Here is a 51411-nt window from a genome sequence, read left to right as displayed (position 1 = left end):
GCGGTGTTCATCACGGTGATCAGGTGTTCGAACTGGTCCGTGGTGGCGAAGATTTCCAGGTGCTGCAGGCCGTGCCGGGGTTTGCGGAGGAAGGCGCCCTGGAGCTGGCGGAGCAGTTCCTCGGAGGGTTCGGCGCCGTCCTGGTCCAGCGCCTCGGTCCACCGGCGGGCGATCCGGGCCAGGAAGTCGGCGTCGTTCTCGGCCGCGGTGCGGGTCAGGGCGTGCTCCATCGCCGCCGCGGCCTCCGGGAGGCAGCTGTGCCGGACCCGGTCCAGGGCGAGCGTGATGACGGTCGCGGCGCGGGAGGCGACCTCGCCGGCCGCGACGGCGGCTCCGAGCTCCGGGTGCACGGGCGGGATGGGCCGGCCGGCGAGTCCCTGCCGGGGCAGCAGCGTGTCGGCGAGGCAGAGCCGGCGCCTGGCCTCCGCGGCGCTGATCCGCAGCCGCGCCCGCAGGAACTCCACCGTGTTCCGGTACCCGTCATCCAGCACCGATTCCGGCACCGCCGGCTCACCCGTTCCGGGGCTTCCGGCGGGAGCCGAGGACAAGGAGGTGCCGGCGGGAACCGCCCCAACAGACGTGCCGGAGGGCTCCGCAGCAGCGGACGTGCCCGCGGGAGCCGAGGCCAGGGAGGCGCCAGCGGGTTCCGCGGTTCCGGGTGCGCCGGTCTGCCACCCGCCGGGGCTCTCACGCCAGCCGGTGGTCCACCCGGTGACCGCCCCCGTTACGGCCCCCGTGGCCGTGGCGGCGGACTGCTTCCTGGTCCGGTCCACGGCGGCCGCCGCGACGAGCTGCAGATACTCCACCGCGCGGGAGACTTCCTCCACACTGCCGGCGAAGTCCGACGCGGCCCGGAATCCCCACGACCCCGCATCCTCCACCGCCGTCGAACCCACCGCCCGCAGCGCGGCCAGGGCGGCGTCCATACCGGATTGCCCGACCGGGGTTGCGCCCAGGTCCGTGCCCTCCGCCTCGTCCCCGCAGGCGGTGAAATCCCTGATGAAATCCCTGACGGCTTCCATGGCTCGAGTCTATTTGAGGGCTCCGACAATTTTAGGAGGGCACCGTGCGTGATCACTCTCAGACCGCGGCGCCACCTGCCCACGGATCGACGGGCGATCAGGCAGGTTTCACATCGTGCTGTGCAGGACCCGTGGGCGGCCAAACTGCGTGTGAACTCCGGGCGAGAAAAGTACGGATTCGGGTGGCCCGGCCACTTCGATTCCCGCGGCGCGCACGAGTTGGTCCTCAAGGCCGAACAGCTGCGCGCGGTACAGCGGCCATGCACTGTGCGTGTTGGGCACATAGATGGTCCTGCCCCTGAACCGTGAATGCAGACCGAACCGCGCCGTGAGGTGGATCGACAGCGCGTCGGTGGCTGCGACGTCGGGCTCTGGGACGACCGAGAAATCGCTCAGGGTGCCGCCTCGAAAGCGTCGCACGGAATACCCAGTCGACGCCGATCCGGTAAATCCATCGGCACCCACGTAGCTCGCCCGCGACCACACATAAGGTATCCCGGCCGCCCGCGCGGCCAGCACCACCGCCAAGCGTGAAGCATCCAGGCTCCGGAAAACGACACCACGGGTGCCGTCCGGCTCGCGGGAGTAGAGGCGCACGTTGATCTCGTTGAAGCTTCCGAAATAGGGGATGCCGGGACCTCGACCAACTCCGGCACCCTGCATGCGGAAGCCGATGAGCCCCACCCAGGCGGACCCGTCGCACACATCCGGCGCGACGCCCGGTGGCATGAACCGCGCCGCCACTGCCTCAGGAATGCGCCAGTGCAGGAAGACGGCATCCAGCCAACGCTGGTCCATGATGATTGGCGCCGGAAGCTTGGGTGCAGCCGGCCACGGATCAACGCCCAATCGGATCAGCTCCCTTCAGTCGGCGGGGTCTTCGGTCGGCAGGACACGAGCCGGTCGGCACCATGAGAATCGGTCGGCCGGCGGAGTCACTTGGCATCGGCAAGGTTCGCGGAAGCGGGGTCAGTTCAGTGCCCGGGATCCCTCCGGAAGGGCTCCGCCGGCCAATACTGCCGCCGTCGCATCGGCCAACGCTGTCAGCGCCACGCGCTGGGTCCACGGGCCGTAGGAAATGCGCGCCACGCCAAGTTCCTGCAATTTGGCCGGTGCCAGGGATCCGGGCACATTGATGACCGAGACCTTGTTCCACCCAATGCCTTCCACCAACGCGGTGACAGTCGGCTCGTCCAGCAGGCCCGGCACGAACACCGCGGTCGCACCGACGTCGAGGAAGGCCCGGCCGCGCTCAATGGCGTCCGCAAGCACCGCAGAAGGGTCCCGGTCCTTGCCCTTCAAGAAGGCGTCGGTGCGGGCGTTGAGGACGAAGTCGATGCCCTCGGCCTCGGCGGCGCGGATTACAGCGCTCATCTGTTCAACGGCGTCTGCGAGCGGGCGCATCTGGTCCTCGATGTTGGCTCCGACAGCGCCGACGCCAATCGCCTTGCGAACAGTTTCGCCGGGATTGCCGTAGCCCGCTTCGAGATCAGCACTGACGGGCAGCGACGTGGCGGCGGCAATCACCCCGACGGCGGCGATCATTTCGTCCACCGGAATGTTCTCGCCGTCTTCGTACCCGCGCGACGCAGCGATGGAGTGGCTGGCCGTGGCCAATGCCTTGGTCCCCGGAACGCCGGCAACCACCTTCGCGGTGATCGCGTCCCAGACGTTGACGAGTTGGAGAATTTCCGGTGCGTGGTGGAGACGGAGCAGCTCGGTGGCTTTGGAGGCACGGGAACGCGCGTGGTCTGTCATGCCGCGAGCCTAGCGGGGCACCGTGCCAGCCGGAAGGGTTTCAGCCTGCCGCGGAAGAGTCAGGTGATCCCTCGCGCTGAGTCTGCCAGGGCCAGCGTCCGGTGATTTCCAGCTCGAGCGAGAAGCTCAGGAAGGTCCGGATGAGCACGATAATGGCAAGCACGCCGACGCTCTCGAAGGTTGGTGTGATGGCGACGGACCGGATGATGTCGGCCGCGACCAGCAACTCCAGGCCGAGGAGGATGGAGCGTCCCAGCAGTTGCCGGTACGAGCGGTAGAAGGACAGCGGTGCGGAACCCGCCGGCAGGCGCCTGGGCTGAAATCCGCGCAGCGCCATAGGAATGGACACGAGGGCGCCGAGCACCATGACGGCCACCCCGGCAAAGTCCATGAGGCCGCCGGCCGCCTCGATAATGTGCTGAAAATCCATTGTTCCCCTCGGAGAAGGTGGGCGTTGAGATTCAAACTTTAGGGGTGCCGGAAGCCGATACCGGCGAGAACGGCTCGGTAGCCTTCTCGGAAACTGGGGTATTGAAACTCGAAACCTGTGCTGCGGAGCAGCCCGTTGCTGGCCCGCTTATTTCCGCCCCGGGAGGGTTCGCCGCCCGCCGCTTTGCCGCCCGACGCCGATGTGCCGGTGGTGCCGCCCGCCGCCGCCTCGCCGTCCGCCGCACCCGCGGTACCAGTGGACTCCGACGCAGGCCGAGGGAGTCCCAGTTCCGCGGCCAGGAATTCCAGCACGTCGCCGAGTTCGGCCGGTTCATTGTCCACGCCCAGATAGACCGCCGCCGGAACCGTGCCCATGGTGCACAGATGGACGATCGCGGCGGCGGCGTCGTCGCGGTGGATCCGGTTGGTGAAACGCGAAGCAGCAGGAATGACCGCGGTTCCGCCGCGCACCTGGTCGATCAATCGCGTCCGGCCGGGGCCGTAGATTCCGCCGAGCCGCAGCACTACGGGGGTGATGCCGGTGCCGCGCAGGCGGCTGTGGAGGAGTTCCTCTGCTTCGCGGATGATGCGGCCCGAGAACCCGCCGGGTTCCGGCGTAGTGCGTTCATCAATCCAGCCGCCGCCGGCATCTCCGTAGACGGCCGTCGAGGACACAAACAGGACCCTGCGGACGTTTGCCCCGGAGGCGAGGACCGCGTCCAGGACGTTCGACAGCCCGTCCACGTAGGCGGCACGGTACGCCTCCTCGGTCGGGGAATCCGCGGCAATCGCGACGACGACGGCGGTGGTGTCCGCCGGGATGGGCGGCAGCTCAGCGGAGCCCACGTCGGCGGCGACTCCCTCGATGGCGGCCGGGAGTTTCTCCGGCGAGCGACGCCACCCCACCACGCGGTGGCCAGCCGCCGCGAAACGCAGCCCGGCCTCGGTGCCAAGATCGCCGCAACCGGCCAGCAGAACAGTCATGAAGCCAGTCTGCCAGCCTTCGGGAAGCGCCACGGACAGGCTTGAGGAAAACTTGAACTGATCTTGTCGCCCGCTGAAGCCTTGCCTTGAAGGAGGCCGGGCATCGTTGTAAGGGTCAGCCAGGGGGCTGGCGGATGCTACATACGTCGCCCGGCCAGCCACGGCCGGCTCCACGAAACGGAATCTCCAATGGGTCTCAACCTCAACTCCACGTCCAGCAAGGTCCTGGCTTCCGCCGCCCTCCTCGCCGCAGCTGCCGGCGTGGCCGGGATGGGCACCTACGGTGGCTTCACGACCAGCACCTCGGCCTCCGCCGCTGTCAGTTCAGGCACGGTAAAGTTTGAGGTCGGAACCGCCGGCGCAGCCAACAACCGACTCACCATTCCGGCCTCAGGTGCAATTCCGGGCGACACCATCCAGCGTGCAGTGACATTGACCAACAGCGGTGACCAGGACCTGGCCGCAATTACTCTCACCACCACAGCCACACCGTCCTCTAAGCTGGACTCCGACACCACCAACGGCTTGCAGATCAAGGTTGATGCCTGCAAAGTGCCGTGGGCTGAAACTGGCACTTCGCCCTCGTTCACCTACACTTGCGCCCCCGCCAACACCACGGTTGTCATGTCGTCCCGGGCCGTGGTCGGGGCGAATATGCCGATGCTTGGCCTCGCCTCCCTGACTGCCAAGCAGGCCGACAACCTCCGCGTCACGCTCTCCGTTCCCAATGGTGCTGATAACACGTTCCAGGGACTGACCAGCACCATCAACTTCGTCTTCGACGCCGCACAGCGCGCCGGCGGCGCCAGCAAGTAGCGATTCTCGGGTRCTCAGTCCGGCCAGGTCTCGGCCCGACTGAGCACCCGGCTTTGCCCGCACTATCCACACCGGCAGGAGGAACGGTCCCGTGAGTACAGCAATCAACGCAGGTCCCAGGGATTCCGTCGACCACCTGGTGGCGGACGGCACCGTTCCGGATAGTGCCGTCCAGGACCCTGTACCTCAGAGCCGCGGACGACGTCGGGCCGAACCGGCCCCCGCCCGCACCCGACGGCCGGCGTCCAAGGCTGGTGCCGTGGCCGGACGAGCATTCTTTACGATCCTCCTCGTCGTCGCCGCATTGGTTTTCCTCTTTCTCGCCGTCGGGCCGCGCTTCCTGAGCTACCAGACGTCTTCCATGCTCACCGGGAGCATGTCGCCGGGGATCAACCCGGGCGACGTCGTTGTCAGCGTGAAGACGCCGGTCTCCGAGTTAAAGGTTGGCGATGTCATCACCTACAGCATCCCCATTGACGATCACCGGATTGAGACCCACCGGGTGGCCAGCATCAAACGCGAAGCCGGCGCGACGTCAGTGACCACCAAGGGCGACGCGAACGCCGGTCCAGACCCTTGGACTGCGGTGTTGTCCGAGGACTACGTCTACACGCAGGCCGGAGTCGTGCCGTATCTGGGCCACGGCATCAGGGCCCTGCGTGAGCCGCTTGCCCAGTCGATACTCCTCTACGGCGCCTCTGCCCTGTTCGTCGTCGTCGTGCTGACGGCGATCTGGCGGAAGCCGCGCTAACCGGCGGAGGCGTGGTCCTGGATTCTGCGCAAGCCGGCGGGATTGGCCGCTGCTTCCACCGGCGCCATGCGGTAGCCAACGCCGCGCACCGTGCGGATGAACCGCGGTTCGCGGCCACTGTCGCCAAGTTTCTTGCGCAGGTTGCCGACGTGCACCTCCACGAGGTGCTCCTCCCTGGGCCATTCGTTGCCCCAGACCTGGGTCAACAGGGCCTTCCGGGACCACACACGACGCGGTGCCCCGGCCAGGGCCTCCAGGAGGTCAAATTCGGTGCGCGTCAATTCCAGTTCGACACCATGGAGGGACGCCACCCGGCCCTCGGCCTCGACAACCAGCGGCCCGTGCCGGAGGACGCCGTGGGCATCTGTGTGCCGGATGCCGGAACCTGTGGCTGCGGCGGACTCGGGCGACTGCTCCCCGGATGCCGCGGGCGCGGCGGCGCTGGCCGGCAAGGAGACCGGGGGGACGGCGCCGACGTCGCTCGCACGACGGCGGGGAGGCGCCCCAGGGGCACCGGGCGCCCCGGGTGTACCGGATGCTGAGTCGCGGTGCGCTGAGTCGCGGTGCGCTGAGTCCCCGGGAGCGGGCGGTGTGAAAGCGGCCGGCATGAAATCCGTTGCACGGCGCCGCGGCGTGGGGCGTTGCGCGGTGGGCCGGTGCCGCCGCATCACTGCCGTCACCCGGGCCTGAACCGAGCGCGGGCTGAACGGCTTCCGAATGAAATCATCCGCACCGATCTCCAGTCCCATCACCTCGTCGATCTCGTCCGACCGGGCCGTGATCATGACGACGTAGGCATCGGAGAATTTGCGCAGCCGGCGGCAGACCTGCACGCCGTCCAAATCCGGAAGCTCCAGTTCCAGCGTGACAAGATCCGGGCGGTGTTCCTGGATCTTCAGGAGGCCCTCGGCTCCGGAACCGGCCTCAAAGACGGCGAAGCCCTGCAACTGAAGTGTCCGGCAGATGAGGAGACGCACGTCGTCGTCGCCCTCTACAACCACAGCGCGGAGCTGACCCGGTGAATCCAACATAACCCCAGCTTCTAAGACCAATTGACCCGTGAGTAGCAACCACCCCATGCGTCACGGAGTGTGACACAAGCCACAGGCGTAACAGTGGGATTCAGGCTAACAGGTTTTCTTGAGCAAAAGTTGAAGTTCAACCCGGTACGGTGTTGAGGCTCGGCTGTCAGAGTTGAGGCAACGATCAACGGCCCGGAGAGAAAGTGCCATCAGTGAACCTCGCCAAGCACTCTGCGGCATCCCTGCAGGTCCGGTCCGCGGGGTTGGCTCATCGGGCTGGGCTGCTGGCCGTCCCTCTGGCTGTGGCCTTGGTGCTGGGGGCTCCCGGGCTGGCCTACGGGGCGTTCACGGCGCGAACCACTGCCGCCCTGAACGTGGGCACCTATACGGTCCCTGCGCCGGCATCCATCGGCGGCACGCTGGTATGCACCACCGACCAGGGGAAAAAGGGTGCAGCCATCAGTTTCACGGGCTTCGCCGCTGTGGGCCGGGCCACGGGGTATACGGCGACGTTGACGTCTCCGACCGGGCCCCAAGCAGTGAGCGAGATTGCCCCCGAGGACACCACGCATGAGGTTAAGGTTCTCAGCAAAGGCAACGGCAAGGGAACCTACACGTTCACTTTCTCCGCCCGGGTAGGCCCATGGACCGGGCCGGTTCTGCAACAATCTGTCACCTGCTGAACAGCGCGCCGGCGAACAGTTTGCCCGCGAGCCGCGTGCCCGCGCCGGACTCCGCCGCCGAACCGGGTGCCCGCGCCGGACTCCGCCGCCGAACCGGGTGCCCGCGCCGGACTCCGCCGCCGCCATAGCCGCCATCGCGGCGATCGCAGCGAACGACGCCGGGACCCGCCCGGGGCCGCCCGGCGTCGTTCAGTGCGGCCCTTTTCTACCTCGCCGGGATCGGGAAGAACGCCCGCGGATCCTGCATCAGGGCAGGGTAATCGAAGGCGGAGCGGTCCACGATCTCGTCGACCTGGAAGTTGCGTGCGAATTGGCCATCAACCGTGATCGGGCGGCCCAGGACCTTGCCGACGGCGAAGGCGGCGCCGTCGTTGACCGGGATGGCAACCACGGAGTTGCCGGGCAGGGTGGTGAACGCCTCCTCCTGCTGCTGGCGCTTGCGGGTGGGCTTCTTGACGAGCTGCTTCGGGGGCAGCTTGCGCACCTTGCTGGGACGGCGCGAGCCTGAGTCGGCGTAAACGAACTGGTAGTCGTCGTCCGCGGGGACCTTGCTGCGGCCAACAGGCGGCAGGCTGACAGTCTTCAGCTGTGCGGGCTCGGTATCGCCGAGGGGCAGGCGCAGGACCCACATGCGGTCCCCGGCTGGATCCTCGGGCACCAGCTCGTGCTTCGGTTCGGGCCAGATGTACTCCAGGTCCGGGTCCGTGCCGGGGAATACCTCTGTGTAGAACCGCGGATCCTTGGCGATCAACCTGGACCGGTGGCTGAGGTGGAAATCCGCATTGCCAAGCCATGGCGGCATCGGGATCTTGGCGGCGTAGTCGGGGTGGGCCGCCTGCGGGGCGAACTCCATGATTTTCTCGCGCATGGTGTCCTCACCGCCGCGGGCCGTCCATTCATCCACTATGGCCAGGCCGTACATGGTCAGCGCAGGAACGTACCCCATCCACATCCTGATCGCCGGGTGCGACTGCCAGCCGTACTCCGGGATCACCAGCGCACGCAGGATCTGCAGCGCTTCGACGCGCTGCTTGCCGAGCCGCACACGGTCCAAAACCGCGGCGCTCTGCTGGAAATCAGGGAAGGGGAGGAAAGTCTGCATCTCTCCAGTTTGAGGCCACGGACCAAATGCGCCAATTGCTGGCGCGCGGCGGTGAGGGTGCTCACATGACGGAACAGGGCAGACAGGCGTGCTGGAGAGCGGCTAAAATAACATGAACCACTCCCGCCGCCACGGAAGACACGCCCATGCCTTATCAAGCAGAGCCTTATCAAGCAGAGCCCTATTCAGCAGAACCATCTCTAGCAGAGCCTAAGTCAGCGGAGCCCATTACTGCCTTGCCTTTTACAGCAGAGCCACCAACAGTAAGGGTGGCACCGGCGCCGTTCGTGCCCAGGTACGGACAAATGCTCAGCCCCGACGCCCACGGGATCGTGGTGCTGGAGGAATTCACGCTGGATCCGGTTGCCGCCCGCGACGAGCAGCGCGGATTCCGCGCGGCTATGGCTGGAGTGGCCCTCACCATGCGGCGCCTGGTGGCCCTCCGCCTCTTCATCGCCGCGGTGGCGATCGCCAACCTGCCCCTGTTCCTGCTCTCGAGTGGCTGGGAGATCTACGTCATCTCACTGACCCTGGTGGTAGCCGTCCACGCCGCGGTGTCCTGGCTGAACCGCCACGAGCCCAGGATCAAGCAGCGCCGGATGCTGGAATTGCACCTTCACCGGGAGCGGAGCGCCAACTACCGCAAAGTCCGCGACGCCGTGAAGTACGTCATTGACGCCCCGGCCCGGATGAACGAAAGCCTTTACCTTGAGCTCCTCGCCGCGAAACGGGTAGCGCTGCATCTGGCCATGGGCACGGTGGCCCTGCTGGACACGAGCGACGACGCCGCCTGGAAAGTGCGGATTATCCGCGAAATCCCACAGGCCGCCTGAGCCCGCACGGCTGAGCCAGCACGGCCCACTGAAGCACCACGACGCCGGAGCGTCCCCTTTGCGGGATCGCTCCGGCGTCGTGCTGTGTGTCGTGCTGTACGCCAAGTGCTGTAACCGCCCTATGCGGGCAGCCGCAGCACTTGGCCCGGGAACACCAGATGGGGGTTGCTGATGGTCGCCGTGTTGGCGTCGGCCAGCGCGTGCCAGCCTCCGGCGATGTTGAGCTTCCCGGCGATCGTGCTCAGGGTTTCGCCGCTCCGGATGGTGTAGGTCTGGCCGCTTACGGCTACCGGTGCAACGTGGCGGGGTGCCGGCACGGCTGCCTTGGGGGCGTATCTGGCGGGGGCCTTGGCTGCGACGGGAGTCGCGGCGGGCCGCTGCGCTGTGGCTGCACTCTGCGGAGCCGCGGCGCCGCCGCGCAGTCCCAGCTTGGCCGCGCAGGCTGGCCACGCGCCCCAGCCCTGGCTGGCCTGCACTTTCTCGGCGACGGCGATCTGTTGCGCACGGCTGGCATTGGCCGGAGATCCCGTGCCGCCATGGGCCGCCCACGTGCTGGCGCTGAATTGCAGCCCGCCCGCGTATCCGTTTCCTGTGTTGGTGGCCCAATTCCCGCCACTTTCGCATTGGGCCAGCGAGTCCCACGTGGAGGCAGGGGCTGTGGCCGGTACGGCCGCGTTCGCGGCCGAGGCGGACAGGGCGACGCCTGCAATTGAGACGGCCGCAAAAGTGACGCCGCGGCGCGCGGCAGTGCCATAGATTGATTTCTTCATGGTTTAGATGCTCCTGAGGCCCACCAGCGCTCGGTCCGTCCCCGGACGTTTTTACGCCACTGCCCGCCCCTGACAATAGAGGTCATAGCGGTGTCTACCGGTCGGGCAGTATCTGGTGGTGGTAGCACCGGGCATGCAATACCCGGTTGCCGGGCATGGACACTAGGCTAAGTCAGCCCCGCGCCGTTATCAAGACGTTACTTTCCCTGCTTCTGCCGTTATCATCCGGCGCGCGTTGACGCCGACGCCCGCGCCCCGCCGGCCGCGTTGACGCCGCCCCCGCGTCCCCAGGGCCCGCTGGCCGCATCGACGCCAACGCCCGCGCCCCGCGTGGATCAGCTTCCGAGCATTGCGGCCAGGTACGGAGCCGTCCGGCTCTCCGTGGAGCCCGCGACGGCGGCCGGGGTCCCGATCGCCACGATCTCGCCGCCCGCGTCGCCACCGGCCGGGCCGAGGTCGATCACCCAGTCCGCTGCGGCCACCACATCCATGTCGTGTTCCACCACGATGACGGTGTTGCCGGCGTCCACGAGCCGGTGCAGTTGGGCCATGAGGAGCTGGACATCGGCCGGGTGCAGGCCGGTGGTGGGCTCGTCCAGCAGGTAGAGGGAGTGGCCGCGCTGGGCACGCTGCAGTTCGGTGGCGAGTTTGATGCGCTGGGCCTCGCCGCCGGAGAGCTCGGTTGCCGGCTGGCCGAGGCGGAGATAGCCCAGGCCCACCTCGCGCAGTGTTTGCAGGCTGCGCGCCGCTGCCGGTACCCCTTCGAGGAACTCTGCGGCGGCATTGACCGTCAGGCCCAGCACCTCCGCCACGTTTTTGCCCTTATACGTCACTTCAAGGGTTTCCGGGTTATAGCGCGAGCCATGGCACTCGGGGCAGGGGCCGTAGCTGCCGGGCAGGAACAGCAGTTCGACGGCGACGAAGCCCTCGCCCTGGCAGGTCTCGCAGCGGCCGCCGGCAACGTTGAAGGAGAAGCGGCCGGCACCAAAGCCCCGCGCCCTGGCCTCGTCCGTGGCCGCGAACTCCTTGCGGACCGCATCGAAGAGGCCGGTGTAAGTGGCGAGGTTGGAGCGCGGAGTGCGGCCGATCGGTTTCTGGTCCACCTTGACGAGCCGGTCCAGCTGGTCGAGGCCTAAGACCGGTCCGACACTGAGCGGCCCGGTGGGCTCACCGGCGTCGGCCTCCAGGTCCTCGGGGGCCTTGGCAGCGTCTGTCTCCGGGTGCAGCCTGGCGCCGACCACCTCGGCYAGGACCTGGCTGACCAGCGTGGACTTGCCGGAGCCGGAGACGCCCGTGACCGCGGTCAGCACGCCGAGTGGGAAGTCGGCATTGAGTTCGCGCAGGTTGTGGCGGCTGATGTCGCGCAGTTCCAGCCAGCCGGCAGCTTCCCGCCGGGTACCGCTGGCGGGGGACCCGCCGCCGTCGTCCGAACCCGCCGAACCGTCCGGGAACAGGAACGGCCGGGTCACGGACGCGTCCACCTCGGCGAGGCCGGCCACGGGGCCGCTGTAAAGCACCTCGCCACCGCCTTCACCGGCGCGGGGACCGACATCCACCAGCCAGTCGGCGCGGCGGACGATGTCCATGTTGTGTTCCACCACGAACACCGAGTTGCCGGAGGACTTGAGCTGGTCCAGGACTGCGAGGAGGGGCTCGGCGTCGGCGGGGTGCAGTCCGGCGGAGGGCTCGTCCAGCACGTAGATCACGCCGAACAGCCCGGAGCGGAGCTGGGTGGCGATCCGGAGCCGTTGCATTTCCCCGGGGGAGAGCGTGGGCGTGGACCTGCCCAGCGCCAGGTAGCCCAGGCCGAGGTCCAGCAGCACCGTGACGCGCTGCAGGAGGTCGCGGGTGATGGCGACGGCCACCTCGTTGCCCTCGCCGGAGGACTGCTTCCGGGACGCGGTGCCGGCCTCCGTGAGTTCCGTGGTGGGGCGGATGATGTCCGCCAGTTCGGTCATGGGGACGGCGTTGAGCTCGGCGATGGTGTGCCCGGCGAAGGTGACGGCGAGCGCGGCCGGGGTCAGGCCGCTGCCGCTGCAGACCGGGCACGGGCCGGTTTCCATGAAGCGCAACACCTTCTCGCGCATTGGGGTGCTCTTGGAATCGGCGAGCGTATGCAGCACATAGCTCCTGGCGCTCCAGAACCGGCCCTTGTACGGCTTGGCCACGCGGTCGCGCTGGGGCGTCACCTCCACCACGGGTTGTTCCTCGGTGAACAGGATCCAGTCGCGGTCCTTTTTGGGCAGCTTCCGCCAGGGGGTGTCGACGTCGTGGCCCAGGTGGGTGAGGATGTCGCGCAGGTTCTTGCCCTGCCAGGCCCCGGGCCAGGCGGCGATGGCGCCGTCGCGGATGCTCAGCGAAGTGTCCGGGACCAGGGAGGACTCGGTGACGGTGTGCGCGATCCCCAGGCCGTGGCACTCCGGGCACGCGCCGGCGGCCGTGTTCGGCGAAAAAGCGTCCGAGTCCAGCGGGCYGGCGCCGTCSGGRTAGCTGCCGGCGCGGGAGAAGAGCATGCGTAAAGAGTTGGACAGCGTGGTGAGGGTGCCCACCGTGGAGCGCGAACTCGGCGTCCCGCGGCGCTGCTGGAGCGCGACGGCGGGTGGCAGCCCGGTGATCATTTCTACCTTGGGGTTGTGGCCCTGCTGGATGAGCCGGCGGGCGTAGGGGGCCACGGATTCGAAGTAGCGGCGCTGCGCCTCGGCATAGATGGTGCCGAACGCGAGGGAGGACTTGCCCGAGCCGGAGACGCCGGTGAAGGCGACAATTGCGTCGCGGGGCACGTCCACGTCCACGTTGCGCAGGTTGTTCTCACGGGCGCCGCGCACCCGGACAAAACCGTCCGTCGGATTGCCTGGAGCGAGATCAGGAATTAGGTCCAGGCCGGCCGGGCGCGGCAAATGGGAAGCATGCTGTTTACTTTGCATTGGTTCGACTCTATCCGCTCCGGGGAGCGCCGGGCATATCCTTACCGGATGGAAACACACGACGGCGATGCCCAGTTGACAGCGGAACAGCCGGAAGAACCGGAAGACCCGGAGGCGGGCGAACCGCTCCCGCTCCCGGTCGCCGAGCTGCACCTGCATATCGAGGGAACGCTGGAACCGGAGCTGATCTTCGCGCTGGCGGAACGCAACGGGATCTCACTGCCCTATGCGGACCTGGACGAGTTGCGTTCGCGCTACGAATTCACTGACCTGCAGTCCTTTTTGGACCTGTACTACGCCAACATGGCCGTGCTGCAGACGGAGCAGGACTTCGCCGACATGACCCGCGCCTACCTGACCCGGGCGGCGCTCGCCGGGGTCCGGCACGCCGAGATCATGCTGGACCCGCAGGCCCACCTGTCCCGCGGGATACCGCTGGCGACGTGCGTCAACGGCGTGGCCTCGGTGCTGGCGGGATCCCGCGAAGAATTCGGCATCTCCACCCTCCTGATCGCGGCCTTCCTGCGCGACCTCACCGAGGACTCCGCCCTCGAGGTGCTGGAGCAGCTGCTCGCCATGGGCGCCCCGATCGCCGGCATCGGGCTCGATTCCGCCGAGGTGGGCAACCCGCCGGCCAAGTTCGAGCGGCTCTTCGCCCGGGCCAAGGACGCCGGGCTGCACCGGATCGCGCACGCCGGCGAGGAGGGCCCGCCGTCGTACATCATCGACGCGCTGGACCTCCTCGACGTGGAGCGGATCGATCACGGCATCCGCTGCATGGAGGACCCGGAGCTCGTGGAACGGCTGGTGGACGAGCTCATCCCGCTGACCGTGTGCCCGCTGTCCAACGTCAGGCTCCGCGCGGTGGACACCCTGGCCGGGCACCCGCTGCCGGCGATGCTCGCGGCGGGGCTGAACGTCTGCGTGAACTCGGACGACCCGGCGTATTTCGGCGGGTACGTGGACGACAACTTCGCGCAGCTGAAATCGGTGATCGGCCTGTCCGAGTTCGACTGCGTCCGGATGGCCGCGAACTCGATCCGGTCCTCCTTCGCGAGCGAGGAACGCAAGGCCGAGCTGCTGGCCGAGCTCGCCGCGTCGGGACACTAGCCGCCCAAGCAACGCGGGGTCACTACGCGCCCATCCGGAGGCCCCGGACGGGCCGTAAGTGACCCCGCGTTGGCTGTCGAACGGCCGGTTTAGACGTCGATCGAGTCCATATGCGGGTAGCGCGCTCCGGCTGCCACCCCGGCGGGAGCCAGTTCGTCCAGGCGGGCCAGGTCCTCGGCGGAGAGTTCGACGTCGGCAGCGCCCAGGTTTTCGCCCAGGCGGTTGACCTTCTTGGTGCCGGGGATGGGAACGATGTGCTCGCCCTGGGCCAACAGCCAGGCCAGTGCCAGTTGCCCCGGGGTGCAGCCCTTCGCGTCCGCCAACTCCTTGACCCGGTCCACGAGCTGCAGGTTCCGGTCAAAGTTCTCGCCCTGGAAGCGCGGGGAGTGCCGGCGGAAATCGTCCGGGGCAAAGTCCTCGGGGCTGCGGAACTGGCCGGTCAGGAATCCACGGCCCAGCGGGCTGTAGGGCACAAAGCCAATGCCGAGCTCGGCGAGGACCGGGAAGACCTTGGTCTCCGGCTCGCGCTCCCATAGCGAGTATTCGGTCTGCAGGGCGGTGATGGGGTGCACCGCGTGGGCCCGGCGCACGGTGTCGGCGCTGGCCTCGGACAGGCCAAGGTGCCGGACTTTGCCGGCCTGGACCAGCTCAGCCATGGCCCCGACGGTTTCCTCGATCGGGACGGTCTTGTCCACCCGGTGCTGGTAGTACAGGTCGATGTGGTCCACGCCCAGCCGCTGCAGGCTTGCATCGCAAGCGGCCCGCACGTAATCGGGGGAGCCGTTGATGCCCACCCAGGATCCGTCGGGCCGCCGTTCGTTGCCGAATTTGGTGGCCAGGACGACGTCGTCGCGCCGGCTTGCGATGGCCCGGCCCACAAGCTCCTCATTGGTGAAGGGGCCGTACATGTCCGCGGTGTCGAGCAGGCTTCCGCCGGCGTCGAGAAACGCCTGGATGGTGGCGACGGACTCGTTGTCCTCGCCGTGGCCGTAGAACTCGCTCATGCCCATGCAGCCCAATCCCAGGGCTGAGACGGTGAGTGAACCGAGTGTGCGGGTTTCCATAGATATCTCCTCAACGGGAACGGTTGGACGCCCTCTCCGGCACCTGGTCCGGCGCACGTTCAGCGGCGGGACGGCGCGCGGTGGGCAGACCGCAACTTTAGGCCCATCGGGCCGGGGACACAACGGGAGGTCTGCTTTGGCTCGGTGCTCCCTGGCTCGCGTAATGCCGGTCCGGCCCGGGAGCGAAAACGGCGTATGCCATCGGACCCAGCCAGAACGGCTGCAGACCTCCAGACCCGCGGATCGTCAGTACGAGCATGCGAGGGCGATCRCCCAGGCAATGGCTGGGGGGCCGCTTGATCCCTACGACGCCGGGGCGGCTGCCATTTTCGCCCGGACCTCGTCCATGTCCAGGTCCTTGATGGCGGTGATGAGCTGTTCCAGCCCGGCCGCGTTCATTGCCCCGGGCTGTGAGAAGACGAGGATCCCGTCCCTAAAGGCCATCAGGGTGGGGATGGAGGTGATGCGGGCGGCGGCGGAGAGGCCGGGCTCGGCCTCCGTGTCCACCTTCGCGAAGACGACGTCCGTGTGGTTGTCGGACGCCTTGCTGAACGTGGGGGCGAACATCCGGCACGGGCCGCACCAGGCTGCCCAAAAGTCCACCAGCACGATGCCGTTGCCGGTGATGGTGTCGTTGAAGGTTTTCTCGGAAATGTCGATGGTTGCCATGGCAAAATATTATACCCCCGGGGGTATATCAGCAAGCGTGGCACCGGGTTTGCATTTATACCCCAGGGGGTATCATGATGGAGAGGGAAAGATGCCCGCCCTGGAGGATATCCGCACACTTTTCCTGCGCCTGACCTACGCCGGCGCGGGTCTTTCCCGGGCAACCCCTGGTCCCGTATTCTGCCGCTCAACATTTTTCCGCTCAACAGGCCAGTCCTACCGAAAGGTCCAGCACATGGAAATCACCCCGCAGCAGCTCGCGGAACAGCTCAAGACCGGCAGCGATGCCCAGATCGTGGATGTGCGCGAACCGGCTGAAATCGCCGAAGGCATGATCCCCGGTGCCACGCACATTGCCCTGGGCGAACTGGCCGGCCGCCTCAGCGACCTGGACAAGTCCCGTCCGGTCATCGCCGTGTGCCGCAGCGGACGCCGCAGTGCGGCAGCGGCTGACCAGCTGGCGGCCGCAGGCTACACGGCTTACACCGTGCCCGGCGGAATGCTTGATTGGACTGCCGCGGGATTCCCGACCGCCTGACCCCACCAGACTGCCCGGGCGGCACGCCCCCAAGCGCCGCCCGGGCTTCCATTTGCCCGGACCGTGTCCCTGACGTGGCGAACCGGGCGGTGGAGGGCGGCTTTGCGTATTAGCGGGCCGCCACAAGAAATGCTCCAAGAAATACCGAAAGAGATCATGAATTCCTTGAATACGACCACCCCTGTTCTTAGCGCTCCCAAGTCAATCGATGCCTCGACCCTGAAGGCCTGGGAAGATAACCACGACGATCTGATGGTCATTGATGTGCGCAGCGGCGCAGAGTTCGATGCCATGCACATCAATGGCTCGTACCATGTGCCGCTATCCATGCTCAGCGAACACACTGAAGAATTCGCGGCCAAGATGGGTACCCGCGTGGTCCTCGTCTGCCAATCCGGTAACCGGGCCGAGCAGGCCCGCAAGCTCCTGGACGCCGTAGGCCTGGCCAGTGCCAGCGTTCTGTCTGGCGGGGTCCCCGCCTACGCGGCCGCCGGCGGGAATGTCGTCCGCGGCCGTGGCACCTGGGCCCTGGAACGCCAGGTCCGGATGACCGCCGGCTCCCTTGTCCTTGCCGGCATGCTCGGCAGCAAGTTCATCTCGCCCAAACTAGGCCTAATTGCCGGCGGCATCGGTGCCGGCCTGACGTTCTCCGCGGCCACTAACAGCTGTGCCATGGGTCAGATGCTCTCCAAGATGCCGTGGAACCGCTCCGCGAACGAGCCCACCGCGCACCAGGCCCTGAAGAGCCTGGACGCGAAGGCATGATCATTTCCGCGGCGGCGTTCGGGCTGATCGTCGGTGGCCTGCTGGGCCTGGTCGGAGGCGGCGGATCCATCCTCGCCGTGCCCGCCCTGGTCTATGGCGTGGGGCTGCCGCTTGCGGCGGCGATCCCGACGTCGCTGGTCGTCGTCGGCGCATCCTCCGCCGTCGCGGTGCTGCCCCGGCTGCGGAATGGGGTGAACTGGAGACTGGCGCTGATCATCGGCGCCGCAGGCACCGTGACGGCCTACCTCGGCGCGATGGTCAACAGGTTGCTGGACCCGAAGGTCCTGCTGCTGGCTTTTGCCGCGATCATGGTCTTCGCCGGCATCCGGATGCTGATGCCGTCGACATCCGTCGGCGGCGCCTGCGCGCTGCCCGGCGGCGGCGTCAACTGGCGCAGCTGCCTGCCCAAGGCAATCGCCACCGGCGCCGTCGTCGGGTTCCTGACCGGTCTACTCGGCGTCGGGGGCGGCTTCCTGATCGTCCCGGCACTCACYCTGGCTCTCGGACTCCCGATGGCGCTGACCGTTGGAACTTCCCTCGTGATCATCGTGATCAACTCGGCCGCCGGCTTCGCCGCCCACCTGGGTGATCTGCAGATCGACTGGGCCGTCACGGCGGCCTTCGCCGTCACCGCGATGGCCGCCTCACTCGCGGCAGGGCGGATCGGCACCGGCATCCCGGACAGGGTCCTCAAGCGTGGCTTTGGAATCCTGGTGCTGGTGATCGCCGCCTACGTCGCTGTGCAGGCGCTCCTGTCCTGAGGGGCGCCAGGGAACGTGAAAAAAGCGCCGGAGGACATGTCCTCCGGCGCTTTCCCTTCCTCAACGCCTGTGCTTGGGCGCCGGCAGGGTCCACCTACCGCCCGAACAGCTTCGCGAAGAAGCCCTTGCCGGTCGACTTTTCCTGCTCGTGCCCGCGGCAACGCTGGGAGCTCGGAACCCCGCGCATGACCTGGTCGACGTGCTGGCCGCAGCCTGCCCATGTGGTCTTCTGGCATTTCTTACATGTCACCGCACGGCACATCTGGTTGCTCCCTTGCATAAGTGGATAGTCTCATCAGTATACCCCCTAGGGTATTTGTGCGGATGAAGACTTCACCGCGAGATAGAGCGGCAGCCCCGCGGGCCGGCGCCAAGGCAGCCTTCGAGGGAGTGTTTTGAGGCCGCCAACGGTCTGGGCGCAGCATCGCCACCGCGTCCGGCTCCAGCCGAGTTATCCCCTTGATTCCACTGCGCAGCGGGAGGATCGTGGGCCGTGCGGCACGACGTTGTGCCAGGCAGACGCGTAGCGGGAGGCTCGATGGCGGCAGAGGCGGTCTTCCGGGTTGTTGTTGGGGTCGACGGGTCGGACTCGTCACTGGCAGCTCTGGAATGGGCCCTTCAGGAAGCCCGGCTGAGAGCCGGGCAGGTTCACGTTGTCACAGCATGGCACTACCCCCTCCTCGGGGATGCCGCTGGCAAGGCTGAGGACCATGAAGCCTTCGGCGACAACGCCCGGAATGTGCACGCTGATGCGCTGCGGCGGGCATCCGGGTCCGGTGTTGCGGTCACCGGTGAAGTGAAGGAGGGGCATACCGCGGAGGTGCTCCTGAAGGCTGCGGCCGGGGCCGATCTCCTGGTGGTCGGATCGCGGGGTCGTGGCGGCTTCGCCGAAATGCGACTGGGGTCGGTATCGAGCCATGCGGTGCACCATGCCCATTGTCCTGTGCTGGTGGTCCGTACCGGTGCCAGGGCGGTTCCTTAGATTGCAGGTTTGTGGTCGGTGCCGCGCATCCGGACGGCCACGAGGATTCCCGACAACGCGGTGAGCGCCGCGACGACGGCGACGGCAGCGGGGATGCCGTAGGCGTCCGCGAGAATGCCGGAGAGCAGGGCGCCGACGGCGAAGCCGCCGTCGCGCCAGAGCCGGTAGATTCCCACCGAGCGTGCGCGCCACTGCGGATGGGCGACGTCGCCGATGGCGGCGAGCAGGGTGGGGTAGACCATGGCTGTTCCGAGACCGAGGAGAGCGGCGGCGGCGAACCAGACCCCGAAGCCGGTGCCGAGGGCAACGATGCCGAGCGCTACGGCCTGGACTAGCATGCCCCCGACGATCAGCCTTTTACGGCCGTATTTGTCCGACATGGCTCCGGTGACGAGCTGCGCGGCGCCCCAGACGGCAGGGTAGACGGCGGCCAGGATGCCGATCTTCTCGATGCTCAGCCCGGCGGCGGCAAAAAGGAGCGGAAACAGGCCCCAGGCGAGGCCGTCGTTGAGGTTGTTGACCATGCCGGCCTGGCTGACCGAGGACAGGGACTTGTCCCGGAAGCTGGTGAGGGTAAAGATCTCCCGGTTGCTTAGTTCCCCGTGGGCGGCCGCGTGGGCGGCCGTGTGGTTGACGGCCTCCACTCTGGCGTAGCCCTGGGTTTCCTTCACGGCCAGAACGGACAGGCCCAGTCCCAGGGCGATGTAGGCGGCGCCGAGCAGGAACGGCCCAGGGCGGAGCCCGTAGTTGGTGGCGATGTAGCCGGTGGCCAGGGCGGTCCCGGCGACGCCGAGGTAGCCGGCAGCCTCGTTCAGGCCCATCGCCAGGCCGCGCCGGGAGGATCCGACGAGGTCCATTTTCATGACCACGGTGGTGGACCAAGTGAGGCCCTGGCTGATGCCAAGGATCACGTTGGCGGCAACGATCCAGCCCCAGGAGGTTCCGAAGGTCAGCAGCAGCGGCACGGGGATGGCGATGAGCCAGCCGGTCACAAGGACGGGTTTCCGGCCGTAACGGTCCGAGAGCGTGCCGGCGAAGTAATTGGTGCCGGCCTTGGCGAGTCCGAAGGCCACGATATAGGTCAGGGCGGACGTGTAGAGGTCAAGGTGGAAGACCTGGTCCGCCAGCAGCGGCAGCACGGTGCGTTCCTGGCCGAGGGTGCCGCCGACTAGGGCATTGACGGCGACCAGGAGTATGAACTGGGCCAGGTTCTGACGCAGGCCCAGGGTGATGCCGGTGCGCTGTGGGCGTTCCCGCCGGACTGCGCTGCCTTGCGGGGACGGGGTGTTGCCGGGCATCATTTCTGAACTCCAGTTGTCCGGGACATGCGTCGACGGCGGCCGGGTGTCCCGGCCGCCGCCAACGCTGTCAGTTAATTACTTCGGGTCGTGCCGCGATCAGTTGCTGGAAACAGATTCCCGAGCCTGCTGCCAGGCGGCCCATCCGGCGTAGCTGCCGTCGAGTTCGACGACGTCGTAGCCGGCCCGGCGCAGGGCGCTGGCCGCGACGGAGTTCCGGACCCCGCTCTGGCAGTAGGACACGATGGTGCCTTCGGAGGGGAGCTGGTCCAGGTTCCACATCACGCGGCCGCCGCTGAGCTGGTGGGAGCCGGGGATGTGTCCTGCGGCGTGTTCGGTGCGGTTGCGGACGTCGAGGACCATCGCGGCCTCAAAGCCACCCAGTTCTTCAGGCTGGATGAGCTTGGGGGTGCTGGCGGGCAGGCCTTCGAGGCCTGTGACGTAGCCGGCGACGTCGTCGATGCCGACGCGGACCAGGTGGTCCCACATTTCCTGCGCGGCGGCCTGGCTGGGGGCCAGGAGTACGAGCGGGTTCTTGTCGGTTTCGGGGTTGACCACCCAGGCGCCGAAACTGGCGGTGGACTTGCCGGAGGGGATGTTCAGGGCACCGGTGACGGTGCCTTCGTGGACTTCGGCGTTCGAGCGGGTGTCCACGAACGTCATGGCGTCGGCGGCGAGGCCCTGGGCAACAGTTTCGGTGGCGAGTTCGCTCAGGGGGGCGCGTTCGCCCATCACTGCCGGGCCCTCCCGGTTCTCGCGCTTCATCCGGCCGAAGTAGGCATGCGCATCGGGCTGGCCGTCGAGGAGTTCGGCGATGAAGCCCTCCTCGTCGTTGGCGGCCAGGTAGGGTCCCCACCAGGCGTAGAGCCGTTCGTAGCCGACCGTGCTGGAGGGGATGGCGCCGAGGGCCTTGCCGCAGGCGCTGCCGGCCCCGTGGCCGGGGTGCACCTGGACGTGGTCGGGCAGGGTCAGGAACTTATCGCGCAGGCTGGCGAACAGCTGCTTGGCGCCGGCGAAGCGGGTGTCGATGCCGCCCGCGGCCTCGTCCAGCAGGTCCGGGCGCCCCAGGTCCCCGGAGAAGACAAAGTCACCGGAGAGCAGATAGCCGGGGGTGTCGGCGAACGCGCCGTCGGTGATCAGAAAGGACAGGTGTTCCGGGGTGTGGCCCGGGGTGTGCAGGGCCTTGATGGTGATGTTGCCCAGGGTGATCACGTCGTCGTCGTTGAGGCGTTCGGCCTGGAAGCCGTACTGCCAGTCGTCCCCGCCCTCGCCGGAGACGTAGGCGGTGGCGCCGGTCGCGGCGGCGAGTTCGCGGGTGCCGGACAGGAAGTCCGCGTGGATGTGGGTCTCGGTGACGGCCACGATCTTCATCCCGTTGGCCGCGGCCAGGGAGCGGTACACGGCGATGTCGCGGCGCGGGTCAACAACGACCGCCTCACCCTTGGCCTGGCAGCCAATGAAATAGCTGGCCTGGGCGAGGTCTTCGTCGTAAATACGCTCGATAAGCATGGGGCTCTCTTTCGCTGGGCGGGGGAGTTTCCGGGAGGGGATTCTCCGTCGGTCTACCCACAACGATAATACCCCTGGGGGTATCTTGCAACCGGCATGCGGCAGGCTGGCTGCCGGCTTCCCACTGCTGGCCGTTATACCCGCCGGGGTATACAATTGGCAAAGTACCGCCCACCTTTGGAGCCCGCCATGGAACTTGATTCGACCGAACTCACCCCGATCATCAACCGGCTCAAGCGCGCCCAGGGACAGCTCGCCGGCGTCACGCGCATGCTCGAGGAGGGGAAGGACTGCAAGGACATCGTCACCCAGCTCGCCGCTGTCTCGAAGGCTTTGGACCGGGCAGGCTTCGCCATCATCGCGACCGGCCTCGAGCAGTGCCTTCTCCGCGGGGACACGAGCATGGATACCAAGGATCTGGAAAAGCTCTTCCTGTCCCTTGCCTGATGCCGCCACTATTACCGCAGGAGCAGCCATGAGCTATACGCATACCGTCACGGTCCCGCTGACCTGGGAAGAGGCTGTGCAGCGCACCCGTGAGGCCCTCGCCGGACAAGGCTTCGGCATTCTCTCGGAGATCGACGTCCGAGCCACGTTTGAGGCCAAACTCGGCGCCGGTGCCGCCGAGGAGCTCGGCGACTACATGATCCTGGGCGCCTGCAACCCGGCCCTGGCCAGTCGGGCATTCTCCGCGGAACCGGACATGGGCGCGCTGCTGCCCTGCAACGTCGTCGTCCGCCGGGGCAAGGACGCCGCCGAGACCACCATCCAGGCCATCGACCCGCAAACCATGGTGAAGCTCAGCAACAGCCCCGCCGTCCGCGACGTCGCCAACGACGCCGACACCCGGCTCCGCGCCGCCCTGCACACACTCAGCGGCGCAGAAATCCCGGGGAACTGAAGCACCCGACGCCTCGACGGCATCAAGATGCCCGGCCGGGCCGCCGGCCGGTGCTGAGGCATCAACACTACCGTTTGGATGTCAGCCTCTGGAGTTGTTCCGGGGGGATCCGAGGGTGGATGAGTTGTGCGTGCACGCCCGCGTTGTCAGTAGACGCCGCCACGGCTGGCCCCGGCTCACCCTTGCCGGGGGATGCGCGGGGCGGGGGCGGGCGGCAGAGTGCAGATATGACGAAGACCCGCGAGCGCAAGGGCTGGCTGCGCCAGGCGGCGCCCGGACTCAATGCCGTGGCTACGTACCATAAGGACTGGTTCGGCAAGGACATCGTCGCCGGGGTTGTCCTAACGACGTTGCTCGTTCCGCAGGGCATGGCCTATGCCGAGCTGGCGGGGCTGCCGCCGATCACCGGGCTGTACACGAGCATCCTCTGCCTGCTCGCCTACGCGGTCTTTGGCCCGTCCCGCATCCTGGTCCTGGGGCCCGACTCTGCACTCGGGCCGATGATCGCCGCGACGGTCCTGCCCCTTGTCGCGTCCGACGGCGACCCGCAGAAGGCGATCGCGCTCGCGTCGATGCTTGCCCTCATGGTCGGCGCCATCATGGTCTTGGCGTCCGTGGCCAAGCTCGGCTTCATCGCCGACCTCATCTCCAAGCCGACGATGATCGGCTACATGAATGGTCTCGCGATCACCATCCTGGTGGGCCAGCTCCCGAAGCTCTTCGGGTTCAAGATCGAAAGCGAAAACTTCATTGGCGACCTGGTCGGATTCGTCGAGGGCGTGGCCAATGGCGAGACAGTGGTCGCCGCGGCGGCGGTCGGCATCGGCGGGATTGTGCTGATACTGGTTCTGCAGCGGTGGCTGCCCAAGGTCCCGGCGGTACTCGTCATGGTGGTCGCCGCGATCGCGGCCACGGCGGTCTTCGATCTGGCCGCAAAGGGCGTCTCGCTGGTCGGGGAACTCCCGCGGGGATTCCCGCCGTTCACCATTCCCCAGGTGGACTTCGCGGACCTCGGGCTGATGTTCGCCGGGGCCCTCGGTATTGCGCTGGTGTCCTTGACGGACACGATCTCGACGTCGACGGCGTTCGCCGCACGCACCGGGCAGGAAATCCGCGGCAACCAGGAGATGATCGGGATCGGTGCCGCGAACCTGGCCGCGGGCCTCTTCCAGGGCTTCCCGGTCAGCACCAGCGGATCCCGGACCGCTGTCGCTGAACGTTCCGGCTCGAAGTCGCAGCTCACGGGCGTGACGGGCGCCGTGCTGATTCTCCTCATGCTGGTGTTTTTGCCGGGGCTGTTCCGGAACCTGCCACAGCCGGCACTGGCGGCCGTGGTGATGACGGCGTCGATCTCCCTCGCCGACATTCCCGGAACGGTTCGGCTCTGGCACCAGAGGCGCACCGAGTTCTACCTGTGCATGGCCGCCTTCCTTGGGGTCGCGTTCCTGGGCGTCCTGCCCGGCATCGGCATTGCGGTGGGGCTGTCCATCCTGAACATCTTCCGCCGGGCGTGGTGGCCGTACGAGACCGTGATCGGGCGGGTGCCCGGCTATGAGGGGTTTCACGACATCCGCGTCCACCCGGATGCGAAGCACCTGCCCGGCCTGGTGATCTACCGGTGGGACGCCCCGTTGTTCTTCGCCAACGTCCGGCCGTTCCGCGACAACATCCGGCACCTGGCCCGGACGGAACCCAAACCGCGGTGGATCGTCATCGCGGCCGAGCCGATCACGGACGTGGACACCACCGCCGCGGACGTCTTGCTCGATCTGGATGTCGAACTGAACGCGCAGGGTATCTCCCTGGTGTTCGCCGAGGTCAAGCACAGGACCCGGGAGAAGATCGAAAAGTACGGATTGACCCGCGAAATCGAGCCGGAGCATTTCTATCCCACCACCGAGGCAGCGGTCGCCGCCTACATGGCCCAGACCGGTGCCCAATGGAGCGCCGAGGAGTGACGGCAGGGGAGCAGACGTGGTTCCTCCTTAGCGGTGGATACGATCTGACCCTGAAGTGAGCAGCACGGAGTCGACGGCGGAGGCAGGCGCCGCACGCCATGCACCCCGGTCCAGGACCACTGTGGTCAGGACTGCCAGAACCACGACGGCGAAGTAGATCAGTTCCGCCCGGCCAGCCTCGGCACCGGAGAAACCGAAGGAACCCACCGTAAACGTGCCCTGGGCGTCGTGGAAGAGGTATGTGAGCAGCACGCTTCCGCCGGTGCGGTTGAACAGCCACACGAAGAGGAAGGTGATGGCGAAGGTGGTGGGCAGCCCGATCAGGCTGAGCTGCCCGAACACGACCAGTGGAACGTGCCAGAGGGCCACCACAACGCCCAGGAGTGCCGCGGACCGCAGCGGCGCCCACCTCGCCTGGAGCAGCGGCAGGGCATACCCGCGGAAACCGGGTTCCTCTCCCAGAGGTCCGTCCAGCGGATTGACCAGGCGCACGGCAAAAACGGCCAGGAGCCCGGACCACGTCACCTGGGCCAGCCCCGGTGCAGGGGCGCCGAGTGCCATGTTCGCGAATCCGGTGACCAAGGCCATCAACGGCGGGAGGAAGAGGGCCACGGCGTACCAGACCCAGCCCACCCGCCACCGGATGAGCCGCCGGCCCCACGCCCGGAAGCCGGCCCTGCCCTCGGCGAGCCCAATGACCATCAGGGCCGCAGCCAGCGGACCGATCGGCAGGAATTCGAACTGCGGCATCAGCCCGGCCGCATAGAGCGGCCAGGAGCACCAGGAGATCGCGAACGCCAGGACAAAGAACGCCGGGAGGCGGTGACGCTGCAGCCAGACCTTGAAACGCGGCATGACGGCTCCTGGGGAGCAGGGACGGATACGGCTCATTGTCCGCCCGCGGGCGCCCCCGAATCCAGCAATGCCGAAACGGGCACCCTCCGCGGACCGCAGCCGGCGTTCCGCTGGCATCACTAGAACAACGCGGGGTCACTTACGGCCGGTCCGGGGCGCTTCGATGGGCCGTAAGTGACCCCGCGTTGTTTTTCTACTCGCGGGTAGGGCCGAGTTGGTCCCTCGCGCCCCCCGCCCAGCCCTGTCATAGTGGGTCACGACACACAGAGTTAACCGGATCCGCTCGCAAAAACCATGGTTTCCTTGGCAAAATGCAGGTGGATCAATTGCTTCTAAAGGAGACCCATGGGCGCGAACACCGCGGAAAACACCAACCTTCGGCTTAAGGCCGTGCTGGATGTTCTGGCAGAGGAGGTATGGACGGGCGAGAAGCTGAACGCCGGAGCCGTGCTGGGCGAGGCAATCGCACGGGTGCCGCTCAACGACCACGAACGCGAACTCCTCAGTGGCGGCATTCCCCGCGGCCACAAGACGCTGACCACCGCCACGGCCAAGCTGGTCAAGGCCGGCTGGCTGGTYAAGGGCCGCTCCGGTTGGTCCATCACCGACGACGGCCAGCGCGCCACGGTGGCTTTCGCCGAGCCTGCCATCTTCGCGACAGCGATCGACGCCGGCACTCCCGTTCCGGCGGGCACCCCGCTGCCGACTGCTCCCGCGGGAAAGCCGGCGAAGCCGGAGAAGGCAGCAAAGACAGCAGCAAAGGCAGAAACGGCGCCGGCCRCCACGGCCGGGGAAGCGCCGTCGACCACATCCAAGGTGGCCGGCAAGGCCGCCAAGCTCATCGAGGAGGCCGTGGCCCCCGTGGCCAAGGCGGTGCGCAAGCGCAAGCCCGCAGCGAAGGCCGCACAGCCCGCGGCAGCTCCGGCAGAAGCCCCGGCGGCGGCGGCCTCTGCTGTCAGCGTCGACACCATCGAACAGCCGGACGCCGTCGCGGTTGCCGGCGACTTCAGCATTCTGCTGGGCGCGCCCGCCAACTGGGCGCCGCAGTACGACGAAGTCCAGATGGAACTGGACCAGGTGGATCAGCTCTGGAAGATTGCCGCGGACATTCCTGCCGGCTTCTACTCCTTCAAGATCGCCCTGAACCGCTCCTGGGACGAAAACTACGGAGCGTTTGGCGTCTTCGACGGACCCAACCACGAAGTCCACCACGGCGGCGGCCTCCTGGTCATCCAGTACGATCACCGCACCCGGGACATCGTCCTCCCGTAGCACCGACGCGCAAATGACCCTGCGACACCTGAATTCGGGTGTCGCAGGGGCATTTGCGTATCGCGGGCGGGTTTGCGCATCCTGAGCCCGCCCATCCTCAGTCCGCCAAGCCTGAGTCCGCCAAGCCAGGGTCTGCCAAGCCAGGGTCTGCCCACCTGACCCTGCCGGGCGGCGGCGGCCCGGCCTAGCATTGCCTCATGGAGACCGTCGAGGTTGCGGGCCTGCGGATCCGATACCGGCGTGCGGGCCAGGGTCCGCCGCTGGTCCTGCTGCACGGCGCCTACGAAGACAGCCGCATCTGGCGGCGGCAGCTCGAGGATCTGCAGGCTGACTTCACGGTTTTCGCCTGGGATGCACCCGGGTGCGGCGCCTCGGACGATCCGCCGCCGGACTTCACCGGACAGGACCTGGGCGATGCCCTGGCAGGTTTTCTGCGGGAAGCGGTGCCCGGCAGGCCGCACGTCCTCGGGCTGTCCATGGGCTCCGGCATTGCACTGGAGCTCTACCGGGCACACCCGTCAGTGCCCGCGTCGCTGCTGCTGGTCTCGGCGTACGCCGGTTGGGCCGGATCTTTGCCGCCCGAGGAAGTCGAGCGCCGCTATGCGCAGGTGCTCGCCGAACTCGATCAGCCGGCGGAACAATTCATCCCCGTATGGCTGCCCACGCTGTTCACGGAACACGCTGATAAGGCGGCGGTGCAGGAAACCAGCGCCATCATGGCCGACTTCCACCCGGGCGGCATGCGGGCACTGCTGAACGCGAACGCCCACGCCGACTACCGCGACGTGCTGCCCACCATCGCGGTGCCCACCCTGCTGCTGTACGGCACGGACGACGTCCGCTCGCCGCAAAACGTGGCCCGCGAGATGAACCGGCGGATCCCTGGTTCGACGCTGGTGATGATTCCCGACGTCGGGCACATGGCGGCCGTCGAAGCGCCGGCTGCCTTCAACGCGGAGGTGCGCCGGTTCCTGCACGGACTCTCCGCGCGGTGACGCCCGCTAGAACCGGGTCGGGTCCGGCCGCGGCGGCACCGGGCCGGGATCCGGAATCGGGAGGGGGCCGGGCGGCGTCGGGAACGGACCCGGTTCCGGTGACGGAGTGGGCGCGGGACCGGGTACCGGCTCGGGCCCCGGAACCGGCGGTGGCGTGACCGGACCGGGTTCCGGCGGGAACGGGTCTCCGGGCTCCGGCGGCGGCGTCGTGGGGCCGGGTTCTGGCGGAAACGGATCGGGCCCTGGAGTTGGTGGAATAGTCATGCGTGGCTTCCTTTCGTGGGCTGGCGTTCGGGATCGTCGATCAGGCGCCGCGGCGCCGGCGCAACACCTGCAGTTCCCAGGGCCGCAGGCGCACCGCGCCCGCGGAAAGGCCCTCCCGCACCGCACCCGCGGCTGAACCCACGGCAGAGCCGCCGTCGGAGGCGTCGGCGTCGGACGGATAGTTGCCCAGGACCAGTTCCGCGTCAGCCCAGGCCTCGTCCCCGAGGTCCGCGTCGCGCACCTCGCCGGAGAAGTTGCCCAGCACCAGCAGCTCCGGAATCCCGGCGCCGTCCGACTGACTGTCTGAGGGACTGCCGGAGGAAACATCTGAACCGGTCAGGGCCCGGGTGAACGCATAGACGTGCGGGTCATCCGGCAGCAGCATGGTGAAGTTCCCGTGCGAGACCACCGGTTCCGCATGCCGCAGCGCTATCACCTGGCGGTAGAAGCTGTAGACCGAATCCGGATCATCCACCTGGGCGGCGGCGTTGATGTGGTTGGCATTCGGGTTCACCGCGATCCAGGGTGCCCCGGTGGTGAAGCCGGCATGCCGGGAGGCGTCCCACTGGACCGGGGTCCGCGCGTTGTCCCGGTTCAGCGGCGCGAGGGCGGCGAGGACCTCGGCGTCGGTGTGGCCCAGGTGCGTGGTGGCTTCGCGGTGGTGGTTGAGGACCTCGATGTCGCGGTAATCGCTGATCGCGCCGAACGTCATGTTGGTCATGCCCAGTTCTTCACCCTGGTAGACGTAGGGCGTGCCGCGGTGCAGGTGCAGGACGCCGGCCAGCATTTTGGCGGAGAGCTCCCGGTATCGGGGGCTGTCGTCGCCGAAGCGGGACACGGCCCGGGCCTGGTCGTGGTTGCCCCAGTACAGGCTGTTCCAGCCCGTCTCGGCCAGCCCGTCCTGCCAGCGGCCCAGGGTCTGCTTCAGCTCGGTGAGCAGGAGCTTTTTGGGCCGCCACTTGTCGCCGTCCTCCTGGTCCAGCGCCACGTGCTCGAACTGGAACACCATGTCCACCTCGGCCCGGGCTGGGTCGGTGTACAGGATGGCGTCGTCCACGGTCACGCCGGGCATTTCGCCGACGGTGAGCAGTTCGCCGGTGCGCTTCGCGAAGACTTCCCGGTGCATCTCTTGCAGGAACTCGTGCATGCGGGGGCCGTCGATGTAGAACGGGGAGCCGTCACCAAAGAGCTTGCCGTCGGCCACAGGGCCGTCCGGGAGCGAGGTGTCCTTGGAGATGAAGTTGATGACGTCCATCCGGAACCCGTCCACGCCCCGGTCCAGCCACCAGTTCATCATCTCGTAGACCGCGGCGCGGACCTCCGGATTCTCCCAATTCAGGTCCGGCTGCTTCTTCGAAAAGATGTGCAGGTAGTACTCCCCGGTGGCCTGGTCGAACTCCCACGCGGGCCCGGAGAACGCCGAGCCCCAGTTGGTCGGCTCCGCCGCCTTGCGCCGCGGGGAGGCGCCGGCGTCGACGTCCCGCGGCGGTCGCCACCAGTACCAGTCGCGCTTCGGGTTCTCCTTCGAGGACCGGGATTCCACGAACCAGGGGTGCTCGTCCGAGGTGTGGTTGACCACCAGGTCCATCACCAGCTTCATGCCGCGCGCGTGCAGCCCGTCGGTCAGTTCCCGGAGCTCCTCGAGGGTACCGAACAGCGGGTCCACGTTCCGGTAGTCGCTGATGTCGTAGCCGTTGTCGTCCTGCGGGGAGGTGTAGATCGGGGAGAGCCAGACGACGTCGACCCCCAGCCGCTGGAGGTAGTCCAGCCTGCCGATGATTCCGCGGAGGTCGCCGATGCCGTCGCCGTTGGAGTCGGCAAAGCTGCGCGGATAGATCTGATAGACGACGGCGCGTTGGAACCAGTCGCCGGCAGTCGCCTTGGGTGTTTCCGTGGGGGCTTCTTCGACCGTCATGGGGACTCCTCAGCTGGTCCGGCAGACAAGGGGGCAGCGCGTTGCTGACCCGCCAACGTCTGATTATTGACCAGTTGGCGGGGGCTGGGAAGACCTGCCCGGTCCGGCCGTGCTGTCCTGCTGTCCAGGCGCGGCCGCCCCTCCCCGGCTAGTTCTGCGAGGCGATGGCGTTGTCGCGGTCCTCGAAGACGTCCTCGCCCGGTCCGGAGAAGGCCTTGGAGCGCTGGATCGCCTCGATGGATCCGGTGAACAGCTGGGAGTCGTGGGGATCCGGGTGCCGGTGGTGCTCGGCCGTAGCCATGCCGGGGCGCTGGGACCCCGTGACGGCGTCGGACGCGTTGCCCGACGTGGACGCTACCAGCGCCGACGGCAGCGATTCGAGGCGGACGTGGGGGAGCGCCGTCGGGTGGTCCTGCTGCAGGAACAGCACCAGTTCCTCGCGGATCAGGCAGCGGAGGTCGAACAGGGAGGCGCTGTCTGCGGCGCTGACCAGGATGCGCACGCGGACAAAGCCGGCGGTGGCGTCCGTGATCTGCAGGATCCCCACCCGCTTGTCCCACAACGGCGTATCGGCCAGGACCTTCTTCAGCTCGCCGCGCATTGCCTCGACGGGAGCGCGCCAGTCGAGGTCGAACTCCACGGTGCCCATGACCTCGGACTGCCGCCGGGTCCAGTTCTCGAAGGGGGTGGTGGTGAAGTACGTCGAGGGCAGGATCAGCCGGCGGTCGTCCCAGATGTGGACCACCACGTAGGTCAGGGTGATCTCCTCGATCCGGCCCCATTCCTTCTGGACCACCACCACGTCGTCCACCCGGATTGCGTCCGTGAAGGCGAGCTGGATGCCGGCGAAGACGTTGACCAGCGAGGTCTGCGCTGCGAGGCCCGCGACAATCGAGATCACGCCTGCGGAAGCCAGGAGCCCGGCGCCGAGCGCCTGGATCGCGGGGAACGTCAGCATCATGCTGCCCAGAGCCACCACCGCGATCAGTGCGACGCCGATCCGCCGGGCCAGGATCACCTGGGTGCGCAGCCGCCGGGCGCGGCGGTTGTCCGCGACGTCCACCCGGTACCGGGTCAGCACCATTGCCTCGATGATGAGCAGCATGGCGATGGCCAGCCACGCCAGCGAACCGATCAGCGCAATCAGCAGCAAATGGTCCAGGCCGTGGCGCCATTCAAGATCCCCGCCGCTCGTGGCGAGCGCGATCCGGACGGCGATCAGGCACAGCGACAAGCGCAGCGGCAGCCGGGCCACGCGGGAGGTCTCGCGCAGTTCGGGCTTGCTGCGGTTGAGCCGGAGCACAATCTTGCGCACCAGCCAGGACAGGACGAGCCCGGCAACCACGGCGAGGGCCATGGCCAGGAACGGCATTGCTTGGGTGAGGAACTCTTGCATTACTTAAGCTCTAGCAAGCTTCCACGGGCAACTGAAATCGCCGGGATGTCAACGTGGGTCTCCTCACGCCGCTGCAGGAGCCGGCGGGCACGGCAAGTCTTCGGCAGGTTCCGGCGCGGACCATCGCAGTCCAGCGCAGTCCGGCCGCGGGCCCGGACAGAGTTCGGCCCGCCACTCCGGGACTTTTGCCTCTTGATTTTGCCGACGGACGCTCCAGAATGGTCGAACCACTTGAATCCCAGGGGGAGGGTGACATGCGTCGACTCGCGGCGTTCGGCACGGCAGCGTCGGCCGGCTTCTTGGTTGCGGCGCTGCTGGGCGCCTGCGGTGCGCCCGCGGGCCCGGGGCCGACGTCGCCGTCGATGCCCACCGTGCCCCCACTGACGTCCGCGCCGGCCAGTAGCGGCGCCGTCGATGTCCCGCCGACCGAGCCGCCGTCGGCGCCGGGCACTCCGGCGCCGACGGCGGCGGATTGGCAGAGCCTCAAGACCCCGGACGGGAAGCTCGAGTTCGATCACCCCGCCGAGTGGACCGTCAAGGACCGCGGCGCCGAGGCGGCACCCGGCGGCGTGTTCCTGGAGGTCCTGAACGCGGGCGGCAAGTCGCTGGCCACCTTGAAGACCAACGTCGCCCCGGGTGCGGAATGCACGCAGCGGATCCCCTACCAGGTGCTCGATCTGGTGCAGGTTCCGGCCCTGGCCCAGCAGGGCGTCACGCCGCACTTCATCTTTGAGTTGCGGCTGTATCCGGCCGAGAAGGACCCAGCGAAGGCCAACGTCATGGCCTACGGCATCAGCTCCGCGCCCAAGCCGTCCGGGCCCGATGCCTGCCCGATTTTCCAGTTCTTCACCTGGCCGCCCAGCGGAGCGTCGTTCGGGGGCGTCTATAACCCCTTCGACACCACCCCGGGCAACGAGCCCTTTGTCGACACCCCGGAGGCCTATCTGGAGACCTCCGAATACCAGGACATCAGGAAGATGATCACCTCGCTGCGCCCGGCGGGGCAGTAGGGCCGGCCCGGGCTCATGGCGAGGCGACGGCTCACAGCGGCTGCGGTTCCGGCTCCGTTTGTTTCGGCGCTGGTGCTCGCGGCCCTGCTGCTGGCCGGCTGCGGCTCACCGGCGGCGCCCCCTGCGACATCCGGCGCTGCGCCGGAGGCAACGTCCGCAGGTCCGCCTGCCGGAGGCACCCAACCGGGAAATGACCAGCCGGGAAACACCCAGTCGGGAGACTCTTCGCAGGGGACACAGGGAACCACGCCGTCGGAGTCAGCCACGGACACAGCATCGGGAACGGCTCCGGGGAGCACCGCGGCGGCAACCCCGACGACGTCGGCCCTCCCGCCGTCGTCGTCCGGCTGGAAGACGTTCACGACGTCGGACGGGACGCTGAGTTTGGACTACCCGGCCGAGTGGGAGATCCGGGACCCTGCAGGGGAGGCGCCGCTGGGCGGTGAGTTCGTGGACGTTGTGAACGCCGCCGGGAAGCAGATGGCCGCGCTGCGCACGAACATCGTCACGGGCGCCGAATGCGGCGATCAACAGCCCTACTTGCTCATCGACTCTCAGCCGATGCAGGCGCTCGCCGAACCCGGTGCGGCGGACCAGAGCCCGCCGCGCTACGTCTTCGAGGCCCGGGGCGACTTCGGGGCGGCGGAGGCTTCGCCGCCCACCTACGCGTCGTACGGCATCACCATGATGCCGGAGGAGACCGGGCCCACGTCGTGTCCGATGTTTCAGCTCTTCCTCTGGCCGCCCAGCGGCGCGCTGTTCGGGCAGGCGTATGACCCCGGGAAAAACACGACGCCGGGGGACCCCGGGCTGCCGTACCTGGAGAAGGCGAAGCTCTACGCCAGCACGGCGGAGTACCAGGACGTCCGGAAGATGATCACGTCGCTGCGTCCGGCGGGCAACGGCGCGGCCACGGGCACGGGGACTGGCGCCGCGACGGAACCGGCGAAGTAGCTGCGTTAGACGACGCTGGGTTAGACAGCAGGCAGGTGCCGGTGGCGGTGACGGTGTTCCCGGACCGCAGGTGTCGGCGAGGCGTTCCTGCCGCCGCGCTGCCCGGTCCACGGGTTGCTGCTGACCTCCCGGATCAGCCCGGTGCCGGCGCACTCGCGCACGGCCATGATGCCGTCCGCCGCCTGGCGCTTGTCGTCGAATGCTGTGGAAATCGCCAACACGGTCCCGTCGGCGGCAAGGAGCCGGAACCGTACATTGGATTCCGCGTCGGTGAAGATTTCGAACTGTCCAGCCATTGTCTTGTCCTTGTCTAGCGGTGGTGACCGCCGGTGGAGGGTAAGAGCACTTCTTTGTGCTGTTGCCGGGTCTTCGACAAATCGCTGCAGTGCCGGTAGCCACCCTTTCGTGGACGGCGTCCCCGGGAAAGAGGCAAAGGTCCCTTGGTGTCTGGCGGATGAGACTGGGCCGGCAGTACCAAGTCCTGTGTGCCGAAACCGGGCGCCCGGATGGGCGCTACATTGGGAACATGGCGGGCAAACATCCTGTGCAGTTTCCGGCGGATTCCGGCGAGCCGGTGCGGCTGAACGCGCGGGTGTCCGGTGTGGTCCAGGCGGTCGGCTTCCGCTACTGGACGGTCCGGAAGGCCGAGGAACTGGGGCTCAGCGGCACGGTCCGGAACAACACCGACGGCTCCGTGGGCATCGTGGCCGAGGGGCCGCAGTCCGTGGTGCTGGAACTGCGGCGCTGGCTGCGCTCGCCGGAGGCGCCCGGCCGGGTGGAGGACGTCGAAGAATCGGTCTCGGCCGCGACGGGGGAGTTCGGCGGATTCGACGTGGCCTACTAGGGCTGCAGCTTTCCGGTGGCCGGTATCGTGGCCGGTCCGGGGCCGGTCCGGGGCGAAGGACCCTCGGCAGGGGCCCGGTTTCTGAGTAGGGTGGCCCCATGCAGAAGATATCGCTCGATGCCCTTGCCCGGCAGCAGCTGGCTGCCGCGGTTGCGGCACCCAGCGGACGGGCTGCGGACACTGCGTTTGGCGGGCATGAGAAAGTCCTGCGCCAGACCGTCATGGCGTTCAGGGCGGGGACGCAGCTGAGCGAGCACCAGAACCCCGGCGAGGCGACCGTGTTTGTGCTCCGCGGCTGCGTGCGCCTGCGGGCCGGCAACGAATCGTGGCAGGGCAAGACCGGCGATCTGCTCATCGTGCCCGAGGGGCTGCACAGCCTGGAGGCCGAGGAAGATTCGGCGATCCTCATGACCGTGGCGAAAATCAAGACCTGACGGCCCAGCCGCAGGCGGCGAGACCGGTCGAAGCCACTCCAGGGGCCGGATTACCGCAAGGAGCAGGACATGACTGTCATCCCTTTCGACGAGGTCCCAAAGACCCGGCGGTGGTGGGCCAGGGGGGCCTTCGCCGCAGTTGTCCTCGCGGTGGCTGTCCCGTTGGTGGCGGCGGGTTTGGCAGGCACTATTGCGCTGGTCACGACCGGCCTGGGCGCCGTGTTGGTGGCCGTGGCAGCGATCTACTGGTTCCTCATCAGCCGCGGTCTTCTGCGCTGGTTTGCGCTGGCGCTGGCGGTACTCGCACCCCTTGTGGTCGTGGCCCTCTACATCCAGGGGAGCCTGCTCCGGGAGGTGGCGATTGCCGCTGCGCTGGCATTCGTTGCCCTGGTCTGTGCCCGCGCCGCGCTCCGGGAAAGGAGTGAGGGCAAAGCCATGCCCGAGCACCCCGCCCCTGCCTGGCAGCATGCTTTCCTGGTGATGAATCCGCGTTCCGGCGGGGGCAAGGTGGTGAAGTTCGACCTCCAGCGGAAGGCGGAAGAACTCGGCGCCGAGGTGGCGCTTCTTGAGGGACCGGGACCGGTCGACGTCGACGCGTTGGCCCGGCAGGCCGTGGAACGCGGGGCCGATCTGCTCGGCGTCGCCGGTGGGGACGGAACCCAGGCGCTGGTGGCCGGCATTGCGGCCGAGCACAACCTTCCGTTCCTGGTGATCAGCGCCGGCACGCGCAACCATTTCGCCCTGGATCTCGGGCTTGACCGCGAGGACCCGACAGGCTGCCTCGATGCCCTCCGGGACGGGGTGGAGCTTCACGTCGATCTCGGCAAGATCAACGGCCGCACCTTCGTCAACAACGCATCCTTCGGGGTGTACGCCGAGGTGGTGCAGAGCCCTGCGTACAGGGACGACAAGGCCGGTACCGTGCTGGAGATGCTTCCGGACCTGATCAGGGGCGATAAGGGTGCGCGGCTGCGGGCGCAGGCTGACGGGGAGACGGTGGACGGCCCGCAGGCGGTGCTGGTGAGCAACGGTCCGTACGGCAGCAATGACCTCGCCGGCCTGGGCCGCCGAACCCGGCTGGACCGCGGCGTGCTCGGCGCGGTGGCGATTTCCGCCGCCAACACCCGGGAAGCGGTTGGCCTGCTGCGCCGTGCCACGAAGCGCGGCCTGATCCAACGCACCGCGGCGGAGGTGGTGGTCGACGCCGACGTGCCCGATATCCCCGTCGGAGTGGACGGTGAGGCTCTGCTGATGAGCACACCGGTACGGTGCACCATCGAACCCCGCGCACTGCGGGTACTGGTTCCGCGGAACCGTCCGGGCGTCCCGCCGGCCCAACCGGCGCTGGATCTGGTCCGGCTCCGCGAACTGGCGTGGGGCCGGCACGTATCTGCGCCGTCTGCGCCGTCGTCCGCCGTTCCTCCGCACGCCGGCGGGGGATCGTAGCCTCGGCGGGTCTGGCCTGGACCGTGTACGACGGCGACTAGTTGTGCCGTGCCCACAACTGCAGCCACACGAGCAGGCGCGTTTCGGCGTCGTCGAGGTCTATGCCGAAGAGCGGCTCCACCCGGGACAATCGGTACCGGACCGTGTTGACGTGCACATCCAGCGACTTGGCGGCGTCGATCGCGTTTCCGCCCCAGCTGAGGTAGGCGTAAATGGTCTCCTCGAAGGACTTCCTATGCTGTTCGTCGTACGCCGCGATGCTCAGCGCATGCGCCCCGGGCAGTTGGCCGGCGGCCGTCAGCGCCGAGACGAACTGACGCAGCAGCAGACGCGAGCCGAGGGAGTCGTCGTCGGCCACGATGTCATCCGAATCCGCGGCGATGCGCCCCTCCGCGACGTTGCGCACAAGTTCGGACAAGACCAGTTCCGCGTTGACCCTGGAGTCCTCCAGCCGGTCGATCGTCGCCGCGGCGCCGAGCGCGGCCAGGACCGGGCGTGCGAGCAGCCGCCGCGCATTCTGCACAATTTTCAGAAGCGCGGTGCGCTGGAAGTGGCGTGAGGTTTCGGTGGTTTGCGGCAGGACGATGTACACGATGTTGTCCGAGAGCCCGCAGACGGCCGAGGGCAGCCGGATGGCGCAGGCGGTCCGGATGGTGTCGAAGAGCCGGAGGCGGGACTGCAGCGTTTCGGCCGCGATGGCCTCGGACGGCCAGACGCCCAGGGCCGCAACCCGGATCGACGGCGCCGAGATCCCGAGCCTGATGGCGGCCAGTTCGGCGCGTTTCGGATCGAACAGCAGCGGCTGGACGAGATCGATCTGGCGGGTCAGGTTCGAGACGTAGGTGGTCCGTTTGTGCAGGATGTGGAGCGCGGCCACGTTGGCGGCTTCGCGCAGGATCCGGTTGGCGTCCTCGTTGTGGTGGTCCGCCAATTCAAGGAGCCAGAGCGAGCCCAGAACGGAGTCGCCGGCCCGGATCGCTATGGCCGTGCGCCGGAGCGAGGGATCCTGCGTGGCCACATCCAGCGCATCGGTGGAGGCATGGACACGGCGGTAATCGTTGTCCGTTTCCAACGAATGCGGCACCTGCAGGCTCAGGATGGAGCTCCGGCGCGTCTCGTCAATGGGCTGGTCCGGGAGGGTGGAATACGCCAGGATCGTCTGCTCGGGATCGGCGATCGCGATGGCGCCGCCGGCCTGGGCCGCCACCGTGTTGGCGAGGTCGAACAGGTCTCCGGGCCGGATGTCCACCAGGGTCCGGCCCGATTGCCGGTGCGGGACCACTGCGGCGTCCATGATCTCCGCGAGCTGGTTCCAGGGCACCGAGTCGGAGGCCCGGAACAGCGCCATCCCGTTGTCCCGGGCGGCTGCCCGCAGGACTTCGTCCGAGGTGCCGTTGGATTTGTAGACGATCGCCACGTACCCGGCGTCGCTGAGTTCCCGCACTTTCGCGCCCAGACGCTTCCCGGAAAGGGACAAACCAATGGCCAGGGCAACGGCACCCGGGAACTTGGCGGGCCGCGCCGTCGAGTCGTAGAGAACCGAGCCGGCGACAATCTGCCGGTCATCTGACGGCATTTCCACGAGGCTGAGTATTTCCGAGCCCGCCGAGCGGGCGACGTCGGCCAGGGTAGGCAGCGCGTGCGTCTTCACCTCCGATGCCGTCACCGGGACACCCAAGAAGCTGTTTGGTATTCGCTACTAATGATTGGCCCTTCAATTTGTCGATAACTCCATGGTGATGCGGAGCTTCATTTCCTACGCTGAACCATAACGCAGCACAGTTCAACGGAAGGCCGTCATTGAAAATCAGCGAAGCCAGGCAACTCGTCCAGGTGAAGGCCCCCGTCCTGTCCCGCCAACGGCGCGTGCTGGCGGGCGCCTACAACGTCGAGGAATTCCGGAAAGCGGCACGCAAGGTCCTGCCTGCCGGGATTTTCGACTATCTCGACGGCGGATCCGAAGACGAAGTGACGCTCCGCCGCAACCGGGCCGTCTTCGACGCCTGGGCCCTCATGCCCAGCTGGGGCCCGGTGTCCGGACCCGACACGACGACGACCCTGCTCGGAGAAGAAAGCGCGCTGCCGCTGACCTTGACCCCCACCGGGGCGACCCGGCTGTTCCATCCCGAGGGCGAGCTGGCCGTCGCGGCCGCCGCGGACYGGGCCCGCATCCCCTATGGGCTGGCCGGGCTGAGCACCGTGCCCATGGAAACCATCGCAGAGCACCACCCGTCCCTTGACCGCTGGTTCAACTTTGGCCTCACCTCCGACGCCCAGGCGATGAAGAACAAACTGGCCCGCTGCAAGGCAGCCGGATTCAACACCTTGATTGTCGGCGTCGACACGCGGGCACTGGGTTCCAGGGAACGGGACCTCCACAACGGATTCACCGCCCCTCCCGCGCTCACGCTGTCAACCATCGCGGACATCGCCCGGCGCCCTTCCTGGTGGGTCAACTTTTTGAAGTCGGACGGCATCAGCTTCCCGAACCTGGATCCGCAGAGCCCCGCCGCCTCCTCCGTGGTGACCCCGACCATGTGGCAGCACATCCTGGGCCACTCGGATGCCAGCAGCGGCTGGAAGGAACTTGAGGCCCTGCGGCAGGCCTGGCACGGCAAAATCGTACTCAAGGGCTGCGTCAACCCGGCCGACGTCGCGAAGGCCTCCCGGATTGGCCTGAACGCCGTCCAGTTGAGTAATCATGGCGGCCGCCAGCTCGATCACATGCTGAGCCCCATGGACGTCCTCCAGGAATCGCGGCAACGGGTGGACGATTCGATCGAGATCTATGTGGACTCGGGCATCCGCCGGGGGAGCGACATCCTCAAGGCGCTGGCGCTGGGGGCCGATGCCTGTTCGATCGGCCGGGCCTACCTGTACGGGTTGGTGGCGGCCGGCTCACCGGGCGTCGGACGCATCATCGACATCTTCGGGGATGAACTGCGGCGTACGATGACGTTAGTGGGCGTCTCCAGTATTTCCGAGTTGAAGGCCCGGGGCGGGGAAATTCTTCGGGATATTCGTCATTCCGGAGAACTTCTTGAGACAAGAGCGTCGGAAAATACGAATTCTTGAGTTTTGAATAAGCAGTCATGCAGTGCCCTCCCGCAGCGTTGCGGGAGCCTAGAGAATCCCTGAACAGCTAAGGAAGCCATGCGCACCCGATACCTTCTTCCCGTTCTGACCATAGCCACGGCGCTCTCGCTCTCGGGCTGTGTCAACAACAGCGAACCCGCCGCCACCGGCTCGGCATCCGGTAGCGCTGACGCCATCGACGTGCAAAAGAATGACTCCATTGCTGCCTCGCTCCCGGAAAAAATGAAGAGCTCCGGCGTGCTCAACGTCGGCATGGCCAACAACTACCCGCCCAACGAGTTCAAGGACGATAACGGCGAACCGGCAGGCTGGTCCGTGGACCTCACCAATGCCCTGGGCAAGGTTATGGGGTTGAAGGTCAACTTCGACATCGGCACCTTCGATAACATTCTGCCGGCGGTGAAGGCAGGGAAGGATGACATGGGAATGTCGTCCTTCTCCGACACGCTGGAACGCGAAAAGCAGGTGGATTTCGTGAACTACTACTCGGCCGGCATCCAGTGGGCGTCGCCCAAGGGCAAGAATGTGGACCCGAACAACGCCTGCGGGCTTAAGGTCGCCGTCCAGGCCACCACCTATGAGGACACGCATGAGGTGCCGGCCAAGTCGAAGGCGTGCACGGATGCAGGCAAGCCGGCGATCACCATTTTCAAGTACGACGCGCAGGACCAGGCAACCAACGCCCTCGTGGTGGGGCAGGTCGATGCGATGAGCGCCGATTCGCCCGTGACTCTGTATGCGATCTCCAAGACCAAGGACAAGCTGCAGACCGCCGGCGACGCCTTTGAGGTGGCGCCGTACGGGATGCCCGTGGCCAAGGGCAGCGAATTTACCCCGGTCCTGCAGAAGGCGTTGCAGGCACTGATCGACGACGGTACGTACAACAAGATCCTGTCCAAGTGGGGCGTCGAGTCCGGTGGCGTCAAGACAGCAACTCTCAACGTGGCAGCCAAAGGGTGATAGCAAATGAGCGAGCCGGAATCCGACAGGATGATTGAGTCGGAGCCTGACAGGAAGCTGCGGGCCCGGGGTGGGCAGGACACGGACAACTCGCCGGCGGAGGCGATCGTGGCGATCCCGCTGCGGCACCCGTGGCGGATCGTGATTGCCGTGGTTCTGCTGCTGGGGTTGGCGGTATTTGTCCTGGACGCCGCCCAGCGCTCGGACTATGGCTGGCCGGATGTGGGCAAGTATATTTTTGACCGCAGGATCAGCCAGGCCGCGTGGGTGACGTTGTGGCTGACCATCTACTCGATGATCGGTGCGATCGTCATCGGCCTGCTGCTGGCCATCATGCGGCTCTCACCAAATCCGGTGCTCAAGAGCATTGCCTGGCTGTACATCTGGATCTTCCGCGGAACCCCTGTCTACGTGCAGTTGGTGTTCTGGGGCATCGTGGCCCTGATCTACCCGGTGTTCACGCTGGGGATTCCGTTCACGACGCCGTGGGTCACCGTCCCGAACGAGATCTTCACGAACCTGTTCATTACCGCCGTGATCGGGCTGGCCTTGAACGAGGCCGCCTACATGTCTGAAATCGTGCGTGCCGGCCTGCTGTCCGTGGACGAGGGCCAGGCGGAGGCTTCGACGGCCCTGGCCATGTCCTGGGGCCAGACCATGCGGTATGTGGTGGTTCCGCAGGCCATGAAAATCATCATTCCGCCGACTGGCAACGAAGTGATTTCAATGCTCAAGACCACCTCCCTGGTGGCCGCGATCCCATTGAGCATTGACCTCTACGGGGTGTCCCGCGGCATTTCAGCCGTGACGTTCACTCCCGTCCCGCTGCTTATTGTTGCTTCGCTCTGGTACCTGCTCTTCACCTCCGTACTCATGGTCGGGCAACACTTCATCGAAAAGCGGTTCTCCCGCGGAACCGGACGGATCAAGACAGGCAAGGCACCCGCCGCGCCCGAACCGGCGCCGACGGCCGGACCTGGCGCGCCGGGTGCACCGCTCGGTACAGACTTTGGAGGTAAGGGATGACGGGCGTGCCAATGGTTCTTGCGGAGAAGGTTTCCAAGAATTTCGGATCCAACAGGGTCCTGCGTGGGATCAGCCTGGAGGTCGACCCCGGGGAAGTTCTCTGCATCGTGGGGCCCAGCGGTTCCGGTAAGTCGACCTTCCTGCGGTGTATCAACCACTTGGAAGTGGTTGACGGCGGCCGGCTTTCGGTCGACGGACAGCTGGTCGGCTACCGCCAAAAAGGCGAGAAGCTCTACGAACTCAAGCTCAAGGAAGCTGCTTTCCAGCGCCAGGAAATCGGAATGGTGTTCCAGCGGTTCAACCTGTTCCCGCACCTGACCGCGGTGGAGAACATCATTCTTGCTCCCATGCGGGTGAAGAAGATTTCCAAGGCCGCTGCCACGGCAAGGGCCATGGAATTGCTGGAGCGTGTGGGGCTGGGGGACAAGGGCGATGCCTATCCGGCGCACCTCTCTGGCGGCCAGCAGCAACGGGTGGCCATTGCCCGTGCCTTGGCCATGGACCCCAAGCTGATGCTCTTCGACGAACCGACCAGTGCCTTGGACCCGGAGCTGGTGGGCGAGGTCCTCGATGTCATGAAGGGACTGGCCAAGAGCGGCATGACAATGATTGTGGTGACCCATGAGATGGGGTTCGCCCGCGAGGTGGCCGACACCCTGGTCTTCATGGACGACGGCGTGGTGGTGGAGGCCGGGGCTCCCCGCCAGATCCTGAGCGATCCCCAGCACGACCGGACCAAGGCGTTCCTCTCCAAGGTGCTGTGACGTCGAAGGTTGACGGCGCGGCGGTGAGCCCTGGCCTCTCTGGCGCGGTGGCTTCGCCGCCGCGCCAGTGCAACACTGAATCCGTGGACAGCCTCGCGGACAGCAAGATCTGGGCGGACTACAACGCCGCCCAGGCAACCCGTGGGGTGCGCACGCTGTGCCTCGACGCCATGGCCTTCGCCGGCCCGGGGAACGGCCGCCGCGCCATAGATCTGGGCTGCGGCGCGGGCAAGGAAACACTGGCGCTGCTCGACGGCGGCTGGCGGGTCCTCGCCGTCGATTCACAGCCGGACACCCGGGACAAGCTGCTCGCAACTGTGCCCGCGGCGCTCGCCGAACAGTTGGACGTCGAGCTAAGCCCGTTCGAGGACCTTCCGCCGCTCCCGGAGGCGGGGCTCATCCTGGCCAGCTATTCGCTGCCATTCGTCCACCCCGAAAACTTCGCCCGGCTTTGGCGGATGCTGCTTGGGGCGCTGGGCCCTTCCGGCGTCATTGCCGTGAATCTGTTCGGCGAGCGGGACTCCTGGGCCGCCATTCCCGAATGGAACTTCCACACCGAAGCTGAGGCCAGGGGCTTGTTCGAGGGACTGGATATCCTCACGTTCGAGATCTACGATGCCGACGGCCAATCCTTCCGCGGTCCCAAGCACTGGCACATTTTCGACGTCATCGCCCGGAAACCCTGACGCCGGGCAAGACCCTTATCCGGCAGGACTTCCGCCTGACCTGATCGACCGAAGAGGTCTCCGAGAGGAGCAGTACGTTATGGGTGATGCCTTCAACGCCGTGGATGGTGTCCGAATTTCCTTTCAGGAGCAGGGCGCCGGCCCCACTATCGTTCTGGTGCACGGTTCAGGGCTGTCCCGTGCCATTTGGCGGGGACTGGGCTACACGAAGGCCTTGCAGGAGCGCTTTCACGTGGTGACTCTGGATTTGCGGGGACACGGCCGCAGCGACAAGCCGCAGCACGAAGACGCCTACAGCATGGACCTGCTCGTCGGGGATGTTGTGGCAGTCCTGGACGCCGCCGGCGCGCAGGCAGCCCATTACGTGGGGTATTCTGCCGGCTCGCGAGTCGGATTCTCACTGCTGGCCAGCAGTCCCGAGCGTGTCAAGACATTTACGGCTGCGGGCGGCACGTACCGTTCCCCGGCTGGGCAAATCGAATCGATCTTTTTCCCCGGATATGACCAGGCCCTGGACCGGGGCGGCATGCCGGAATTTCTGCGCCAATGGAGTATCGCCACGGGCCGTGACCTGGATCCGCAGACGGCCGCCGCGCTGCTGGCCAACGACCCCGCGGCCTTGCGCGCCTACTTCCGGCGGAGTGAGGACGAACCCGGAATCCCGGAGGCGGTCCTTCGGACAATGGACACCCCCACCTTGCTGCTCGCCGGCACGGAAGACCCGCTTCGGTATGCGGACTCGGAACGGGCGGCCCAGCTCATGCCCAGGGCCCAATTTCAGGCACTGCCTGGCCGCAACCACGGGCAGACCTTGGTTCCCGCCGGCCCGGTCATCAGCATGGTCACGTCATTCATCACCTCGGCGGCCAGCCCGGCGAACAACGGCTAGACATGGAGGGCTGGCGCCAGATTGACGACGACGGCGGCATGCGTCGTCCGGTTCGATTTCGGCCGGCGTCGTAGGACAGACTGTTGCCGTGAGCAACTCTCCCCGTGCAGGCCTGGCCGTCGCCGGACTCAGCCTCGGCACGTCGCTGAACCCGTTGAATTCGTCTATGATCGCTGTCGCCCTGGTGGTGCTGCGCGAGGACTTCGGGCTCGACGTCGCCACGGTCACCTGGGTGATCACGGCGTTCTACCTCACCTCCGCGGCCGGCCAGCCGCTGATGGGCCGGCTGGCGGACCGCTTCGGCCCGCGGCGTCTGTTCCTGCTGGGCATGGCCCTGGTGGCAGTGACCTGTGCGCTCGCGCCTTTTGCGCCCAACTTCGCGCTGCTCTGCGTAGCGCGGGCGTTCATGGCCCTCGGCACCGCGACGGCGTACCCGAGCGCCGTCGTCATGGTCGCCGCGCTGGCGCGGGAGGCGAACGTGAAGTCCACCCGGCCGCTGGGCCGGATCCAGATGGCGAACACGTCGGCGGCCGCCGTCGGGCCCGTGGTGGGCGGCCTGCTGGTGAGCCTCGTGGGCTGGCAGGCGTTGTTCCTGATCAACGTCCCGCTCTCGCTGCTGGCGATCCTTGTGGTCCGGCGCTTTGCCCCGGCCGACGGTGCCCGGGAACGCGGCCGGGTGTCGGAACTGGTGCGCGACTCTGACCTGCCCGGGATTGGGGCCTTCATCGGTGCCCTGGTGCTGGTGATGATGRCGATGCTGAATGTGCTGCCCGCCTACCGGTGGTGGCTGCTGGGCGGCGGGCTGCTCCTCGCGGCGCTGTTCGCGTGGCGGGAGCTGCGGTTCAGCCCGCCCTTCCTTGACCTGCGGCTGCTGGGCCGCAACCGGCCGCTGCTGCTGGTCTACCTGGGTTTTGCGCTGTTCAACGGCGTCTACTACTTCGCGTTCTTCGGTTTGCCGCAGCTGCTGCAGACCGCGGGCGGCTACAATCCCGGCGTCGTGGGCCTGCTGATGCTGCCGCTCGCCGCGATCTCCGTGGTCGGGACGCCGTTCGCGGTCCGCGCCATCGACCGGTTCGGCGTGCGGCGGGTGCTGATCGCCGGCGTCGTGCTGCTCCTCGTCGCGTCTGCGGCGATGTGGCTGCTGACGGTGTCCCTGGCCGTCCCGCTGGTGCTCGCGCTGACCGCCCTGCTGGGTGTGCCGTATTGCGTGGTCGCCATTTCCTCGAGCCAGGGCATGTACGTGTCCACCCGGCCGGAGGAGCGCGGGGTGGCCGCCGGGATCTTCCAGACCTGCCGCTACCTCGGCGCGATCACGGCCACCGTGCTGATCGGCATCTTCTATGGGAGCGGCGTGACGCAGGCGAACTGGGGGCTGATGGTGTTCGTGATGCTGGGGCTGGGCGCGGTGGTGCTTGTCGTGTCGCTGCAGTGGCGGGAGCGGAGGGCCTGAGGTCCGGCGTTGCGCGAGCCAACGTCTACTCCCCGCCGGATAGGCCCTGACTGTCAATCCGATACTGCCGCAGGGTGTCGGACCGGGACGGGTGTCTGAGCTTCTCCATCGCGGTGACCTCGATCTGGCGGATGCGTTCTCGGGTCATGCCGTAGGTTTCCGCTACCGCGGCTAAGGTTTTCGCTCCGCCGCCCGTGATGCCGAAGCGCATCGCAATGACCTGGGCTTCCCGGACCTCGAGCGTGCTGAGTGCGGCATGTACCTGTGTATTCATCTGTTGATGGAAGAGCGCATCGGTTGCGTCGTGGTCGGAGGAAACCAACAGCTGTTCGGCGAGGGCTTCGGTCCCGCCCCGGCCGTCGGGCACCCACGAGTCCAAGGAACAGGCCGGCCGGTCCACGGAAAGCAGACACTCAACCTTTCCGATTGGAATTCCGGTCAGTTGGCTGAGATCTTCCTTGTTGCAGACGGTCCCTGTCATGGCGGCCGTCCGTTGCGCTGACCGTATCTTCTGCAGCTGGTCGACGACGTTGCCCGGCAGCCGGATCAGGCGTGCCTGTTCAGCCAGCGCCTTGAGGATGCCGCCGCGGATGCAGAATGTGGCGTGGGTGGAGAATCTGAAACCCTTGGTGAAGTCGAACTTGCAGACAGCCGTATGGAGTCCCAGGTTTCCTTCCTGGATCAAGTCCTCAAAGTCGAGGCCCCGGTGGGTGTAGTGCTTGGCGATCGACACGACGAGCCGGAGGTTGGCGTGGAACAACGTGTCGGCGGCACGCTGGCCCAGAAGGATGATGGTCCGAAGGTCGGCTGTATCCTGGCCGGGCCGCGATGTGCCATCCACCAAGAGCCGTTCCGCGAATAGCCCCGCCTCGATTTCTTGCGCCAGTTCCACTTCCTGCTCGGCGGTGAGCAAATCGTATTGGCCCAGGCGGCGCAGGTAGTCAGYGACGGCGTCATCGGTCAACCCGCCACCGGCTTGCGGATGTTGCGCCCGGCCAGCGTCATCCGAATCGAACGCTTCAGGGACCCAAGCACCTGCCGCGGGCAGGGACGGTGCCCTGCCGATTGCCTCGTGGATTGGGTCAGCCATGTCATCCCCTGCCGGACGGTTCATGCTCGTGAAGGCAGACTACGTGGCCGGTGTGACAATATTCGGGTGGCAGGGGCGGGCACAACAAACGGGGGTAATCAGCGCATCTTGACACCCTTGAAGCCTCGGAATATCTTCTGCCTTAACGAGGCAATTCGCCCCGTTTCCCATCAATTTCAGCGCTCAGCCCGGGCGCATCTGCCGGGGCCCATGGATAGTGCCGGCGGACAGCCACAACGGTCTCTTGCACCTGAAGGAGCCCACAATGTCCAGCACGTTGATCAATCGCTTCTACTCGGAAGTTCTCGCCGGCGGCAACCTCGCCCTCGTCGATGAAATGATCACGGACGACTTCATCGACCATGAACCGGCGTTCCCCGGACAGCCGCCCGGCAAAGAGGGCGCACGGTTCTTCGCCAGTGCCATCCGAAACGCATTCCCCGACATCTCGGTCAAGGAAGCCGAACCGACTCTCTCCGATGGAAACCTTGAGGCTGCCCATGTTGTAATGACCGGCACCCACAAGGGCGACCTGATGGGTATTGCGGCGACCGGCAAAACGGTCGAATTCGGCGGGACCGACATCGTCCGCGTCCAGGACGGTAAGATCGCCGAGCACTGGGGCAGCACGGACACCATGAGCCTCATGCAGCAGATCGGAGCCCTGCCGGAATAACAGCCGGCGCCATGTTCTCGCTGGCCCGGGACGATTAGGCGTCGAGTATTTTCCGGGCGTGCGCATACAACGGGAAGGTGCAACGGATGGTTGGAACGTGACGTGCGGCGCCTGCTGCCTTCCAACAGCAACACGGGGTCACTTACGGCCCATCCCGGCAGCTGGGATGGGCGCAAAGTGACCCCGCGTTGCTCTTGGATGACGGCGTCGGCAGGGCTGGGAGCGGCGCCGGCCGAGGCATCTTGACACCCTCGAAGCACGGGAATATCTTCTGCCTTAACGAGGCGTTTCGCCCGTTCCTCACTCGAATTTTCACACTGTTGCTCGGCGCTCTACGCGGATCGCTGATGCCTGCCTGCGGAGCCAAACCTGACTGCTGAGTCAAAACGGGGGGTCCCTCCGGGGTGGTCTGCGCATGCTGCCGGGGCACTGCGCTGGGGGGGGGGGGATCTAAAATTCGGTCTCGCGCCAACAAGGAGTCGGAAATGTCTGAAGGTGTTGGATTGATTGAGCGGTTTTACAGGGACGTCATTGAGAGCGGAAACCTCGCCCTCGTTGATGAGTTGGCCGCGGACAGCTATGTGGATCACGAAGAGGCCCTGCCCGGGCAACCGCCGGGCAAGGACGGCGTCAAGTTCTTCGTGAACACGATGCGGTCGGCTTTCCCGGACATCAAGGTCAAAGAGATCGAGCCCAAGGTGATGGCTGGAAACCTGGAGGCATGCCATGTGATTCTCACGGGTACGCATCGCGGGGAACTGGCCGGCATCCCGGCAACGGGCAAGAGCGTCGAGTTCGATTGCACTGACATCATCCGTGTCGAGGACGGAAAAGTGGCCGAGCACTGGGGCACGACGGACAACCTGGGCCTCATGCAGCAGATTGGTGCCGTGGCCGTTGCCTGAACCAGGCGACAAACAACAGGGCCGGCGCGATCGCGGCCGGAACACGCAATATCAGCACGCAATAAAAAGGCTGTCCACGTTCCCCACAGGGAAACGCGGACAGCCGTTCGACGTCGACGGCGGTTCGATCAGAGGGGCTGTCAGCGCCCGGCGATGTGCCCGGCAATGTACTCGGCATCGCGTCCCACACCGGCCACGACCGCCGAGCTGTGCCCGGTGAGCCACGGCAGGCCCACGGCGTAGAGGCCAGGGTAGTCGGTGACGCCGCGGCTGTGGCGGGGGTAGTTCCATTCGTCCAGTACGGGGATGTCCAGGATGCCGAAGTCGAGCCGGTATCCGGTGGCCCACAGGACGGACGTAACGCCCTCCGCTGCCAGGTTCAACCGTGCCGGCTCTGGGGGAAGCCAGTCGTCCGCCGGCCGGAGTTCGGCCTCCGGCGCTTCGATCCCAGCAGCGGCAATGTACGCATCGAGCATCGGTCGGAGGCGCTGGCTGAAGCCGGCCTCAATGGTGGCGAGGCGTTCGGCGAGGTCATCGCTGAAGACGAGGTCGCCGTCGTCGGCTGCGTCCAGGTGGCCGTGCAGCCGGATTCCGCGGCGGCCCAAATCCCGTAGGTGGATGTCATGGCCGCCGTCGGCGCCGGACAACAGCGGGTTGCAGGCAAACCGAGCCGCGGGTGAGGGCAGCCGCTCCACGGAAAGTCCGTTCAGCCCGTGCTCGGGGCCGTGCAGTCCGAGCTGCATCATCCAGTAGAAGGTGTCCCTGCCGCGGTACCGGCGCGGGGCCTCCGGGCAGGTGGACACCGCCAGATGGACCTCGCGGCCGGCTGCCAGCAGCTCCTCGGCGATCTGGCCGCCCGACTGGCCGGTGCCCACAATCAGCACAGCGCCGTCCGGCAGTTGGCCCGGGTTGCGGTACTCGTCGGTGTGACGTTGCACGATGTGCCCCGGCAACCGTGCGGACAACGCGGGGATTTTCGCTTTCTGGAAGCCGCCGGTGGCCAGCACCACGTTGCGCGCCCGCCAGCTGCCCTGGGTTGTTTCCACGGCGAAGGCATCGCTGTCCGCGGCGGGGATGCGCGTGACGTCCGTGCCGGTGCGGACCGGCGCGCCGATGGCCTCCGCGTAGTGCCGGAAATAGTCCACCACGGCATCGCGCGGCATAAAGGCGTCCGGGTCCGGACCGGAGAAGGGCATGCCCGGCAGCGACAGCGAGAAATTCGGGGTGTTCAGGTAGAACCCATCCCACCGGTCCTGCCAGGCACCGCCCAGGGCGGCGCGCCGTTCCAGTACCTGATGCGCGACGCCGGCCAGGTCGAGCCAGTAGCTCATGGCCAGACCCGCCTGGCCTCCGCCCACCACGAGCGTGTCCACTTCAGCGTCCATCTCCGCCCACCACCTCGATCAGTGCACATGCGCGAGGAGCGCGATCCCGGGAGAATGCTGGCCCGCGGAGGCCTCCATGCGAGGAGCTTACGCCGGGTCTGGGTCCAGGCGTAGGGGTTTTGACGACGGCGGGGCGGCCACTTCTGTGGCCGCCCCGTCTATCGAGGTGCTAGCTCGCAGCCGGGTAGGCCTTGGGGAGCTTCAGGCCGCGCTCTTCCAGAACGGTGCGCAGGCGGGTGGGGTAGTCGCTGATGATGCCGTCCACGCCGAGGTCCATCAAGCGAGTCATGTCCGCCGTGGTGTTGACGGTCCAGGGAATGACCGGCAGGCCGAGCTCGTGGGCTTCCTTGATCATGCCCGGGGTGACGGAGCTGAAGGTGGGCGAGATGACGTCGTAGCCCTGGGCTGCCGCTGCCTTGGCGAGCGAGCCGCCATAGGTGTCGATGTCGATGCCGCCGAGGTTGGGGCTGGCGCCGGGCTTGCCGACCTCGAGCCAGGCGTCGCCGCTGGACAAGGCGACGAGCGGCAGTTGCGGGGCGATCTTCTTGGTCAGGTTCAGCGAGAACCAGTCGAATGACTGCACGGTGCTGCGCCCGGCCATGCCGGCGGTGTAGATCTCCGTGACCACGGCCTTGGTCAGGGCCACCATGCCCTCGCCGCCGGACTTCCCGTCCTCCACCTTGGTCTCGATGTTGAAGCTGACCTTCTTGGCGTCGGTGTCGCGGACCAGCTGGAAGACGTCCTTGAGCTCGGCGATCCGGTTGCCCTCGATCATGTCCTGCTCCGGGAACCCCTTGAGCTGGGTGAATCCGCAGTCCAGGGTCTTGATCTGCGCGAGCGACAGCTCGGCGACCCGGTCGCCGACGTAGGGGTACTGCGCGTCGCCGGGAGTCGCCGGCGCGGTGTCGCGGCACTTGTCCGCCTGGATGGTGTCGTCATGCCAGACGATCACCTTGCCGTCGGTGGTCAGGTGGGTGTCCAGTTCCAGCGTGGACACGCCGAGCTTCAGCGAGTTGGCGAACGCGGCCAGCGATTCCTCGGTCCATTCGCCGCGGCCGCCGCGGTGCGCCTGCAGGTCAAAGGAGCCGTTGCTCTCGTTGGTCTTGATTGCCGTTGTTGCCTCTGCGGCCTTTGTTGTGGCGGCGTTCGACGACGGCGAGCCGGCTTCGGGGTTTGAAGCGGCGACGGCGGGGCTCGCCAGCGAGGCGATGAGCGCGGCGGTGGCCACGGCTGTCAGGGGTGTGCGCATGGTGATGGTTCCTCCCGGGTGACGTTACCGGCGTCGTGCCGGCGACCCGACCACCGTAGGGAGGTGAGATGGACTGTTGTGTGCGGGGAGCTGGACCGGGAGTGAACACGAGGAAACCGGGCAGGGCGACGGGCCTGGAGACGCGAAAGACCGTTCGTGTTCCGGACGGATCATGACCCTGCAGGTACTCCGCAGCGGGTCAGGCTTCCTTAGGTGCCGCCACCCAGGACCGCCTGCAGTTTCTCGAACGACTCGGTCCACCCGKYGCGGTGCAGTTCGAGGCGTTCGTCCGTCAGGAACGGTCCCTGCGAAAGCACCAGGCGCGTGCCTGTGCCGGTACTCCCGAGTGAGAGGTCGACGACGGTTTCCCGGTCGGTTGGCGCCGGTTCCTCCCAGCGGAAGGTGTACACCAGTCGCCAAGGGGGATCGATCTCCAGGAACTCGCCTGAGAGGTGGAACGGTTCGCCGTCCGGTGGGGTCATGCTGAATCGGTAGCGGCCGCCTTCGGTGAGGTTGACGTCGGCCGCAGGGATGATGAAGCCGTGCGGACCCCACCACTTCACCAATTCGGCCGATTCCGTCAGCATCCTGAAGATTTCTTCCGGGGGAGCGGCGAGCGTGCATTCCAGGTTCAGGACCAGGCCGCCAGTTTCCGCGTTCCCGGTTGCCTCATTAACGGACTCCGCATTCATCCTTCAACTCTGGCATCGTGCGGCCACCGGCGGAAGTGGACCGGCGCCCGCCGCCCGTCAGGCTGCAGGCGCCAGCACCTTGCTTTCCGTCACGGCCTGTTGGAACGGCGCTTTGCAGCTCCCTGTTCGAAGAGCGCCCCTCAGCCCAATGCCGGTCACCCCTGTTTCCGCAAGACCAAATCGGTCCATAATGACCACATAACTTCGGGGACCCCTCGCGCTGGTGATGGGTGGCGCGGCGTTGGAGAGTCCCAGGTGGCTGCCCCCGGCTCGGTGCAGGGGCGGTCACGGGCTCCGGACAGGTACTCCGGGGACCGAAACCGGGGGGAGCATCGCCATCGCTGCGGTCATCAACGCACTGAAGGGAATCATCATGTTCAAGGATTCAAACATCATCGCTGTCCTCCCCGCGAAGGACATCAACAGGGCGAAGGAGTACTACCGGGACAAGCTGGGAATCGAACCCTCCGAATCCATGGAGGAGGGCAGCGTCATGTACAGCTGCGGCC

At 67.0% G+C, this 51411-nt stretch carries 51 protein-coding genes; 28 read left to right on the top strand and 23 right to left on the bottom strand.

The window, feature by feature from the left end; all coding sequences use genetic code 11:
* The 5 genes from AC1DHX_RS11110 to AC1DHX_RS11090 all read right to left on the bottom strand — a co-directional run.
* Window positions 1-1022, bottom strand: a 1022-nt coding sequence (locus AC1DHX_RS11110; protein WP_476863751.1) for a DUF222 domain-containing protein, incomplete at its 3' end; no start/stop codon positions are given.
* Between the two features lie 108 nt (window positions 1023-1130).
* Entirely contained in the window at window positions 1131-1820 is a 690-nt protein-coding gene (locus AC1DHX_RS11105; protein ID WP_476857491.1) for a YqjF family protein, read from the bottom strand.
* Window positions 1821-1991: 171 nt separating this feature from the next.
* Window positions 1992-2780: an isocitrate lyase/PEP mutase family protein gene (locus tag AC1DHX_RS11100; protein ID WP_476857487.1), complete on the bottom strand. Its 789-nt coding sequence runs from the start codon at window positions 2778-2780 to the stop codon at window positions 1992-1994.
* A 40-nt stretch (window positions 2781-2820) separates the two neighbouring features.
* On the bottom strand, window positions 2821-3210 hold the full coding sequence (locus tag AC1DHX_RS11095) for a DUF1622 domain-containing protein (RefSeq protein WP_476857486.1): 390 nt from the start codon (window positions 3208-3210) through the stop codon (window positions 2821-2823).
* 38 nt (window positions 3211-3248) lie between these two features.
* Window positions 3249-4193: an SDR family oxidoreductase gene (locus AC1DHX_RS11090; protein ID WP_476859724.1), complete on the bottom strand. Its 945-nt coding sequence runs from the start codon at window positions 4191-4193 to the stop codon at window positions 3249-3251.
* Between the two features lie 189 nt (window positions 4194-4382).
* Here AC1DHX_RS11090 and AC1DHX_RS11085 point away from each other — a divergent pair, with 189 nt between their 5' ends.
* Both AC1DHX_RS11085 and AC1DHX_RS11080 read left to right on the top strand, forming a co-directional pair.
* Window positions 4383-5009: a TasA family protein gene (locus tag AC1DHX_RS11085; protein ID WP_476859725.1), complete on the top strand. Its 627-nt coding sequence runs from the start codon at window positions 4383-4385 to the stop codon at window positions 5007-5009.
* A gap of 91 nt (window positions 5010-5100) precedes the next feature.
* Window positions 5101-5760, top strand: a complete 660-nt coding sequence (locus AC1DHX_RS11080; RefSeq protein WP_476859726.1) for a signal peptidase I — start codon at window positions 5101-5103, stop codon at window positions 5758-5760.
* On the opposite strand, the gene AC1DHX_RS11075 is transcribed toward AC1DHX_RS11080, so the two are convergent.
* Window positions 5757-6791, bottom strand: coding sequence for a response regulator transcription factor (locus tag AC1DHX_RS11075; protein ID WP_476859727.1), 1035 nt, complete (start codon window positions 6789-6791; stop codon window positions 5757-5759). The genes AC1DHX_RS11080 and AC1DHX_RS11075 overlap by 4 nt on opposite strands.
* Window positions 6792-6994: 203 nt before the next feature.
* Here AC1DHX_RS11075 and AC1DHX_RS11070 point away from each other — a divergent pair, with 203 nt between their 5' ends.
* Window positions 6995-7465: a hypothetical protein gene (locus AC1DHX_RS11070; RefSeq protein WP_476857481.1), complete on the top strand. Its 471-nt coding sequence runs from the start codon at window positions 6995-6997 to the stop codon at window positions 7463-7465.
* A 205-nt stretch (window positions 7466-7670) separates the two neighbouring features.
* Here AC1DHX_RS11070 and AC1DHX_RS11065 read toward each other — a convergent pair whose 3' ends face one another.
* On the bottom strand, window positions 7671-8567 hold the full coding sequence (locus AC1DHX_RS11065; RefSeq protein ID WP_230008990.1) for an MSMEG_6728 family protein: 897 nt from the start codon (window positions 8565-8567) through the stop codon (window positions 7671-7673).
* Between the two features lie 305 nt (window positions 8568-8872).
* On the opposite strand from AC1DHX_RS11065, the gene AC1DHX_RS11060 reads away from it, so the two are divergent.
* A complete protein-coding gene (locus AC1DHX_RS11060) occupies window positions 8873-9400 on the top strand; it encodes a hypothetical protein (protein WP_084476203.1) in 528 nt (175 codons plus the stop codon).
* Window positions 9401-9519: 119 nt separating this feature from the next.
* On the opposite strand, the gene AC1DHX_RS11055 is transcribed toward AC1DHX_RS11060, so the two are convergent.
* Window positions 9520-10170: a transglycosylase family protein gene (locus AC1DHX_RS11055; RefSeq protein WP_476859728.1), complete on the bottom strand. Its 651-nt coding sequence runs from the start codon at window positions 10168-10170 to the stop codon at window positions 9520-9522.
* A 335-nt stretch (window positions 10171-10505) separates the two neighbouring features.
* Window positions 10506-13094 (bottom strand): excinuclease ABC subunit UvrA, encoded by a 2589-nt coding sequence (uvrA, locus tag AC1DHX_RS11050; protein WP_476900035.1) that lies wholly within the window; start codon window positions 13092-13094, stop codon window positions 10506-10508.
* 48 nt (window positions 13095-13142) lie between these two features.
* On the opposite strand from uvrA, the gene AC1DHX_RS11045 reads away from it, so the two are divergent.
* Window positions 13143-14204, top strand: a complete 1062-nt coding sequence (locus AC1DHX_RS11045) for an adenosine deaminase (protein WP_476859730.1) — start codon at window positions 13143-13145, stop codon at window positions 14202-14204.
* An 89-nt stretch (window positions 14205-14293) separates the two neighbouring features.
* Here the strand turns inward: AC1DHX_RS11045 and AC1DHX_RS11040 are convergent, their stop codons facing one another.
* Both AC1DHX_RS11040 and trxA read right to left on the bottom strand, forming a co-directional pair.
* Window positions 14294-15268, bottom strand: coding sequence for an aldo/keto reductase (locus AC1DHX_RS11040; protein ID WP_476859731.1), 975 nt, complete (start codon window positions 15266-15268; stop codon window positions 14294-14296).
* 303 nt (window positions 15269-15571) lie between these two features.
* Entirely contained in the window at window positions 15572-15937 is a 366-nt protein-coding gene (gene trxA / locus AC1DHX_RS11035) for a thioredoxin (protein ID WP_230007315.1), read from the bottom strand.
* 235 nt (window positions 15938-16172) lie between these two features.
* Here trxA and AC1DHX_RS11030 point away from each other — a divergent pair, with 235 nt between their 5' ends.
* The 4 genes from AC1DHX_RS11030 to AC1DHX_RS11015 all read left to right on the top strand — a co-directional run bounded on the left by AC1DHX_RS11030 (window position 16173) and on the right by AC1DHX_RS11015 (window position 18983).
* Window positions 16173-16475, top strand: coding sequence for a rhodanese-like domain-containing protein (locus AC1DHX_RS11030; RefSeq protein ID WP_476851646.1), 303 nt, complete (start codon window positions 16173-16175; stop codon window positions 16473-16475).
* Between the two features lie 156 nt (window positions 16476-16631).
* The gene (locus AC1DHX_RS11025; RefSeq protein ID WP_476859732.1) at window positions 16632-17240 is read left to right on the top strand and encodes a rhodanese-like domain-containing protein; all 609 of its coding nucleotides are present in this window, start codon (window positions 16632-16634) and stop codon (window positions 17238-17240) included.
* Window positions 17237-18001, top strand: coding sequence for a sulfite exporter TauE/SafE family protein (locus tag AC1DHX_RS11020; protein WP_476851644.1), 765 nt, complete (start codon window positions 17237-17239; stop codon window positions 17999-18001). Before AC1DHX_RS11025 ends, AC1DHX_RS11020 begins: the two co-directional genes overlap by 4 nt.
* A gap of 538 nt (window positions 18002-18539) precedes the next feature.
* On the top strand, window positions 18540-18983 hold the full coding sequence (locus AC1DHX_RS11015) for a universal stress protein (protein ID WP_230007318.1): 444 nt from the start codon (window positions 18540-18542) through the stop codon (window positions 18981-18983).
* Here AC1DHX_RS11015 and AC1DHX_RS11010 read toward each other — a convergent pair.
* Window positions 18980-20281: an MFS transporter gene (locus AC1DHX_RS11010; RefSeq protein ID WP_476859807.1), complete on the bottom strand. Its 1302-nt coding sequence runs from the start codon at window positions 20279-20281 to the stop codon at window positions 18980-18982. The genes AC1DHX_RS11015 and AC1DHX_RS11010 overlap by 4 nt on opposite strands.
* A gap of 99 nt (window positions 20282-20380) precedes the next feature.
* Window positions 20381-21790: an MBL fold metallo-hydrolase gene (locus AC1DHX_RS11005; protein ID WP_476859733.1), complete on the bottom strand. Its 1410-nt coding sequence runs from the start codon at window positions 21788-21790 to the stop codon at window positions 20381-20383.
* A gap of 189 nt (window positions 21791-21979) precedes the next feature.
* Between AC1DHX_RS11005 and AC1DHX_RS11000 the strand changes: the two genes are divergently transcribed.
* From AC1DHX_RS11000 to AC1DHX_RS10990, 3 genes are all read left to right on the top strand, one after another.
* Window positions 21980-22237 carry a metal-sensitive transcriptional regulator gene (locus AC1DHX_RS11000; protein WP_476851641.1) on the top strand — a complete coding sequence of 86 codons (258 nt, stop codon included), beginning with the start codon at window positions 21980-21982 and terminating at the stop codon, window positions 22235-22237.
* A 28-nt stretch (window positions 22238-22265) separates the two neighbouring features.
* Window positions 22266-22691 carry a DUF302 domain-containing protein gene (locus tag AC1DHX_RS10995; RefSeq protein ID WP_476859734.1) on the top strand — a complete coding sequence of 142 codons (426 nt, stop codon included), beginning with the start codon at window positions 22266-22268 and terminating at the stop codon, window positions 22689-22691.
* Window positions 22692-22918: 227 nt separating this feature from the next.
* A complete protein-coding gene (locus AC1DHX_RS10990) occupies window positions 22919-24649 on the top strand; it encodes a SulP family inorganic anion transporter (RefSeq protein ID WP_476851639.1) in 1731 nt (576 codons plus the stop codon).
* A gap of 27 nt (window positions 24650-24676) precedes the next feature.
* Here AC1DHX_RS10990 and AC1DHX_RS10985 read toward each other — a convergent pair whose 3' ends face one another.
* Window positions 24677-25504, bottom strand: coding sequence for a CPBP family glutamic-type intramembrane protease (locus AC1DHX_RS10985; RefSeq protein ID WP_476859735.1), 828 nt, complete (start codon window positions 25502-25504; stop codon window positions 24677-24679).
* Between the two features lie 345 nt (window positions 25505-25849).
* Here AC1DHX_RS10985 and AC1DHX_RS10980 point away from each other — a divergent pair, with 345 nt between their 5' ends.
* Together AC1DHX_RS10980 and AC1DHX_RS10975 are read left to right on the top strand one after the other, a co-directional pair.
* The gene (locus AC1DHX_RS10980) at window positions 25850-26776 is read left to right on the top strand and encodes a pullulanase X25 domain-containing protein (RefSeq protein ID WP_476900034.1); all 927 of its coding nucleotides are present in this window, start codon (window positions 25850-25852) and stop codon (window positions 26774-26776) included.
* 197 nt (window positions 26777-26973) lie between these two features.
* On the top strand, window positions 26974-27771 hold the full coding sequence (locus AC1DHX_RS10975) for an alpha/beta fold hydrolase (protein WP_476859737.1): 798 nt from the start codon (window positions 26974-26976) through the stop codon (window positions 27769-27771).
* A 304-nt stretch (window positions 27772-28075) separates the two neighbouring features.
* On the opposite strand, the gene AC1DHX_RS10970 is transcribed toward AC1DHX_RS10975, so the two are convergent.
* Both AC1DHX_RS10970 and AC1DHX_RS10965 read right to left on the bottom strand, forming a co-directional pair.
* Window positions 28076-29950 (bottom strand): alpha-glucosidase, encoded by a 1875-nt coding sequence (locus AC1DHX_RS10970; protein WP_476859738.1) that lies wholly within the window; start codon window positions 29948-29950, stop codon window positions 28076-28078.
* 148 nt (window positions 29951-30098) lie between these two features.
* The gene (locus AC1DHX_RS10965; RefSeq protein WP_476859739.1) at window positions 30099-31346 is read right to left on the bottom strand and encodes a mechanosensitive ion channel family protein; all 1248 of its coding nucleotides are present in this window, start codon (window positions 31344-31346) and stop codon (window positions 30099-30101) included.
* Window positions 31347-31564: 218 nt separating this feature from the next.
* Between AC1DHX_RS10965 and AC1DHX_RS10960 the strand changes: the two genes are divergently transcribed.
* Window positions 31565-32356 (top strand): hypothetical protein, encoded by a 792-nt coding sequence (locus AC1DHX_RS10960; RefSeq protein ID WP_476851633.1) that lies wholly within the window; start codon window positions 31565-31567, stop codon window positions 32354-32356.
* On the opposite strand, the gene AC1DHX_RS10955 is transcribed toward AC1DHX_RS10960, so the two are convergent.
* Window positions 32287-32718, bottom strand: coding sequence for a hypothetical protein (locus AC1DHX_RS10955; RefSeq protein ID WP_476859740.1), 432 nt, complete (start codon window positions 32716-32718; stop codon window positions 32287-32289). The genes AC1DHX_RS10960 and AC1DHX_RS10955 overlap by 70 nt on opposite strands.
* A gap of 22 nt (window positions 32719-32740) precedes the next feature.
* Between AC1DHX_RS10955 and AC1DHX_RS10950 the strand changes: the two genes are divergently transcribed.
* Entirely contained in the window at window positions 32741-33310 is a 570-nt protein-coding gene (locus AC1DHX_RS10950; protein WP_476859741.1) for a hypothetical protein, read from the top strand.
* A 20-nt stretch (window positions 33311-33330) separates the two neighbouring features.
* Here the strand turns inward: AC1DHX_RS10950 and AC1DHX_RS10945 are convergent, their stop codons facing one another.
* Window positions 33331-33606, bottom strand: coding sequence for a YegP family protein (locus AC1DHX_RS10945; RefSeq protein WP_243182192.1), 276 nt, complete (start codon window positions 33604-33606; stop codon window positions 33331-33333).
* 230 nt (window positions 33607-33836) lie between these two features.
* Between AC1DHX_RS10945 and AC1DHX_RS10940 the strand changes: the two genes are divergently transcribed.
* From AC1DHX_RS10940 to AC1DHX_RS10930, 3 genes are all read left to right on the top strand, one after another.
* A complete protein-coding gene (locus AC1DHX_RS10940) occupies window positions 33837-34154 on the top strand; it encodes an acylphosphatase (protein ID WP_043436330.1) in 318 nt (105 codons plus the stop codon).
* 98 nt (window positions 34155-34252) lie between these two features.
* On the top strand, window positions 34253-34588 hold the full coding sequence (locus AC1DHX_RS10935; protein ID WP_026538519.1) for a cupin domain-containing protein: 336 nt from the start codon (window positions 34253-34255) through the stop codon (window positions 34586-34588).
* Window positions 34589-34657: 69 nt separating this feature from the next.
* The gene (locus AC1DHX_RS10930; protein ID WP_230009345.1) at window positions 34658-36034 is read left to right on the top strand and encodes a diacylglycerol/lipid kinase family protein; all 1377 of its coding nucleotides are present in this window, start codon (window positions 34658-34660) and stop codon (window positions 36032-36034) included.
* 37 nt (window positions 36035-36071) lie between these two features.
* Here AC1DHX_RS10930 and AC1DHX_RS10925 read toward each other — a convergent pair whose 3' ends face one another.
* Window positions 36072-37700, bottom strand: a complete 1629-nt coding sequence (locus AC1DHX_RS10925; protein WP_476859742.1) for a PucR family transcriptional regulator — start codon at window positions 37698-37700, stop codon at window positions 36072-36074.
* A gap of 134 nt (window positions 37701-37834) precedes the next feature.
* Here AC1DHX_RS10925 and AC1DHX_RS10920 point away from each other — a divergent pair, with 134 nt between their 5' ends.
* The 7 genes from AC1DHX_RS10920 (at window position 37835) to AC1DHX_RS10890 (ending at window position 44905) form a co-directional block, all read left to right on the top strand.
* Complete coding sequence (locus AC1DHX_RS10920) at window positions 37835-39109, top strand: alpha-hydroxy acid oxidase (RefSeq protein WP_476900033.1); 1275 nt, start codon at window positions 37835-37837, stop codon at window positions 39107-39109.
* A gap of 78 nt (window positions 39110-39187) precedes the next feature.
* On the top strand, window positions 39188-40090 hold the full coding sequence (locus tag AC1DHX_RS10915; protein WP_476859744.1) for an ABC transporter substrate-binding protein: 903 nt from the start codon (window positions 39188-39190) through the stop codon (window positions 40088-40090).
* A 6-nt stretch (window positions 40091-40096) separates the two neighbouring features.
* The gene (locus AC1DHX_RS10910) at window positions 40097-41116 is read left to right on the top strand and encodes an amino acid ABC transporter permease (RefSeq protein WP_476857462.1); all 1020 of its coding nucleotides are present in this window, start codon (window positions 40097-40099) and stop codon (window positions 41114-41116) included.
* Window positions 41113-41880, top strand: a complete 768-nt coding sequence (locus AC1DHX_RS10905) for an amino acid ABC transporter ATP-binding protein (protein ID WP_275959779.1) — start codon at window positions 41113-41115, stop codon at window positions 41878-41880. The genes AC1DHX_RS10910 and AC1DHX_RS10905 overlap by 4 nt, the downstream gene beginning before the upstream one ends.
* Before the next feature lie 83 nt (window positions 41881-41963).
* Complete coding sequence (locus AC1DHX_RS10900; protein WP_223915647.1) at window positions 41964-42566, top strand: class I SAM-dependent methyltransferase; 603 nt, start codon at window positions 41964-41966, stop codon at window positions 42564-42566.
* 79 nt (window positions 42567-42645) lie between these two features.
* Entirely contained in the window at window positions 42646-43455 is an 810-nt protein-coding gene (locus AC1DHX_RS10895; protein ID WP_476859745.1) for an alpha/beta fold hydrolase, read from the top strand.
* Window positions 43456-43543: 88 nt separating this feature from the next.
* Window positions 43544-44905, top strand: a complete 1362-nt coding sequence (locus tag AC1DHX_RS10890) for an MFS transporter (protein WP_476900032.1) — start codon at window positions 43544-43546, stop codon at window positions 44903-44905.
* A gap of 25 nt (window positions 44906-44930) precedes the next feature.
* On the opposite strand, the gene AC1DHX_RS10885 is transcribed toward AC1DHX_RS10890, so the two are convergent.
* Entirely contained in the window at window positions 44931-45995 is a 1065-nt protein-coding gene (locus AC1DHX_RS10885; protein ID WP_476900031.1) for a sigma-70 family RNA polymerase sigma factor, read from the bottom strand.
* A 265-nt stretch (window positions 45996-46260) separates the two neighbouring features.
* Here AC1DHX_RS10885 and AC1DHX_RS10880 point away from each other — a divergent pair, with 265 nt between their 5' ends.
* Together AC1DHX_RS10880 and AC1DHX_RS10875 are read left to right on the top strand one after the other, a co-directional pair.
* Entirely contained in the window at window positions 46261-46671 is a 411-nt protein-coding gene (locus AC1DHX_RS10880; RefSeq protein ID WP_476851623.1) for an ester cyclase, read from the top strand.
* A gap of 485 nt (window positions 46672-47156) precedes the next feature.
* Entirely contained in the window at window positions 47157-47576 is a 420-nt protein-coding gene (locus tag AC1DHX_RS10875) for an ester cyclase (protein WP_476851622.1), read from the top strand.
* A 140-nt stretch (window positions 47577-47716) separates the two neighbouring features.
* Here the strand turns inward: AC1DHX_RS10875 and AC1DHX_RS10870 are convergent, their stop codons facing one another.
* The 3 genes from AC1DHX_RS10870 to AC1DHX_RS10860 all read right to left on the bottom strand — a co-directional run bounded on the left by AC1DHX_RS10870 (window position 47717) and on the right by AC1DHX_RS10860 (window position 50902).
* Entirely contained in the window at window positions 47717-48961 is a 1245-nt protein-coding gene (locus AC1DHX_RS10870) for a flavin-containing monooxygenase (RefSeq protein ID WP_476859748.1), read from the bottom strand.
* Between the two features lie 169 nt (window positions 48962-49130).
* Window positions 49131-50210, bottom strand: coding sequence for a glycerophosphodiester phosphodiesterase family protein (locus AC1DHX_RS10865; RefSeq protein WP_476859749.1), 1080 nt, complete (start codon window positions 50208-50210; stop codon window positions 49131-49133).
* A gap of 209 nt (window positions 50211-50419) precedes the next feature.
* Window positions 50420-50902: an SRPBCC family protein gene (locus tag AC1DHX_RS10860; protein ID WP_476900030.1), complete on the bottom strand. Its 483-nt coding sequence runs from the start codon at window positions 50900-50902 to the stop codon at window positions 50420-50422.
* Window positions 50903-51411 lie beyond the last annotated feature (509 nt).

The sequence above is a fragment of the Arthrobacter sp. 05N33_2 genome (assembly GCF_056397425.1).
This window is presented reverse-complemented; position numbering and strand designations above follow the sequence as displayed.

What these genes read in the sequence shown, in the direction of transcription:
- AC1DHX_RS11025 (WP_476859732.1), top strand. Translation starts at nt 16,632, where the DNA reads ATGAATTCCTTGAATACGACCACCCCTGTTCTTAGCGCTCCCAAGTCA.
- AC1DHX_RS10870 (WP_476859748.1), bottom strand. Translation starts at nt 48,961, where the DNA reads ATGGACGCTGAAGTGGACACGCTCGTGGTGGGCGGAGGCCAGGCGGGT.
- AC1DHX_RS10905 (WP_275959779.1), top strand. Translation starts at nt 41,113, where the DNA reads ATGACGGGCGTGCCAATGGTTCTTGCGGAGAAGGTTTCCAAGAATTTC.
- AC1DHX_RS11010 (WP_476859807.1), bottom strand. Translation starts at nt 20,281, where the DNA reads ATGCCCGGCAACACCCCGTCCCCGCAAGGCAGCGCAGTCCGGCGGGAA.
- AC1DHX_RS10930 (WP_230009345.1), top strand. Translation starts at nt 34,658, where the DNA reads ATGACTGTCATCCCTTTCGACGAGGTCCCAAAGACCCGGCGGTGGTGG.
- AC1DHX_RS10985 (WP_476859735.1), bottom strand. Translation starts at nt 25,504, where the DNA reads ATGCCGCGTTTCAAGGTCTGGCTGCAGCGTCACCGCCTCCCGGCGTTC.
- AC1DHX_RS10915 (WP_476859744.1), top strand. Translation starts at nt 39,188, where the DNA reads ATGCGCACCCGATACCTTCTTCCCGTTCTGACCATAGCCACGGCGCTC.
- AC1DHX_RS10880 (WP_476851623.1), top strand. Translation starts at nt 46,261, where the DNA reads ATGTCCAGCACGTTGATCAATCGCTTCTACTCGGAAGTTCTCGCCGGC.
- AC1DHX_RS10945 (WP_243182192.1), bottom strand. Translation starts at nt 33,606, where the DNA reads ATGGCTGGACAGTTCGAAATCTTCACCGACGCGGAATCCAATGTACGG.
- AC1DHX_RS10990 (WP_476851639.1), top strand. Translation starts at nt 22,919, where the DNA reads ATGACGAAGACCCGCGAGCGCAAGGGCTGGCTGCGCCAGGCGGCGCCC.
- AC1DHX_RS11090 (WP_476859724.1), bottom strand. Translation starts at nt 4,193, where the DNA reads ATGACTGTTCTGCTGGCCGGTTGCGGCGATCTTGGCACCGAGGCCGGG.
- AC1DHX_RS11000 (WP_476851641.1), top strand. Translation starts at nt 21,980, where the DNA reads ATGGAACTTGATTCGACCGAACTCACCCCGATCATCAACCGGCTCAAG.
- AC1DHX_RS11085 (WP_476859725.1), top strand. Translation starts at nt 4,383, where the DNA reads ATGGGTCTCAACCTCAACTCCACGTCCAGCAAGGTCCTGGCTTCCGCC.
- AC1DHX_RS11075 (WP_476859727.1), bottom strand. Translation starts at nt 6,791, where the DNA reads ATGTTGGATTCACCGGGTCAGCTCCGCGCTGTGGTTGTAGAGGGCGAC.
- AC1DHX_RS11015 (WP_230007318.1), top strand. Translation starts at nt 18,540, where the DNA reads ATGGCGGCAGAGGCGGTCTTCCGGGTTGTTGTTGGGGTCGACGGGTCG.
- AC1DHX_RS11045 (WP_476859730.1), top strand. Translation starts at nt 13,143, where the DNA reads ATGGAAACACACGACGGCGATGCCCAGTTGACAGCGGAACAGCCGGAA.
- AC1DHX_RS11005 (WP_476859733.1), bottom strand. Translation starts at nt 21,790, where the DNA reads ATGCTTATCGAGCGTATTTACGACGAAGACCTCGCCCAGGCCAGCTAT.
- AC1DHX_RS10895 (WP_476859745.1), top strand. Translation starts at nt 42,646, where the DNA reads ATGGGTGATGCCTTCAACGCCGTGGATGGTGTCCGAATTTCCTTTCAG.
- AC1DHX_RS11030 (WP_476851646.1), top strand. Translation starts at nt 16,173, where the DNA reads ATGGAAATCACCCCGCAGCAGCTCGCGGAACAGCTCAAGACCGGCAGC.
- AC1DHX_RS10970 (WP_476859738.1), bottom strand. Translation starts at nt 29,950, where the DNA reads ATGACGGTCGAAGAAGCCCCCACGGAAACACCCAAGGCGACTGCCGGC.
- AC1DHX_RS11060 (WP_084476203.1), top strand. Translation starts at nt 8,873, where the DNA reads ATGCTCAGCCCCGACGCCCACGGGATCGTGGTGCTGGAGGAATTCACG.
- AC1DHX_RS11040 (WP_476859731.1), bottom strand. Translation starts at nt 15,268, where the DNA reads ATGGAAACCCGCACACTCGGTTCACTCACCGTCTCAGCCCTGGGATTG.
- AC1DHX_RS11055 (WP_476859728.1), bottom strand. Translation starts at nt 10,170, where the DNA reads ATGAAGAAATCAATCTATGGCACTGCCGCGCGCCGCGGCGTCACTTTT.
- AC1DHX_RS10995 (WP_476859734.1), top strand. Translation starts at nt 22,266, where the DNA reads ATGAGCTATACGCATACCGTCACGGTCCCGCTGACCTGGGAAGAGGCT.
- AC1DHX_RS11100 (WP_476857487.1), bottom strand. Translation starts at nt 2,780, where the DNA reads ATGACAGACCACGCGCGTTCCCGTGCCTCCAAAGCCACCGAGCTGCTC.
- AC1DHX_RS10875 (WP_476851622.1), top strand. Translation starts at nt 47,157, where the DNA reads ATGTCTGAAGGTGTTGGATTGATTGAGCGGTTTTACAGGGACGTCATT.
- AC1DHX_RS10960 (WP_476851633.1), top strand. Translation starts at nt 31,565, where the DNA reads ATGGTCGAACCACTTGAATCCCAGGGGGAGGGTGACATGCGTCGACTC.
- AC1DHX_RS11065 (WP_230008990.1), bottom strand. Translation starts at nt 8,567, where the DNA reads ATGCAGACTTTCCTCCCCTTCCCTGATTTCCAGCAGAGCGCCGCGGTT.
- AC1DHX_RS10935 (WP_026538519.1), top strand. Translation starts at nt 34,253, where the DNA reads ATGCAGAAGATATCGCTCGATGCCCTTGCCCGGCAGCAGCTGGCTGCC.
- AC1DHX_RS11095 (WP_476857486.1), bottom strand. Translation starts at nt 3,210, where the DNA reads ATGGATTTTCAGCACATTATCGAGGCGGCCGGCGGCCTCATGGACTTT.
- AC1DHX_RS10910 (WP_476857462.1), top strand. Translation starts at nt 40,097, where the DNA reads ATGAGCGAGCCGGAATCCGACAGGATGATTGAGTCGGAGCCTGACAGG.
- AC1DHX_RS10975 (WP_476859737.1), top strand. Translation starts at nt 26,974, where the DNA reads ATGGAGACCGTCGAGGTTGCGGGCCTGCGGATCCGATACCGGCGTGCG.
- AC1DHX_RS10940 (WP_043436330.1), top strand. Translation starts at nt 33,837, where the DNA reads ATGGCGGGCAAACATCCTGTGCAGTTTCCGGCGGATTCCGGCGAGCCG.
- AC1DHX_RS10865 (WP_476859749.1), bottom strand. Translation starts at nt 50,210, where the DNA reads ATGCGCACACCCCTGACAGCCGTGGCCACCGCCGCGCTCATCGCCTCG.
- AC1DHX_RS11105 (WP_476857491.1), bottom strand. Translation starts at nt 1,820, where the DNA reads ATGGACCAGCGTTGGCTGGATGCCGTCTTCCTGCACTGGCGCATTCCT.
- trxA (WP_230007315.1), bottom strand. Translation starts at nt 15,937, where the DNA reads ATGGCAACCATCGACATTTCCGAGAAAACCTTCAACGACACCATCACC.
- AC1DHX_RS10965 (WP_476859739.1), bottom strand. Translation starts at nt 31,346, where the DNA reads ATGCAAGAGTTCCTCACCCAAGCAATGCCGTTCCTGGCCATGGCCCTC.